Raw genomic sequence first — 55,680 nt, 5'->3', positions numbered from 1 at the left:
GGCCGAGAAGCTGATCGGCAAGGGGGACGGGCTGTTCCTGCCGATGGGGGCGAACAAGCCGGTCCGCCTCCAGGGCGCCTTCGTCACCGAGGACGAGATCGCCGGGATCGTGCGGCACTGCAAGGAGCAGATGGCGCCCGTCTTCCGGGACGACGTCACGGTCGGGCAGAAGCAGAAGAAGGAGATCGACGAGGAGATCGGCGACGACCTGGACCTGCTGTGCCAGGCGGCGGAGCTGGTGGTCTCCACCCAGTTCGGCTCCACCTCCATGCTCCAGCGCAAGCTGCGGGTGGGCTTCGCCAAGGCGGGCCGGCTGATGGACCTGATGGAGTCCCGGGGCGTGGTCGGCCCCAGCGAGGGGTCGAAGGCCCGCGACGTCCTGGTCAAACCCGACGAACTGGACGGGGTCCTCGCCGTGATCCGGGGCGAGGACGCGCCGTAGGACGGGGCCGTCCGGCTCACCCGGTCGTATGGGATCGGCGGGCAACCGTTTCCCCGGGGCGCGCGTCCAGTTGAGGGGGGTGACGGCGGGCGCGCCCGAAGCCATTCGGATGGCGTAGGGAGAGCACCCTCCGGTTGCCCCACCCTTTCGTCACCCCCCTAGACTGGGAAGCCAGCAGGTGGCTACACGCTCGAAAGGCGCCCTCGTGTCCATCGGCAACTCCAACTCCCCCGAAGAAGAGCGGCCTTCGACCGACGACCGGTCCGAGGACCGCCTCGTCAAACGTCCCGTCGAAGAGCCGTCCATCGGGACGGCCCTCAAGAAGGCCCGGATCGCCGCCGGGCTGACAGTCGACGAGGTCAGCTCCACCACCCGAGTCCGCATTCCGATCGTGCACGCGATCGAAGAGGACGACTTCTCGCGGTGCGGCGGCGACGTCTACGCCCGCGGTCACATCCGTACGCTCGCCCGCGCCGTGCACCTCGATCCGGTACCCCTGGTCGACAGCTACGACGCGGCCCACGGCGGCCGGCCGGCACCCACCCCCGCCGCGCCGATGTTCGAAGCCGAGCGGATCCGCCCCGAACGGCAGCGGCCCAACTGGACCGCCGCCATGGTCGCCGCCATCGTCGCCGTGATCGGCTTCGTCGGCTTCACCGCCTTCGGGGGCGGCGGCGACAGCCAGTCCAAGCGGCCGGTGGCGGAAGGTTCCGCCTCCCCGAAGTCCGCTCCCAAGCAGCCCGCGGGCAAGCCGGCGGCCCAGCCCCAGCAGACCCCGAAGGCTCCGAAGCCGGAGCCCTCGGACAGCGCGATCGCCGCGGCCCCCAAGGACGTCGTCACCGTCGTCCTGACGGCCGACCACGGGGAGAGCTGGATCTCCGCGAAGGACCACAGCGGCCGGCTGCTCTTCGACGGGACCCTCGCGGCCGGGGAATCGAAGACCTTCACGGACAAGGAGTCCGTCGACCTCGTGCTCGGCGACGCCGGGGCCGTCAAGCTCTTCGTGAACGGCAAGGAAATCAAGGAACGCTTCGAGCAGGGCCAGGTGGAACGTCTCACCTACACCCGCGACGATCCCCGCGAAGGCCAGGCCCAGGCGGGCTGACCAGCACGGAATAAGAAATTCCAGATCCCCGGGATCCCGCGCGGCGCCGGCCGCCGGCCCCGGGGATCTTGTCGTGGGGGGACTTGGGGCGGGGGGCGGCGCCGGGACGAAGTAGTCTTGAGTCCATGCCCGAACGCCGTACCGTCGCCCTTGTCACTCTTGGCTGCGCCCGTAACGAGGTGGACTCGGAGGAGCTCGCAGGCCGCTTGGCGGCGGATGGCTGGGAGCTCGTCGAGGACGCCGCCGACGCGGACGTAGCCGTCGTCAACACCTGTGGCTTCGTCGAAGCCGCCAAGAAGGACTCCGTAGACGCCCTGCTGGAAGCCAACGATCTCAAGGATCACGGCAAGACCCAGGCCGTCGTCGCCGTCGGCTGCATGGCCGAGCGCTACGGCAAGGAACTCGCCGAAGCGCTCCCCGAGGCCGACGGAGTCCTCGGCTTCGACGACTACGCCGACATCTCCGACCGCCTCCAGACCATCCTCAACGGCGGCGTCCACGCCTCCCACACCCCGCGCGACCGGCGCAAGCTGCTGCCGATCAGCCCGGCGGAGCGCCAGGACACCGCCGTGGCCCTGCCCGGCCACGCCCAGGAGCCCGCCGAGGCCCCCGCGGACCTGCCCGAGGGCCTCGCCCCCGCCTCCGGACCGCGCGCCCCGCTGCGCCGCCGCCTGGACAAGAGCCCGGTCGCCTCGGTCAAGCTCGCCTCCGGCTGCGACCGGCGCTGCTCCTTCTGCGCCATCCCGTCCTTCCGCGGCTCCTTCATCTCCCGCCGCCCCAGCGACGTGCTGGGCGAGACGCGCTGGCTCGCCGAGCAGGGCGTCAAGGAGATCATGCTGGTCTCCGAGAACAACACCTCGTACGGCAAGGACCTCGGCGACATCCGGCTGCTGGAGACCCTGCTGCCCGAGCTGGCCGAGGTGGACGGCATCGAGCGCGTGCGCGTCAGCTACCTCCAGCCCGCCGAGATGCGGCCCGGGCTGATCGACGTACTCACCTCGACCCCCAAGGTCGTCCCGTACTTCGACCTCTCCTTCCAGCACTCGGCCCCCGACGTGCTGCGCGCCATGCGCCGCTTCGGTGACACCGACCGCTTCCTGGAGCTGCTGGACACCATCCGCTCCAAGGCCCCGCAGGCCGGCGTCCGGTCCAACTTCATCGTCGGCTTCCCCGGCGAGAAGGAGTCCGACTTCGCCGAGCTGGAGCGTTTCCTCACCCACGCCCGCCTCGACGCCATCGGCGTCTTCGGCTACTCCGACGAGGACGGCACCGAGGCCGTCACGTACGAGAACAAGCTGGACGCGGACACCATCGCGGAGCGCCTCGCCCACATGCAGCGCCTCGCCGAGGAGCTCACCTCGCAGCGCGCGGAGGAGCGGATCGGCGAGACCCTGGAGGTGCTCGTCGAGACGGTCGTGCCCCTCGACGAGGCCGAGGAGGGCGAGGGGGCCTACGGGCGCGCCGCCCACCAGGCCCCCGAGACCGACGGCCAGGTCGTCTTCACGGACGGCGCGGGCCTGGTCCCGGGCCACATCGTCACGGCGAAGGTGGTCGCCACCCTGGGTGTGGACCTGGTGGCCGAGCCCCTGGGCATGGAGCTTGAGGAGGCGGCCGGATGACCGGTGTCCCGGCACCAGCGGCGGGCGGGACCGGCCGCCGGCCCGCGCCCGGCGCGAAGCTCGGGACCGCGGCCGTCAATCAGGCCAGTCTGTGGAACATCGCCAACATCCTGACGATGGTCCGGCTCGTCCTCGTGCCGGGATTCGTCCTGCTGCTGCTCGCCGACGGGGGCTATGACCCCGTCTGGCGGGCGTGGGCGTGGGCGGCCTTCGCCGTCGCCATGATCACGGACATCTTCGACGGACACCTGGCCCGGACGTACAACCTGGTCACGGACTTCGGGAAGATCGCCGACCCCATCGCCGACAAGGCGATCATGGGGTCGGCTCTCGTGTGTCTGTCCTGGCTCGGCGACCTGCCCTGGTGGGTGACCGGGGTGATCCTCGGGCGGGAGCTCGGGATCACGCTGATGCGGTTCTGGGTGATCCGCTACGGAGTCATTCCGGCCAGCCGGGGCGGCAAGCTGAAGACCCTCGCCCAGGGCACCGCCGTGGGCATGTACGTGCTCGCGCTGACCGGACCGCTCGCCACCCTGCGCTTCTGGGTGATGGCGGTCGCCGTCGTGCTCACCGTGGTGACCGCGCTGGACTACGTCCGGCAGGCAGCGGTGCTGCGCCGGGCCGGCCTGGCGGCGGAGCGGGCCACGACGTGACGCGCGGGGCGGACGAGCGGCCGGTGGAACCCGCCGCGGCGGGAGCCGGTGCCGGAGCCGGTGGGGAGACCGCCGGTGCGGCCCGGGACGTCCTGCGGATGCTCGCGGAGCGTGACCAGACGCTCGCGGTCGCGGAATCCCTGACCGGCGGCCTGGTCGCCGCCGAGATCACCGCGGTGCCGGGCGCCTCGCGCTCCTTCCTCGGCTCGGTCACCGCGTACGCCACTGAACTCAAGCACCGTGTCCTCGGGGTGGACGCGGACCTGCTCGCCGCGGAAGGCGCGGTGAACGCGCAGGTCGCGGGGGAGATGGCGGCCGGAGTGCGGCGCGTGATGGGTGCCTCGTGGGGCATCGCGACCACCGGAGTGGCCGGGCCGGACCCGCAGGACGGGCAGCCGGTGGGCACGGTCTTCATCGCCGTGGCCGGGCCCGCGGGCAGGAAAACGGCCCTGTTGAGGTTGAACGGCTCCCGTACGGAAATCCGTAGGGAGAGTGTACGGACCGTGCTCGAACTTCTTTCGAGCGAACTCCGCGAGAATCTGCGGGGGCAGGATACGGAACAGAACGGGGGGATCTGATGTTTGCAGCCCTGAGTGAACACGACATCGCTCCCCGCACGGCCGCGGCGCGAGGCGGTACGGTGGGGCGTGAAGGTTACGGCTACACGGTCAGAGGAGGGAGCCACCGATGATTCTGCTCCGTCGCCTGCTGGGTGACGTGCTGCGTCGGCAGCGCCAGCGCCAGGGCCGTACTCTGCGCGAAGTCTCCTCGTCCGCCCGAGTTTCGCTCGGCTATCTCTCCGAGGTGGAGCGGGGGCAGAAGGAGGCATCCTCCGAGCTGCTCTCCGCGATCTGCGACGCGCTGGACGTACGGATGTCCGAGCTGATGCGCGAAGTCAGTGACGAGCTGTCGCTGGCGGAGCTTGCGCAGTCGGCCGCCGCAAGCGAACCGGTGCCGGCACCGGTGCGCCCGATGCTCAATTCGGTCTCCGTGGCCTCGGTCACGGGCGGTCCGGAGCGGGTGACCATCAAGGCACCCGTGGAAGCGGTGAATGTCGTAGCCGCTTGAGCGTGACGACAAGCATGTGAGCGTGGCGGGAGCCCCGGGTGGTGCGTCGAGCACCGGCCGGGGCTCTTTGCCGTCCTGGGCCGACGGGGCGGCGCGCGGGCGTTCTGGGTGCGGGGGGCGGGGTCCTGCGGGAGGATGGGGCCGTCCGGGACCCGGCCCGCTGGGAGGTGGCCGTGCGGCGCTTACTCATACCCCTCGTACTGACGGCGGGCGTGCTCTGGTGGTGGGCCGTGCTCCGGCTCGCGCTGGTGCCGGAGGGCGCCGGGCCGGTGGAAGGGGCCGTCGCGGTGGGCGGCTGGGGGCTCGGGCTGCTGCCGGTGCACTGTACGGGCCGGGTGCCCGTGCGCAGGGCGCGGGCCGGCGGTGGGAGCGGGGGCGGCGGGGTGGGGGGCGTCGGCGGGGCCGCGGGGGCTACCAGGGCATCGATATTCCGCCGTTCGGGCGCAGGATCTGGCCGGTCGTGAAGGACGAGGCGTCGCAGGCGAGATAGAGGACCGCCTGCGCGATGTCCTCGGGCCGCCCGACCCGGCGCAGCGGGGACATCCGCACCATGGCCGCCTCGGTCCGCTCCTGGACCTCGGGGCCGTGCCGGTCCGTCATCGGGGTGCGGATCCAGCCCGGGGCCACGGCGTTGACGCGGATGCCGTGCGGGCCGGCCTCGGTGGCGAGGGTCTTCGTCAGCTGGACCACGGCCGCCTTGGCGGCGCTGTAGCAGAGCAGGCCGGGCTGGGCGGCGTCCACGGCGCCGGAGGCCATGGTGATCACCGAGCCGGGGCGGCCGGCGGAGATCATGGAGCGGACGGCCTCCTGGCAGGTGCGCAGGACGCCCTTGAAGTTGATGTCCAGGATCCGGTCGAGGTCCTCGTCGGTGGTGTCCAGGACGCTGCTGGTGTGCATCACCCCGGCGATGGCGGCGGTGATGTCGAGGGGCCCGGACGCGGCGACGGCGGCGCGCAGGGCGGCGCGGTCGGTGACGTCGAGGGGATGGGCGGTGGCGGCGCCGCCCGCCTTGGTGATCAGGGCCGCGGTCTCGGCGAGGCCGGGCTCGTCGCGGTCCGCGCAGTGCACGGCCGCGCCCGCCCCGGCGAGCAGCAGGGCGGTGGCGCGGCCTATGCCGCTGGCGGCTCCGGTGACGAGCGCGGTGCGGCCGGTGAGGTCGTACGCGGTGGGTGTGGGCATGCAGGGACCGTACGAGTGGATCTGACGGGGCGTCAACTATGCTGCCGGGGCCGGACCGGTCTGGCAGCTCGGGCACCAGTACGTGGGGCGGCCGTCCTGCGGGGCCTCGCGGACGGGGGTGCCGCAGCGCAGGCAGGGGCGGTTGGCGCGGCCGTAGACGAACAGCTCCTGGCCGGGGCGGTGGCGGCCGGTGGTGTTGCGGTGGCGGCGGTGGGCGGCGTCGCCGGTGTTCGCGGCCAGCAGGCGCTGGGAGGCGGCGGCCAGCCGGGGCAGGGTGGTCTCGGGGTCGGGGAGGTCGCCGACCGGGGTCCAGGGGGTGGCCTGCGCGAGGAAGCAGACCTCCGCCTTGTAGATGTTGCCGATGCCGGCCAGGTTGCGCTGGTCGAGCAGGGCCTCCCCCAGCGGGCGCTCGGGGGCGGCGAGGAGGTTGGCCGCCGCCTTGGCCGGGTCCCAGTCGGGGCCGAGGAGGTCGGGGCCCAGATGCCCCACCACGCGGTCCTCCTCGGCGGTGCGGAGCAGTTCCAGGACGGGCAGGCGGTAGCCGACGGCGGTGGCGTCGGCGGTGCCGAGGACGGCCCGGATCTCGTACTCGGGGCCGCCGCGCCACTTCTGGCCGGGGTGGAAGACGTACCAGGCGCCGTCCATGCGCAGGTGGCTGTGGAGGGTGAGGCCGCCTTCGAGGCGGGTCAGGAGATGTTTGCCGCGCGGGGTGACGTCCAGGGTGGTGCGGCCGGTGAGGTCGGCGGTGGCGAAGCGGGGGACGCGCAGGTCGGCGGTGGTCAGGGGCTTGCCGGCGAGCGCGGTATGGAGGCGGGCCGCCGCGCGGTGGACGCTGTCTCCTTCGGGCATGGCCCCATTGTCGCGCGACCGGGCTCCGGTGGGGTGGAACGGGGGCGGGCGGGGGTCGGGGCGGCGGAGTCGGGCGCCGGGCCGGGGAACGGGTTCCGGGGCGCGGAGCGGGCTCGGGGAGCGGGGCGGGTTCGCTCCGGGCGGGGGTGGGGCCGGATCCGAGAGCGGGGTCGGGTCGTGCTTCGCGCCCCGAGGCCAGCTCAGGGCTGGGAGCGGGCGCCGGATGCGGGCTCCGGGAGTGGTGGCGGGCCGGGACCCGAGGGCGGGGTCGGGTCGTGCTTCGCGCCCCGGGGCCAGGGCCTAGGGCAGGGGAGCGGGCGCCGGCAGCGGGCCGGACGGGCGGGGCGAGTCACCGCGCGGGGTGGACGGGGCGGGCTTTCGCACGGAGGGACGGGCGGGCTCCGGGGCGGGGTGGGCGGGGTGGGCTCTCGCGCCGTGCGGACGGGTCGGCCCACCGCGCCCCGGGCGCCGGGGCGGGGGGCCGGTCGGGGGCGGTGCGGGTGGTGTGCGGGCCTTGCTTCAGGGTCAGGCCCTTCCTGCGGGCGGACACCCCGGCAGCGTGCGTCGGCGGCCTTGGTGGCGGCCGAGGGGGCGGGGCCGGTGCGCAGCCCTTCGGCCCCACTGCCGGCGCCCGTCGGCCGGGGCGTCAGCGGCGCAGGCGGAGGCCTCTTGGGGTGGCGTGGAAGCCGGCTTCTTCCAGGGGGGTACCGAGCGGGGAGGTCAGGGCCGCGGTGGCGTTGATCCGCTCCACCGTCAGGTCGGGCAGGGTGCCCGCGCGGGAGGCCGCCACCAGGGCCGCCGTCGCCGCCGCGAGGCGCGGGTCCCCCGCATCCGGCCAGGCCAGCAGGGTCTTGCCGCCGCGCTCCAGGTACAGGGTGAGGTCACCGTCGACCAGGACCACCAGGGAGCCCGCCTTGCGGCCGGGCTTGTGGGTGGCGCCGGCCGGGGGCTCCGGCCAGGGCAGGGCCGCCCCGTACGCGTTCGCCGGGTCGGCGGCGGCCAGGACCACCGCCGCCAGCGGGGGCGGGGTCCGCTCGGCGGCCCGGAGCCGGTCCACCGCGCCGTCCATCGCGAACTGGGCCGCGCCCAGTCCCTCCACCACATAGCCCCGGCGGGCCTGCCCGCTGTCCTCGAAGGCGGACAGGATCCGGTACACCGCGCTGAACCCGCCCTCGACCCCCTCGGCGGCCACCGCCCCCCGGGTGACCACCCCGTGCCGGTCCAGCAGGGTGCGGGCGAGCGCGTGGGCGCGGTGCGTGGGGTCGGGCGCGGGGTCCGGGAGCAGCGACCAGCGGCCCGAGACCGTGGGCGGGCCCGTACGGGAGACCGAGGCGCTGAGGGACCCGTACCGGCCGCGCGGCACCGTACGGCGTGCCCGGTGCGCGGTGGCCCCCGCCGTGCGGCCCGAACCCAGCAGGGAGCGCAGCGGGGCCAGGGTGTCGTTCGTCACCCGGCCCGACCAGGCCAGGTCCCACAGGGCCGAGGAGAGGGCCAGGTCGGAGGCCTCCGGGAGGGCGGTACGGACGGTTTCCGCGAGCTGGCGGAAGAACAGGGCGTGCCCGGAGGAGAGGGCCTCCAGTACCCGCTGGTGCAGCGGCGAGAGCTCCAGGGGGTGGGCGGGCGGCAGCAGCAGGGGCGCCGCGTCCGCCAGGTAGAGGGAGACCCAGCCGTCCTTCCCGGCCAGGGCTCCCGCGCCCGCCCACACCACCTCGCCGGTGGTGGTCAGCTCGTCGAGCAGGGCCGGGGAGTAGCCGGCGACCCGCGAGGGCAGGATCAGCCGCTCCAGCGCCGAGGCGGGCACCGGGGCCCCCTGGAGCTGTTCGACGGCGCGGGCCAGGCCGTCGATGCCGCGCAGCCCGCCGCCCAGGTGCTGCCACTGGGGCAGGAAGGTGGCCAGCGAGGCCGGGGGAACCGGCTCCAGTTCCTGCCGCAGCGCCGCCAGCGAGCGGCGTCGCAGCCGGCGCAGCACCGCGGCGTCGCACCACTCCTGCCCGATGCCCGCCGGGTGGAACTCGCCCTGCACCACCCGGCCCGCCGCCGCGAGCCGGTGCAGGGCGCCCTCCGTCACCGCCGCGCCCAGGCCGAAGCGGGCGGCGGCGCCGGCGGTGGTGAACGGGCCGTGGGTGCGCGCGTACCGGGCCAGCAGGTCGCCGAGGGGGTCCTTGACCGGCTCGGTGAACGCCTCCGGGACACCGACCGGCAGCGCCGTGCCCAGCGCGTCGCGCAGCCGGCCGGCGTCCTCCACCGCCGCCCAGTGCTCCGCGCCGCCGATCCGGACCCGGATCGCGCGGCGGGCCGCCGCCAGCTCCGGGGCCCAGCCGGACTCGGCGCCGCGCGCCGCCAGTTCCGCGTCGGTCAGCGGGCCCAGCAGCCGCAGCAGGTCGGCCACCGACTCGGCGTCCTTGGCCCGGCGGTCCTCCGTCAGCCACTGGAGCTCCCGCTCCAGCTCCTCCAGTACCTCGGCGTCGAGCAGTTCGCGCAGCTCGGCCTGGCCGAGCAGTTCGGCCAGCAGCCGGGAGTCCAGCGACAGGGCCGCCGCCCGCCGCTCGGCGAGCGGTGAGTCCCCCTCGTACAGGAACTGGGCGACGTAACCGAACAGCAGGGAGCGGGCGAAGGGGGAGGGCTCGGGGGTGGTGACCTCGACCATGCGTACGCGGCGCGCCTCGATGTCCCCCATCAGCTCGGTCAGCCCGGGGACGTCGAACACGTCCTGGAGGCATTCCCGTACGGCTTCCAGCACGATCGGGAAGGAGCCGAACTCGGAGGCCACCTGCAGCAGTTGCGAGGCCCGCTGGCGCTGCTGCCACAGCGGGGTGCGCTTGCCCGGGGTGCGGCGCGGCAGCAGCAGCGCGCGGGCCGCGCACTCGCGGAACCGGGAGGCGAACAGGGCCGACCCGCCCACCTGGTCGGTGACGATCCCGCTGACGTCGCCCTGGTCGAAGACGACCTCGGACGCGCCGAGCGGGGCCTGTTCGTCGTCGAAGGAGAAGTCCGCGGCGGGGGCCGCCGGATCGTGGTCCAGCAGGTCCATGGAGAGCAGGTCGGCATCGGGCAGGCGCAGCACGATGCCGTCGTCGGCGTGCATCACCTGGGCGTCCATGCCGTACTTCTCGGCGAGCCGGGCACCGAGCGCCAGCGCCCAGGGGGCGTGCACCTGCGCGCCGAAGGGGGAGTGGACCACCACCCGCCAGTCGCCCAGCTCGTCGCGGAACCGCTCGACCACGATGGTCCGGTCGTCCGGCACGTGCCCGCACGCCTCGCGCTGTTCGGCGAGGTAGGCGAGGACGTTCTGGGCGGCCCGGGCGTCCAGGCCTGCCGCCAGCAGCCGCAGCCGGCCGTCCTCCTCGGTGAGGCCGCCCAGCTCGCGCAGGAACGCGCCGACCGCGCGGCCCAGTTCGAGGGGCCGGCCCAGCTGGTCGCCCTTCCAGAACGGGAGCCGGCCCGGCACCCCGGGGGCGGGGGTGACCAGGACCCGGTCGCGGGTGATGTCCTCGATCCGCCAGGACGTGGTGCCCAGGGTGAACACGTCCCCCACGCGGGACTCGTAGACCATCTCCTCGTCGAGCTCGCCGACCCGGCCGCCGCCCTTCTTGGGGTCGGAGCCGGCCAGGAAGACGCCGAACAGGCCGCGGTCCGGGATCGTGCCGCCCGAGGTGACGGCGAGGCGCTGCGCGCCGGGCCGCCCCGTGATGGTCCCCGCCACCCGGTCCCACACCACGCGGGGTCTGAGCTCGGCGAAGGCGTCCGACGGGTAGCGGCCGGCCAGCATGTCGAGCACCGAGGTGAACGCCGACTCGGGCAGCGCCGCGAACGGCGCCGCCCGCCGGACCAGGGCCAGGAGGTCGTCCAGCTGCCAGGTGTCCATCGCCGTCATCGCGACGAGCTGCTGGGCGAGGACGTCCAGTGGGTTGGAGGGGACGCGCAGGGACTCGATCGATCCCGTGCGCATCCGCTCGGTGACCACCGCGGCCTGCACCAGGTCCCCCCGGTACTTGGGGAACACCACCCCGGTGGAGACCGCGCCCACCTGGTGCCCGGCGCGGCCGACGCGCTGGAGGCCGGAGGCCACCGAGGGCGGCGACTCCACCTGCACCACCAGGTCCACGGCGCCCATGTCGATGCCGAGCTCCAGGCTGGAGGTGGCCACCACGGCGGGCAGCCGGCCCGCCTTCAGGTCCTCCTCCACCAGGGCCCGCTGCTCCTTGGACACCGAGCCGTGGTGCGCGCGGGCCAGCAGCGGCGGGGCACCGAGCGCGGCCCCCGACTGGGCCATGACCTCGGCGGGCGGGGAGCCCTCCGGCATCGGCTCGCCCATGGCCCGCTCGTAGGCGATCTCGTTGAGCCGGTTGCACAGCCGCTCGGCGAGGCGGCGGGAGTTGGCGAACACGATCGTCGACCGGTGGGCCTGGACCAGGTCCACGATCCGCTCCTCCACATGCGGCCAGATCGACGGCTTGTCACCGCCCTCCTTGCCCTCGGTGGCGGGGGAGCCGCCCAGCACGCCCATGTCCTCGACCGGGACGACCACCGACAGGTCGAACTCCTTGTCCGAGGGCGGCTGTACGATCTCCACCCGGCCGCGCGGGGCGAGGTAGCGGGCCACCTCCTCGACCGGCCGGACCGTCGCCGACAGCCCGATCCGGCGCGCGGGGCGCGGCAGCAGCTCGTCCAGCCGCTCCAGGGACAGCGCGAGGTGCGCCCCGCGCTTGGTCCCCGCCACGGCGTGCACCTCGTCCAGGATCACCGTCTCGACGCCGGTCAGCGCCTCCCGGGAGGCCGAGGTCAGCATCAGGAACAGCGACTCCGGCGTGGTGATCAGGATGTCCGGCGGCCGGGTGGCCAGCGCGCGCCGCTCGGCGGGCGGGGTGTCGCCGGAGCGGATCCCGACCCGGATGTCCGGCTCGGGCAGGCCCAGGCGCGCCGACTCCTGCCGGATCCCGGTCAGCGGGCTGCGCAGGTTGCGCTCCACGTCCACCGCGAGGGCCTTCAGCGGGGACACGTACAGCACGCGGCAGCGCTTCTTCGGCTCGGCCGGCACCGGCTCGGAGGCCAGCCGGTCGAGGGCGGCGAGGAAGGCGGCCAGCGTCTTGCCGGATCCGGTCGGCGCCACGACCAGGACGTCGGCGCCCTCCCCGATCGCCCGCCAGGCTCCCTCCTGGGCGGAGGTGGGCGTACGGAAGGCCCCCGTGAACCACGAGCGGGTCGCGGGGGAGAAGGAATCGAGCGCAGCGCCGGCCATGCCCCCATCGTGCACCCCGCCACTGACAACGGGCCGGACCTGCGCGGACGCGGCCGCGGGCGGCGCGCAGAATGGGGGCATGGGGACCGACGGGAGCGGCGGCCGGCAGGCCGGGCGCGGCGAGTGGGCACGGCACTGGCAGTACCCGCAGCTGCCGGGGCTGGACCTGCTGTGCGCCCGCTACGTGCACCACACCTTCCCCCGCCACGCCCACGAGGGCTACGTCATCGCGGCCGTCACCGGCGGCGTCGAGGAGATCGGCCTGCCCGCCGGGACCCTGCGGGCCGGACCGGGCAGCGTGGTGCTGATCAACCCCGAGGTGGCGCACACCGCCCGCGCCGGGGTGCCCGAGGGCTGGGCGTACGCCACCCTCTACCCCTCCCGGGGCCTGATCGCCGAGGTCGCCGCCGAGGTCGGGGGGCCGCGCGGCACCCCGGGCTTCACCGCCGACCTGGTTCCCGACCCCGACGCCGCGCGGATGATCACCGAGGTCCACCGGGCCGCCGAGGCCGGGAACGCGCTCGCCGCCGACACCCTGCTGCGGGGCGTCGTGGCGCGCATGCTCACCCGGCACGCGGGCCCGCTGCCCGCCCGTACGGTACGGCGCGCGGGCGCCGCCGACGCCGAGCGGGCCCGGGCCGTACTGGAGGAGCGGATGGCCCGGCCGCCCTCGCTGGAGCAGCTCGCGGCGGAGCTCGGGACCAGCCCCTTCGCGCTGCTGCGGGCCTTCCGGGACCGGTACGGGATGCCGCCCCACACCTGGCTCACCGACGCCCGGGTCCGCCGGGCGCGGCTGCTGCTCGACGCGGGGACCGCGCCCGCCGAGGCGGCCGTCACCGTCGGCTTCACGGACCAGCCGCACCTGAACCGGCACTTCACCCGGATCGTGGGCGTCCCGCCCGGGGCGTACCGGCGGGAGCGCGCCGCGGGGTGAGGCGGCTGGGGGGCCGGGGGGGCGTGGGACCCGGCGTGCAAGAACGTACAAGACCCCGGCGCACCGCCCCGCGTACGTTCGCCGGGTGGGAGAACATCGAGTGGTGATACGAGAGGCCCCCGACGGGGCCGTACCCGACGGCGCCGCCCCCGGGCGGCCGCGCGCCGCCGTCGTGCGCGACGCGCTCGGGGTGGGCGTGGCCGTCGGGCTGTCGGGGTTCGCGTTCGGGGTGACCGCCGCCGGCGCCGGCATCAGCGTGCCGCAGGCCTGCGTGCTGAGCCTGCTCGTCTTCACCGGGACCTCGCAGTTCGCCCTGGTCGGCGCGCTCGCGGCGGGCGGCAACCCCTTCACAGCGGCCGCCGGGGCCTTCTTCCTCGGTACCCGGAACGCCTTCTACGGGCTGCGGCTGTCGCGGCTGCTCGCGCTGCCCCGCGCCGTGCGGCCGCTGGCGGCGCACTGGGTGATCGACGAGACCACCGCCGTGGCGCTGGCCCAGCCCGACCGCAGGTCGGCCCGGCTCGGCTTCACCGTCACCGGGCTCAGCCTCTACCTGCTGTGGAACCTGACCACGCTGCTCGGCGCGCTCGGCGCCGAAGCCATCGGGGACACCTCCGCCTGGGGGCTGGACGCGGCCGGGCCCGCCGTGTTCCTCGCGCTGCTCGCGCCGATGCTCAAGACCGGCACGGAGCGGGCCGTCGCCGCCCTCGCCCTCGTCCTCGGACTGGGTTTCCTGCCCGTCCTGCCCTCCGGGGTGCCCGTACTGATCGCCGCGCTGGCCGCGCCCGCCGTGCTGTGGCTGAAGGGACGCCGACCGTGAACGTCTGGATCGCCATCGGCATCACCGTCGTCGGCTGCTACGCCGTCAAGCTCGCCGGACTGCTCGTCCCGGCCGGGGCCCTGGAACGGCCCGGGGTGCGCCGGCTGTCCGCCCTGCTGCCGGTCGCGCTGCTCGCCGCGCTCACCGCGCAGCAGACCTTCAGCACCGGCCACGAGCTGGTCCTCGACGCGCGCGCCGCCGGGCTGGCCGCCGCCGGGATCGCCCTGCTGCTGCGCGCCCCCTTCCTGGTCGTGGTCGCGGCGGCGGTGGTCGTCACGGCGGGGGTGCGGGCGCTGGGGGGCTGACCGGGTCCCCTTTCATCCCGCCGGGCCGGCCGGCCCGGCGGGTCCCGCAGCCCCCAGCTGCCTCCCGTAGGCCCGTAGCGTCAGCAGTGCCTCCACCGTCGCGATCGGGCGCCGCTCCAGCGAGCTGCCCGGTGTCCAGGGCCTGCGGTACACCGGCCAGCCGCCGTCGGGCTGCTGCCGGGCCGCCAGGAAGTCCAGCGAGCGGCTCATCTCCTCGTCCGTGAACCAGCTCCGGGCCGTCGACTCCGGCCGCCGCGCGTAGTCGTACGGGTACAGCCGCTCCTCCGGGGCGCAGCCGGGGGCGGCCGGGTACTCCTCGGGCCGGGCCGGGTCGAGCACCGCCAGGCGCCGCTCGCGCACCAGCCGCCCCAGCCGGTCGGCGGCCGCCGCGGCGCGGGACCGGTCGGGGGCGCCGTCGAGGAAGGCCACCGCGCCCTGCACCTCGTACGGGTGCGGGTGGCGCAGCGTCTCGACCCGCTCCCAGCAGAAGTCCGTGGCCCGGAACAGCCAGGCGTGCCAGATCCGGTTGCGGTGCAGGATCCCGACGACGGGGCCGGTGGTCCGCAGCTCGCCCGGCGGGTCGTCGGAGACGGGGCGGTACGGGGCGCCGGGGTGGGTGCGCAGGGCCAGCGGGAGCGCGCCCTCGGGGGTGGAGATCCGGGTGAGATGGCGGCAGAGCCGCTCGATGCGCTGTCCCGAGCAGCGGCCGAGGCCGTCCAGGACCCGCAGGGCGTGCGCCGTGTGCAGGGGCTGGCTCAGCGGGCCGCGCAAGTCCGGGTCCAGTGCGTGCCCGTAACCGCCGTCGCCGCCCAGGTAGGCGCCGAGGGCCGCGTCCACCGCGTCGGCGTCCCCGCCGAGGAAGTGGAAGGAGAACCGCCGCTGTTCCAGCACCCGGGCGGTGAGCCAGATGAACTGTTCGGCGCGGGCCAGTGGGGAGGACGGGGCGGGCGGGGCCGGCGGGGGAGATGCGTCTCCAGGCATGCGTGCCACCGTAGGGCGCCCGGTCGGGGCGGAGGGGGCCAATGGGGTGGGTGCACTCTCCTGGGCGGGATACTGGAGGCATGCGGTTGACGATTTTCTGGGAGCGGATGGCGGAGCACTTCGGTGCGGCCTACGCGGACTCCTTCGCCCGGGACCACGTGATGACGGAGCTCGGCGGGCGCACCGTCCACCAGGCGCTGGAGGCCGGCTGGGAGGCCAGGGACGTGTGGCGCGCGGTGTGCGCGGCGATGGACGTACCGGCCTCGCGGCGCTGACGCGGGCACCGCTGCGCACTGACGAGGGCCCCGCTTCCCGCTGACGCGGGCACCGCTTCGCGGTTCGGGGGACGGGCGGGGCAGACTGTCGGCGTGGCAGCCAGTGATGAGACGACGACCGAACCGACCGCCGAACCTCGGGGAGAGCCGCCGGCCGGGCCGCCGCCCTCCCCGGCCCCGCCGTCGGCCCCGGGCCCGGACGCCCGGATGCCGAGGTGGCTGCCGCGCGCGGTGGTCGTCGTACTGGCCCTGGTCGCCTGCTTCCAGCTCGGCAGCTGGGCCTTCCACCAGCTGATCGGGCTGCTGATCAACATCCTGATCGCGTTCTTCCTCGCGCTCGCGATCGAACCCGCCGTGGCCCGGATGGCGGCCCGCGGCATGCGCCGCGGACTGGCCACCTTCCTGGTCTCCCTCCTGGTGTTCGCCGCGAGCGCCGGCTTCATCGCGCTGCTCGGCTCGATGCTCGCCGGTCAGATCGTCGACATCGTGGAGGGCTTCCCCGGGACCCTCGACTCGGTCATCAAGTGGATCAACACCACCTTCCACACCGACCTGTCCCGGCTGGACATCCAGGACAGCCTGCTGCACTCGGACTGGCTCCAGAAGTACGTCCAGAACAGCGCGTCCGGCGTGCTCGACGTGTCGACCACCGTGCTCGGCGGCCTCTTCAGGCTGCTGACGGTCGGCCTGTTCGCCTTCTACTTCGCCGCCGACGGGCCCCGGCTGCGGCGCGCGCTGTGCTCCGTACTGCCGCCCGCCAAGCAGGCGGAGGTGCTGCGGGCCTGGGAGATCGCCGTCGCCAAGACGGGCGGGTACCTCTACTCCCGCGGCCTGATGGCGCTGGTCTCCGGCATCGCGCACTACGTCGTCTTCGTGTTCCTCGATGTACCGTACGCGCCCGCCCTCGCGGTGTGGGTGGGGCTGGTCTCCCAGTTCATCCCCACCATCGGCACCTACCTGGCGGGCGCGCTGCCGATGCTGATCGCCTTCACGGTCAACCCCTGGTACGCCGTGTACGTGCTCGGATTCGTGGTGGTGTACCAGCAGTTCGAGAACTACGTGCTCCAGCCGAAGCTGACCGCGCGGACGGTGGACATCCACCCGGCGGTGGCCTTCGGGTCGGTGATCGCGGGCACCGCCCTGCTGGGCGCGGTCGGGGCGCTCATCGCGATCCCGGCCGTCGCGACCCTCCAGGCCTTCCTCGGCGCCTACGTCAAGCGGTACGAGGTCACCGAACCGGCGCCGGTCAGGACGCCCCGGCGGACTCCCCGGCGGACCCGCCGGTCATGGTGGCCAGGAGCGCGGTGACACGGGCCTCCGCCCCGGCTTTGTCGAGCCCGAGGCCGCTCAGCACGCCGTCGCCGTCCTCCAGTTCGAGCAGGGCGAGCAGGATGTGCTCGGTGCCGACGTAGGCGTGGCCCATCCGCAGGGCTTCGCGGAAGGTGAGCTCCAGGGCCTTCTTGGCGCCGGTGTCGAAGGGGATGAGGGCGGGCAGGGGCTCGGCGGAGGGCTCGGGCAGGGCGGCGGTGACGGCGGCGCGCACGGCGTCGGGCGTGAGCCCGCGGGGGGCGAGGACCGTGGCCCAGGCGCCCTCGGGCTCGGCGAGCAGGCCCAGGATCAGGTGCTCGGGGCGGATCTCGGCGTGGCCGCCGGAGCGGGCCTCGTTCTGGGCGGTGACGACGACGTTGCGGGCGCGGGGGGTGAAGCGGGCGAAGCCCTGGGCGGCGTCGAGGGGGGCGTCGCCCTCTTTGTCGGCCTTGGGTACGAAGCGCTTCTGGGCGGCCTGGCGGGTGACGCCCATGCTGCGGCCGATGTCGGTCCAGGAGGCGCCGGAGCGGCGGGCCTGGTCGACGAAGTGTCCGATCAGGTGGTCGGCCACGTCGCCGAGGGCCTCGGCGGCGACGACGGCGCCGCTGAGCTGCTCCAGGGTGTCGGTGTGGACCTTCTTGATGGCCTCGATCAGGTCGTCGAGGCGGACCGGGTTGGTCATGCGGACGGGTTCCACGGGTTCCACGGAAGGGTTCGTCATGGGTGCAACCCTAGGTTGACAGTCGGGCGAGTGTCAACCGTTGGTTGTCACTCGGTTGGTCGGTCCGGGGCGTATAGGGCGGGGATGTGAGGCGCCGCTACACCTGGCCGGATGAGCGTGGATACGAGAACCGGACAGACGGCCCCGCCGGAACGGGTCGCCCCGCCGAAACAGGCCGATCTGCCGGAGCAGGCCGATCCGCCGGAGCGGGCCGCCCCGCCGCACCGCGCCGCCCCGCCCGGGCCCGGCCGTGGCCGGGCGGCCGTGCTGGGGCCGCTCGCGGGGCGGGCCCCCGCGCCCGTCGCACCCGCCCGGGTCACCGCCCTGCACAGCGGCGGGGTGGCGGCCGCCGCACTGCTCGTGCTGGTCGGCGCGGGGGCGCTGCTGCGCGAACCCGTACTCATCCCGCCGATCGCGGCGAGCGCGGCCATCGTCTACGGGGTGCCCGCGCTGCCGCTGGCCCAGCCGCGCAGCGTCGTCGCGGGGCACCTGCTGTGCGCGGCGGTCGGCTACCTGGCGCTGGGTGTGTGCGGGAGCGCCCCGTGGGTGGCGGCGCTGGGGGCGGGGGTGGCGGTGGGGGTCATGACGCTGGCGCGGACCCCGCATTCACCGGCGGCGGCGAGCACCGTGGTGGTGGTGCTCCAGGCGCCGGACCCGGTGTGGTTCGTGCCGTTGCTGGCCGGCGCCGCGGCGGTGCTGGTGCTGGCCGGCGTGGTCGCCTCGCGGCTGCGGCCGGGAGCCGTGCGGTATCCCGTGTACTGGTGGTGAGGCGGGCGGTGCGCGCCGGGGGTGGGGGGCTGGTTCCGGCCACGTAAGGGGCGGACTTCGCCCGGTGGGAGTGCTGGTTCAACTGGGGTGGCCCTCTTGTGAGTTGGCTCCGGCCGCTTGAGAATGCGCATGACAACCGAAGGATCTTCGGTCGCATTCGTCATCAGAGGGGAACCCCCACATGAACAAGCCTCTCGCCGGCCTCGCGCTGTCCCTGCTCCTCACAGGAGCCGCGGCGGCGCCGGCCGTTGCCTCGGCGCCGCAGGACACCGGCGCGTCGACGGCCAGGGCGGCGGCGCCCGCCGCCGTCACCTACGCGGGTACCGTCGCGCTCAGCAACTGCTCCGGCTCGGTCGTCCGTACGCCCAACTCCCAGCCGGGCGACCCGGCCCTCGTCCTCTCCAACGGACACTGCCTGGAGACCGGCTTCCCGGCGCCCGGCCAGGTCCTCGTCAACCGGGCCTCCAGCCGCTCGTTCTCGCTGCTCAACGCCTCGGGCTCGGCGGTCGCGACGCTGCGGGCGAGCAAGATCGCGTACGGGACGATGACGGACACCGACGTCTCGCTGTACCAGCTGACCAAGACGTACGCGCAGATCCAGAGCCAGTACGGGATCAGCGCGCTCACCCTCAACGACGCCCACCCCACGCAGGGTTCGTCCATCAAGGTGGTGTCCGGCTACTGGAAGCGCACCTACAGCTGCAACGTCGACGGGTTCGCGTACCGCCTCAAGGAGGGCTCCTGGACCTGGAAGGACTCGGTCCGCTACACCTCGTCCTGTAACACCATCGGCGGGACCTCCGGCTCGCCGGTGATCGACACGGCGACCGGCAAGGTCGTCGCCGTCAACAACACGGGCAACGAGGACGGCCAGCGCTGCACGGACAACAACCCGTGCGAGGTCGACGAGAACGGCGCGGTGACGGTCCGGCAGGGCATCAACTACGCGCAGGAGACGTACATCCTCGTCCCCTGCATAGGCCCCGGCAACCAGATCGACCTGAACCGCCCCGGCTGCGTCCTGCCGAAGCCGTAACACCGCGCGCCACCCGCGCCCGCCCGGCCGCCCTCACCCTGGTGTGCGGGGGCCGGGCGTCACCCGGTCACGGTGTCGCCGTGCCGGTGGGCCACCCGCCAACGGCCGTCCTCACGACGGTAGGTCTGGGTGGCCCGCAGGGTGAAGGCGCGCGGCTCCCCGTCGACCGACACGGACAGGTGTTCCAGGCCCGCGGTGTACGCCATGTCCCCCACGACGTCGTACGCCAGCAGCTCGAACGCGTAGGACGTGCACCGCGAGAAGCTCTCGCCGAGGGCCGAGAACAGCGCGTCGAGCTCCCCCTGCCCCAGCGCGTTGCGCCAGGCCCCCAGCACGCTGACCGGCTCCGCGCGCGACCAGAGCGCCCGCCGGGGCGCCGGGTCCCCGTTGTGCAGCGCGATCTCCGCCTCGTACAGGTCGGTCCTGACCCAGGCCAGGAAGTCTTCGCGCTCTCCCATGCCTCCATCATGCGTCGGCCCCACCGCACCCGCAGCGCGTTGCCGGGGCGCGGCAGTCCGGTACGGATACGGCTGCCGTGACCCGGCCTGGCGAGCGGCCGACGGGGTGTGGCCCACTGGTCCGGGAACGGGGGGCTGAGGGAATGGCAGTGGTCACGGGGGAACGGGCGGAACGGGCGGAACAGGCGGAACAGGGTGGGACGCGTGGGGCGGCGGGAGTGGTGGCGCGCGGGGGCCTGGGCGCTGCTCGGGCCGGTACTGCTGGCGGCCTCGGCCGCCTTCGCCCTCGGGGTACCGCGAGCGGTCGCCGACGAGAGGGCGTTCTCGGACGCGCGGCCCTGCGGCGGGGCCGGGGAGACCCCGGACCGCCTGCGCACCGTCCGGGCCGTGGTGCTCTCCGCCGGGAACGCCCGCAGCGGCCGGGCCACGGTCTTCCGCGTACGGCTGCGGCCGCCGGTCCCGGCCCCCGCGAACCGGCCGCTCGACCTGCGCGCGGGCGGGGCGCAGTCGGAGCGGGTCCGTCCGGGGACCGAGGTGGAGGTCACCACCTGGCGCGACGTCCAGGTCTCCGTCTCCGTCTCTGTCTCCGACAGCCGGGACGGCGCCGTCGAGACCCTGCCCGGGCTGCCGGACGAGAAGGCCGCCATGGACGCCGCGCCGGCGCTGCTCGGCGCCTGGGCGGGAACCCTGGCCCTCATCGCCGCGTTCGGTGCCGCGCGGCGGGCCCGTCGGGTGGCCGCCGGGCGGCCGTACCCGCCCCGGGTCCGGTTCGGCCTGGCGAAGGGGGTGGGCGTGGTGGGCGTCCCGCTCGCCGCGGGGTTCCTCGCCCGCTGGGCCGCCGACGGCTGGACGGCCGTGGCCCTGACGGCGGCGCTCTCGCTGCTGGTCGCCGTCCCGGCCACGGTCGCCGCCCTGCGCTGGGACGCCGCCGGCCCCGGTCAGGAGCCGGCGGGACGCCCCGTCACTTCACCGCTGCCGTGATCTTCCAAGGCGCGACGAGGGCGGGGCAGGCGCGGCCGGGGTCGGGGCGGCAGTGGCGCAGCGCGGTGATCGTGGCGGTGCCGGGGCCTTGCGCGTGGAAGACGGCGTTCGCTCCGCCGGCCGGTGTCGTGGCGCCCGAGGTCCGCGGCAGGACCAGGGAGGCGTCGGACACCGGAAGCTCCCAGGTGTAGGAAAGCCCGTCGGCGCGGTAGGCGGTGAGCCGCACCTCCACGTCGTCGCCGGGGCTCACGGCCAGGTTCCGGCCGTCGTCCAGGTTCGTCAGCGTCACCCGCGTGGCGGCCGGAGCCGTCCCCGCCGAGGACGGGCGGGCCTGCGCGGCGGCCGGTACGGCGGCGGTGACGGCGGCCAGGAGCAGCCCCAGGGCCAGCGGTACGGCAGGGCGCCTCGACGTCTTCATGATCTCCCCAAGGGCACTCGCGCGAGCCGGACGGCCCGACCCATGCGTCATGCTCACCCGCTCAAGGGGCACGGCCGCGGACAAACACCGCCGAACAGCCGATCGGGTGACGACGTCAGGGCACCGGCCTCAAGGCAGCCGTACGGCCTCGATCTCCGTGTCGTCGAGGAGGGCGCCGATGAGCGGCGCCGGGCCGGCCACCTTGGTGGCCGACAGGTCGTAGTCCGTACAGAGGACCCACGACCGGTCCCGGGCCCAGAGGTTGGACGGGGTCCAGAAGTCCTCGTCGGGGTGGTCGTAGAGGATCTCGGCGTCCGCGAGGACACCGGCCCGGACGTGCGGGGTGTCGAAGTCCTCGGCCGCGCGCAGCAACGGGCTGTAGTAGGCGAGGCAGGCGGTGTCGCCGCCCCGGGGGGTGTGCTCGGCGAGGAGACCGACCAGGCGGTTCCAGTCGGTGCGGTCCATGCTGCCCTCGGAGGGTGCCATGATGCCGACCGGCCAGCCGCCCGCCCCGGCCGAGGGGGGACCTGCGGGCGGCCGTCCCTCGGGCACCACCGGCTCGCCGGTCCGGCGCGAGAGCTCCGCCCAGCGCAGCCGGCGCCAGCGGGGTCCGGGACGCTCGCCCCGGCTGACGGCGAACACGTCCGCCGGGTCGTCGAACACGTCGGCCGGGTCGATGCCCGGGACGATGTCGGCCCCGCCCCCCAACAGCACGGCCCGCCGGTACGCGACGAACGACATGTCGGTCGGCCCCGCCTCGTGCTCGTACATGGAGTGGAGCACCCAGGCCGCGTCGGGCAGCGCCGGCGGCATGAAACCGGTGAGCCCGTCATCGGCGGTGAGCCCGCGCAGCCAGTCGGTTTCGCGGGCCCCGCCGAGCGGCCACCGCGCGACCGCCTCCCCGGCGGCTGTCTCGTACATCCGCCCAGAATCGCACCCGCCGCCCGAGGGCCTGAGCCTGAGGTGTCGGTCTCCTGCCAATCCGTGGTCTGCAGCTCGGCGTCTGTTTCCCGGACTCGCACGTCACCGGGCTGAGCCTCCGGGTCGGCCAGCTTGGCGCGGCTCCGGCCGACTGCGACGCTCCATCACGTCTCCGCGCACGGTCGGGCGTGGTGCGCTTGACAGGGAAATCGAACATCCATTCTGATGAGTTATCCACAGCCGAACCGGGCGTGGGAGCGCATTGTCAGTGGCAGGCGTTAGCGTCAATGGCGTGAAGCGATCGACTCAAGCAAACCGGGTGGAACCCATGGCAGGCACCGACCGCGAGAAGGCTCTCGACGCCGCGCTCGCACAGATTGAACGGCAATTCGGCAAGGGTGCGGTCATGCGCCTCGGCGACAAGCCGAACGACCCCATCGAGGTCATCCCCACCGGGTCGACCGCGCTGGACATCGCCCTCGGCGTCGGCGGGCTGCCCCGCGGCCGTGTGATCGAGGTGTACGGACCGGAGTCCTCCGGTAAGACCACCCTCACCCTGCACGCCGTGGCCAACGCGCAGAAGGCCGGCGGCACCGTCGCCTTCGTGGACGCCGAGCACGCGCTCGACCCCGAGTACGCCAAGGCCCTCGGCGTCGACACCGACAACCTCATCCTGTCCCAGCCGGACACCGGCGAGCAGGCGCTGGAGATCGTCGACATGCTGGTCCGCTCCGGCGCGCTCGACCTGATCGTCATCGACTCCGTCGCCGCGCTCGTGCCGCGCGCGGAGATCGAGGGTGAGATGGGCGACTCGCACGTGGGTCTGCAGGCCCGTCTGATGAGCCAGGCCCTGCGCAAGATCACGGGTGCGCTCAACCAGTCCAAGACCACCGCGATCTTCATCAACCAGCTCCGCGAGAAGATCGGCGTGATGTTCGGCTCGCCCGAGACCACCACCGGTGGCCGCGCGCTGAAGTTCTACGCCTCCGTGCGTCTCGACATCCGCCGCATCGAGACCCTCAAGGACGGCACGGACGCGGTCGGCAACCGCACCCGCGTCAAGGTCGTCAAGAACAAGGTCGCGCCGCCGTTCAAGCAGGCCGAGTTCGACATCCTCTACGGCCAGGGCATCAGCCGCGAGGGCGGCCTGATCGACATGGGCGTGGAGCACGGCTTCGTGCGCAAGGCCGGCGCCTGGTACACGTACGAGGGCGACCAGCTGGGCCAGGGCAAGGAGAACGCCCGCAACTTCCTGAAGGACAACCCCGACCTCGCCAACGAGATCGAGCGGAAGATCAAGGAGAAGCTGGGCGTGGGGGTCCGCAAGGACGCCGCCGCCGCTGACGACGCGGCCGCCGCGCCGGCCGACGCCGCCGCCGTGCCCGCCCCGGCGTCGAAGGCCAAGACGACGGCCAAGGCCGCCGTCGCCAAGAGCTGACCCGTGCGGGAGCAGGAGAGGGGCGGCGCGAGCGGCGGCCGTGAGGGCCGCCAGGAGCTGCCGCCCCAGAGTCCCGAGGAGCAGGCGCGGGCGATCTGTCTGCGCCTGCTCACCGGGATGCCGCGCACCCGCCGCCAGCTCGCGGACGCCCTGGAGAAGCGGGGCATCCCCGAGGAGGTGGCGCAGGAGGTCCTCTCCCGGTACGAAGAGGTGGGCCTGATCGACGACGCCGCCTTCGCCGGGGCCTGGGTCGAGTCCCGCCACCGCGGCCGGGGCCTGGCCCGGCGGGCGCTCGCCCAGGAGCTGCGGACCAAGGGGGTGCACACCACCCTCGTGCAGGAGGCGCTGGAGCGGCTGGACTCCGAGCAGGAGGAGCGGACGGCCCGGGAGCTCGTGGACCGCAAGCTCCGCTCCACGCGGGGGCTGGAGCGGGAGAAGCGGATCCGGCGCCTCGCCGGGATGCTCGCCCGCAAGGGATACCCGGAGGGCATGGCCCTGCGGGTGGTCCGGCGTGCCCTGGAGGCGGAGGGCGAGGACGCCGACGACCTCGGGTACCCGGGGTAGGGGCACCCGGCCGGCCGGCACCCCGGACCGGACGCCCCCGCCCCGCCAGCCCTGCCGCCCCCGGCGTGCGCGGGCAGGTGTCAGGGTGAGGAGACGGGGAGCCCGGCCGCCTTCCAGGCCTGGAAGCCGCCCGTCAGGTCCGTCGCCCGGTGCAGCCCCAGCGCGTGCAGGGAGGCGGCGGCCAGGGTGGAGGCGTACCCCTCGTTGCAGATCACCACGATCCGCAGGTTGTGCCCGGTGGCCTGCGGGAGCCGGTGGGAGCCCCGGGGATCGAGGCGCCACTCCAGTTCGTTGCGCTCCACGACCACCGCGCCCGGGATCAGCCCGTCCCGCTCGCGCAGCGCCTGATAGCGGATGTCCACCAGGAGGGCCCCCTCCCGCGCGGCCTCGTACGCCGCCCAAGGCTCGATGCGGGTGTAGCCCGCGCGGACCCGCTCCAGCAGCTCGTCGATGCCGATCGGGGCGCTCACTGCCAGTCCGCCGGACGCTCGACCTGCTCCAGGGTGAGGACGGGACCGCTGCGCCCGTACCGGCGGATCAGCGGCAGCGGCGGATAATACGCGTGGACCGAGACGGCGTGCCCGGCCGGGGAGGCGTTGAGGACCTCGTGTACGTGGTGTTCCCCGAAGGCCCGCCCGGTGCCCGCGCCGAGGCTGCGGGTGCGGTCCACCTCGGGAGCCAGTTCCAGCGACTGCCAGCCCTCTGAGGGCAGCCGCACGCTGAGGGAGTGTTCGGTGAGCCGGCCCCGCGCGGTGGCGAAGGCGCCCCGGGACTCGGCGTGGTCGTGCCAGCCGGTGCCGGTGCCCGGCGGCCAGCCGATCAGCCAGGCCTCACTGCCGCCGGGGCCGTCGAGCCGGATCCAGGTGCGGCCCTCGGGATCCAGCGGCAGGGAGTCCACGACGGCCGGGTCGGCGGCGGTGCGCAGGGTGAAGTCGAGGAGTTCCGCCGCCGTCGGCCCGGAGGTGCTCCGGACGCGGACGCGCGCGGAAGCAGGGGCGGGAGCGGAAGCAGAGGAGGGAACGGGGACGTGCGTGGGCACGGGGGCAGACATGTGATGACCGTCCTGGGAGTTCGCGAAGGCGCGCGCGGGCCGGCCGGGGCACGGGGCATGGGGCGCGCGGAGGGAAGGCGAATCAGCGGGAAGGACGACACACGCAGCCCGCGTAGCGGAGCAGGTCCATATGGACCCTCCGCCACAGGCGCACGTCGTTGCCGGTCATGCCGGTGAGTGAACCACGAGCACCCGGGAGCGTCAATCGCCCACAGCGGTGGGCGTGGTGGAGGGAGCCGCCGCGGCGGCGTCCTCGGGAGCGCCCGCCCGGACCGCGTCCGCCGCCTCGTACAGCTCCGCCGGGCGGACCCCCTCGAAGGTGGCCGCCAGATGCCCGTCGGGCCGGACGAGGAGCACGGTGTGCGCCGGAGCCCCCGGGTAGGCGTCGGCGACCAGCAGTTCGGCCCGGACCGGCAGGGCGGAGACCGCCGCCGCGAGCCGGGGCATCAGCCCGGCGCCCGCCCAGTGCCGCCGGTCCCACACCCCGGTGCCCGGCGCGACGAGGAGCACCAGCAGCCGGCCCCGCCCCAGCAGGTCCCGTAGCGGAACGGTCGCCCCGTCGGGCGCCGTCACCGGTACGTTCGCCACCGGCCCGCCGGGCTCGGTCGCCGTCGGGACCTCCCGTACGGCCACCGGCGGCGCGTACACCGGCTCGGCGCCCAGTGGGCCCCGCCCCAGGTGCCCGTCGGTGAGCAGGACCTCGGCGGAGCGCGCGGCGCCGGGCAGCAGGGTGCGCAGGCCGCTGCCGCCGCGCAGCGCGGGCATCGCCTGGTCGGCCGCGCGCAGCCGGGCGGCGACCGCGGTGCGCCGTTCGTCCTCGTAGCTGTCGAGCAGGGCCTCGGAGGCGCCCTGGTGCCAGGCCAGGGCCAGCTTCCAGGCGAGGTTCTCCGCGTCGCGCAGCCCCTCCTCAACCCCCTGGGTGCCGAGCGCGCCCAGCAGGTGCGCCGCGTCCCCGGCGAGGAAGGCCCGGCCGTCGCGCCAGCGCCGGGCGAGCCGGTGGTGCAGGGTGTGCACGCCGGTGTCGATGAGGTCGTACGGGGGAGTCGTGCCCCCGCACCAGAGCGCCAGGGTGTCCCGGATGAGGGTGACGAGCGCGTCGGGGGTCACCAGGTCCCCGCGCGCGGGCAGCAGCCAGTCCAGCCGCCACACCCCGTCGGGCAGCGGCCGGGCGGTGATCTCCTCGGGGCCGGCGGGCGGGTTGCGGTGCAGCAACGCCTCGCCGGGCCAGGGCAGTTCGGCGCGCAGGGCGGCGACGGCGTGCCGCTCCACGGCGGTCCGGCCGGGGAAGCGGATGCCGAGCAGCTTGCGCACGGTGGAGCGGGCCCCGTCGCAGCCGACGAGGTGGCTGCCGCGCCACCAGGTGGTCTCGGCGCCCCGGGTGTGCGCGGTGACCCCGCGGCCGTCCTGCTCCAGGGTGTCCACCTTGCAGTCGGCGACCAGCCGGACCAGGGGGTGCGCGGCGGCGGCGTCGCGCAGCCCGCGCGTGAGGGCGTGCTGCGGCAGGTGCAGGGGGGCGGGCCCGTCCTCGAAGGTGATCCGCCGGGTCTCCTGACGGCGCCTCATGGTCCGCCAGGCCGCGAAGTGCGCCCCCTCGTCGCGCAGGGTGGCGCAGCCCAGCCGGTGCGCCATGGCGGCGGTGTCGGAGTGCAGGACGACCGAACGGGCGGGCCGTGGCTCCTCCTTGCCGGGCCCTTCGTCGAGCAGGACGCTGGGCACGCCGTGGCCGGCCAGGGCGAGGGCCAGGGACAGCCCGACGGGGCCCGCGCCGACGACGATCACCGGGTCCATGGCAGGGCTCCCGATGTCCGGTATGTGATCACACGACGTATGCAACCCACTGGAGGTGCCTGCGTCAAGTGACACCCGTCCGCACACAGCGGTGTGGTGCGGCGCAAAGGCTCCGCCGCACCACACCGGTCCCGCACTTTCGCTGACCGGGCGTCAGACCGCCCGGCCGGTGGCCATGTCGCCGGCGTCGGCCACGCCGACCACGGCTCCGGTGCTCTTGGTGGACTTCCTCAGCCGTCCCTCCAGCCAGGAGGCGAAGGTGGTGAGGGTGAAGTTCACCGCGATGTAGATCAGGGCGATCACCACGAGCGAGGCGATGGTGTTGCTGTAGTTCGCCGAGATCTGCCGGTTCATCGAGAGCAGCTCGGTGAGGCCGAGCAGCGACCCGCCGAGCGCGGTGTCCTTGAGGATCACCACGAGCTGGCTCACCAGCGCCGGCAGCATCGCCGTGACGGCCTGCGGGATCAGCACGTGGGCCATGGTCTGGCCCTTGCGCATGCCGATCGCCTTGGCGGCGTCGGTCTGGCCACGGGGCAGGGACTGCACGCCCGCCCGGACGATCTCGGCGATGACCGAGGCGTTGTACAGGACCAGGCCGGTGATCACCGCGAAGAGCGGGCGGGCGTCGGAGGTGACGTCGGTGAACTCCCGGTAGAAGGCCGCGCCGAAGATCATCAGCATCAGCACCGGGATGGCGCGGAAGAACTCCACGACCGCGCCGACGGGAACGCGCACCCAGGCGTGGTCGGAGAGCCGGCCGATGCCCAGCAGGGCGCCCAGCGGCAGGGCGATGACCATGGCGATCGCGCCGGCCTTCAGGGTCTCCAGCAGGCCGGGGATCAGGAAGGTCGTCCAGATCTGGCCGTCGGTGACGAAGGGCGTCCACTTGTCGGCGTCGAGCTGCTGCTTGTCCGCCATGGAGGAGAGGACCCACCAGGCGACGAGGGCGAGCAGGACGACGAAGACGCCCGCGTAAATCCAGTTGCGCGCCTTGGCCTTGGGGCCCGGGGCGTCGTACAGCACGGAGGTCATCGCTTCACCGCCACTCGCTTGGCCACCCAGCCCAGCAGCAGCCCGGTGGGCAGGGTCAGCAGGCAGAAGCCGAGGGCGAAGATGCCGAAGACGGCGAAGAGCGCCTGCGACTCGTTCTCGATCATTTCCTTCATCAGCAGGGCCGCTTCGGCCACGCCGATGGCCGCCGCCACCGTGGTGTTCTTGGTGAGGGCGATCAGTACGTTGGCGAGCGGTGCCACGACCGCCCGGAAGGCCTGCGGGAGCACGATCAGGGTCAGGACCTGGAGGAAGTTCAGGCCCAGCGCGCGGCCCGCCTCCGCCTGGCCGACGGGCACCGTGTTGATGCCCGAGCGCAGCGCCTCGCAGACGAAGGTGCCGGTGTAGGCGACCATGCCGAGGACGGCGAGCCGGAAGCCGATCTCCTTGAAGGTGCCGCCGCCCAGGGTGACGCCGAGGGTCTGGTTGAGACCCAGCGAGCAGCCGATGATCAGCAGGGTCAGCGGGGTGTTGCGGACCAGGTTGACGTAGGCGGTGCCGAAGCCCCGCAGCAGTGGGACCGGGCTGACCCGCATCCCGGCCAGGACGGTCCCCCAGACCAGGGAACCTATCGCCGAGTAGAGGGTGAGCTGAACCGTCACCCAGAAGGCTCCGAGCAGGTCGTACTGCCCGGAATCAAGAAAGTCGAACACGTTGCCCTGCGCTCTCCCCAGGATGGCCGGTGAGGGCCGCCGCCGCCCGCGCCGGGCGGACGGCGGCGCCCCTCACCGGGAAATCAGCTGCCTTCGGTGATCTGCGGGGCCGGCTCGTTCTTGTAGTCGGCGGGACCGAAGTTCTTCTTCACCGCCGCGTCCCAGGAACCGTCCGAGACCATCTTCTTGAGCGCTGCGTTGATCTTGGTCTGGAGGTCCTTGTCGCCCTTCTTCAGACCGATGCCGTAGGGCTCGTTGCTCAGGTTCAGCCCGACGAGCTTGAACTTGCCCTTGTTCTTGTCCTGTGCGGCGTAACCGGCCAGGATCGAGTTGTCCGTGGTCAGCGCGTCGACGGACTTGTTCTCCAGGCCGGTCAGGCACTCGGAGTAGCCGCCCTGCTGGAGCAGATCGGCCTCGGGGGCCAGCTTGGTCTTGACGTTTTGCGCCGACGTGGAGCCGGTCACCGAGCAGAGCTTCTTCTTGTTGAGGTCCTCGGGCTTCGTGATGCCGCTCTCGTCGGAACGCACCAGCAGGTCCTGGTGGGCGAGGAAGTACGGACCCGCGAAGTCGACCTTCTCCTTGCGCTTGTCGTTGATCGTGTAGCTCGCGACGACGAACTTCACGTCGCCGTTCGAGATCAGGTTCTCGCGCTCGGCGCTGACGGCCTGCTTCCACTCGATCTTGTCGGGCTGGTAGCCCAGCTCCTTGGCGACGTACGTCGCCACGTCCACGTCGAAACCGCTGAACGTGCCGTCGGGGTTCTTCAGGCCCACACCCGGCTGGTCGAACTTGATGCCGATGACGACCTTGCCGGAGCCGTCGGCGGCGTCGTCCTTCTTGTCGCCGCCGCCGCCGCCGCACGCGGTCGCGGTCAGGGCGAGGACGGCGGCCGTGGCGACGGCCGCGCCGGTCTTGAGAACCTTCATGTGAACTTCCCTCGGATGAGACGTTGTTGGACGACGAGCGGAATCACGTCGTACGGCGACGGCACGCGCCGCCGACCGGATCACTACCAGACGCGGGCGTCAGTGATGCAGGATCTTCGACAGGAAGTCCTTGGCGCGGTCGCTGCGCGGGTTGCTGAAGAACTGGTCGGGCGTGGCCTGTTCGACGATCTTGCCATCGGCCATGAAGACGACCCGGTTGGCGGCGGAGCGGGCGAAGCCCATCTCGTGGGTGACGACGACCATCGTCATGCCCTCGGCCGCGAGCTGCTGCATGACCTCCAGCACCTCGTTGATCATCTCCGGGTCCAGCGCCGAGGTGGGCTCGTCGAAGAGCATCACCTTCGGGTCCATCGCCAGCGCGCGGGCGATCGCGACGCGCTGCTGCTGGCCGCCCGACAGCTGCGCCGGGTACTTGTCGGCCTGCGAGCCCACGCCCACCCGGTCCAGCAGCGACTTCGCCTTCTCCAGCGCGGCCGCCTGCTCCGTCTTGCGGACCTTGAGCTGGCCCAGCATCACGTTCTGCAGCACCGTCTTGTGCGCGAACAGGTTGAACGACTGGAAGACCATGCCCACATCGGCACGCAGCCGGGCCAGTTCCCTGCCCTCGGCGGGCAGTTCCCTGCCGTCGACCGTGATGGTGCCCGAGTCGATCGTCTCCAGCCGGTTGATGGTCCTGCACAGCGTGGACTTGCCCGATCCCGAGGGACCGATCACCACGACGACCTCACCGCGGGCAATGCTCAGATCGATGTCCTGAAGCACGTGCAGCGCGCCGAAGTGCTTGTTGACGTTGCTCAGTACGACCAGGCCGTCCGCGGCACCGGCCGCGTCCTGCACGTCCTTGGTCACTGATACTCCGCTCATCGGCTTCTTGCTCCGTCCTCCGTCGGTTGGGAGGACAGTAGTGAGCGGGCGAGCACAGCGTCACCACATCTGAGGGAATATTGAGGATAACGATCCGGCCTCGCGCCGATACGCTCCGTGCGCGACGGCCGCCCGGAGCCGCCGTCCCCGTACCGTCCTCGTACCGGGTGAATAACAGAAGACGCGCCGGACCGGAACCCCCTTGACGTGGGAGTCTCCATGGGCGTGGATGCAGGGTGCCCGTAATACATCCAGGAATCCGGGAGAGCCGGGAAGGGAGGACGCCGTGAGACTGCTGCTCGTCGAGGACGACGATCACGTCGCCGCCGCGCTGTCGGCGATCCTCGCCCGTCACGGCTTCCAGGTGACCCACGCCCGCAACGGCGAAGAGGCCCTCCAGGCGCTGCTGCCGGCCGGCGCCCCGCCCTTCGGCGTGGTCCTGCTCGACCTCGGCCTGCCCGACCAGGACGGTTACGAGGTCTGCGGCAAGATCCGCAAGCGCACCGCGACGCCCGTCATCATGGTCACCGCCCGGGCCGACGTGCGCTCGCGCATCCACGGCCTGAACATGGGCGCCGACGACTACGTGGTCAAGCCCTACGACACCGGCGAACTCCTCGCCCGCATCCACGCCGTCGCCCGCCGCACCGGCGTCTCCGAGGAGGCCGCCGCCACCGGCACCGGCACCCCGGCCCTGGTGCGGTTCGGGCCCGTCACCGTCGAGCTGCCCACCCGCCGGGTCAGCGTGAACGGCACCGACGTGCCGCTGACCCGCAAGGAGTTCGACCTGCTCGCCCTGCTCGCGCAGCGGCCCGGCGTGGTCTTCCGGCGCGAGCAGATCATCAGCGAGGTGTGGCGCACCAGCTGGGAGGGCACCGGCCGGACCCTTGAGGTGCACGTCGCCTCGCTGCGCTCCAAGCTGGGCATGCCCGCCCTCATCGAGACCGTCCGCGGGGTGGGCTACCGGCTCGTCACCCCGGCCGCGCGCTAGCGGGCCCGTCGTGCGCGCCCGGCTGCTCCCCCTCCTCGTCGTCCTCATGGCCGGGGTGCTGCTCGCGCTCGGCTTCCCGCTCGCCGTCAGCCTGGCCGCCGCCCAGCAGCAGAAGGTGGTCGTCGACCGGATCGACGACAGCGCCCGCTTCGCCGCCCTCGCCCAGTTCGTCATCGACGCCGAGGGCTCCAAGTCCACCGGCGCCGACGAGCGCCGCGAGACCCTCCAGCTGGAACTGGCCCGCTACCAGGAGCTGTACGGGATCCGCGTCGGCATCTTCTACCGCGACGACAACGCCATGGTCCGCGCCCCCGGCTGGTGGCAGCTCCCCGAGACCGGGGAGGGCCGCACCGCCTTCGACGAGGCCCTCGCCGGGCGCCGCAGCCACGACCCCGGCCAGGTGTGGCCCTGGCAGACCCACGGCAGGCTCCTCGTGGTCTCCCCGGTCGTCCTCGACGGCGACGTCGTCGCCGTCGTCGCCACCGAATCACCCACCGACCAGATGCGCGGCAGGATCCTGCGCGGCTGGCTGATCATCGCCGGCGGACTCTCCGCCGCCATGCTGGCCGCCTTCGGCGCCGCCCTCCGGCTCACCAGCTGGGTCCTCAAGCCCGTCGGCACCCTCGACGCGGCCGCCCACGGCATCGCCACCGGCCGGATGAACTCCCGCGTCGCCGCCGCCGGCGGCCCCCCGGAACTGCGCCGCCTGGCCCGTTCGTTCAACGAGATGGCCGACAACGTCGAAGAGGTACTGGAGCAGCAGCGGGCGTTCGTCGCGGACGCCTCCCACCAGCTGCGCAACCCGCTCGCCGCGCTGCTCCTGCGCATCGAGCTGCTCGCCCTCGAACTGCCCGAGGGCAACGAGGAGATCGCCTCCGTGCGCACCGAGGGCAAGCGCCTCGCCCAGGTCCTGGACGACCTCCTCGACCTGGCGCTGGCCGAGCACGCCTCCGCCGAGATCAGCCTCACCGACATCGGCGCCCTGGCCGCCGAGCGGGTCGCGGCCTGGCGGCCGTACGCCGAGGAGAAGGGCGTACGGCTCACCGGGGCCGGCCGGAGCGCCGTCACCGGCTGGGCCGACCCGATCGCCCTGTCCAGCGCCCTCGACGCCGTGATCGACAACGCCCTGAAGTTCACGCCGCAGGGCGAGGAGGTGCAGGTCTCGGTCAGCGCCGAGGGGCGCAGCGCGCTCGTCGTCGTCGCCGACCGGGGGCCCGGGCTGACCGAGGAGGAGCTGCTGCGCGTCGGCGACCGCTTCTGGCGCAGCGGCCGTCACCAGAACGTCAAGGGCTCCGGGCTCGGCCTGTCCATCTCCCGGGCCCTGCTCGCCTCGGGCGGCGGAACCCTGTCCTACGCGGCGAACCCGCCGCACGGGCTGCGGGTCACGGTGGCCGTCCCGCGCACCGACCCCCACGCCGGCTGACCCGGCTCACCAGCGCAGGGCGGTTCGGGCCGGCGCCGAGACGGCGTACACCTCGTCGACGGTTCGCAGCTCGAAGGCGGCCGCCCGTTCGGCGCCCGCGCGGGTGACGGACGGGAGGTGGAGGGCGGTCCCGCAGGTGCCGGCCAGGAAGCGGCGGGTGCCGTCGGGGAGGAGGCGGTGGAGCTCGTAGTGCCGGACCGGGCCGGCTGCCCGGTCCGCCCGGCCCCAGGTGAGGCGCAGCTCGGCTGCCGGGCCCCGGCGGGCCGCGGCGGCCACCCTCAGGTGCGGGGGCCGGGCCGGGGGCCGCCGCGCGGTGGTGTCGCGTACGGTCAGGGCCCCGAGGCGCCAGGACGCCGCCGCCGTCCCGGGTCCGGTGATCCGTACGGCCAGGGCGTACGCGGTCTTCCCGGCCAGCGTCGCGAGGGGGACGCGGGAGGTCCGCCAGCCGGGGGCGCCGCCGTCCGCCGCCGGGGCCGGCAGCCAGGTGTACGGCACCGCGGCGCCGGGCGAGGGGGCCTCGCGGGTCGCGACGCCGAACTCGACCGAGACCCCGCCGGTATGGACCAGCTCCGCGACCGCCGTGCGGGGCAGCGGCAGCCGGGTGGCGTGCAGGCCGACGGTGACGGGGGCGGCGCCGACACCGGAGACGAGCAGGCTGGAGCCGCCGCGCCAGGCGTCGGCGAAGTCCAGGGTGATCGCCGGCCGCGCCCCGGCGGTGTCGACCGCCCAGCGGCGGCCGGGCAGCCGGTCCTGGAGGCCGAGGTGGTTCCAGGGCGCGTCGGAGGTGACCGCGCCCCCCTGGTACCAGCGCAGGCCGTGCCCGGAGTTGAAGGAGCAGCCGAAGGGCAGCGCGCTCACGGTGGACCGGTCCGCCACCGCCGTGGCCGGGGCCCGCCACCCGCCGGACGGGGGCTCGGGCGCGGGCCGCGCCGGGTCCAGGGAGGCGCCCGTCCAGAACAGGTCGTCCGCGTGGTGGAAGGCGCCCGGCGAGCGGTCGGCGAGGTGGTCGCGGGTCCACTCGGGGCGGTAGAGGCCGAGGCTCACGACGTGGTCCCGGTCCCGGGGCACGATCGCGTCCCAGGGCACCGGCGCGTCCCAGCCGCGGGACTCCGTGTCCACGGCCGCCCACAGCTCGTGGCGGGAGCGCCCGAGCCGCTCGGCGAGCGCGCCCGAGTCCGCGAGGGTCCGGGCACTCCAGCGGAAGTCCACGAAGAAGGTGTCCGCGACCTTGCCCGAACGGTCCTCGTAGAACTCCTGGTTGAGGGGGTTCAGGGCGCCCTGCCAGCCCACCCGGCCGGTGCTGTTCATGGCGTCGTACCAGGTGGTGCGCAGTCCGTGCGGGGCGCCGGCCGTCCGCAGGGCGTGCAGGAACTCCCGCATGCGGGTGGCCAGTCCGCTGTCGCCGCCGTCCGTCTCGGCGTTGACGAACCAGCCGTCGAACCCGTACGTACGGGCCACCTCGACGAGTTTCTCCGCGAGCGGGAAGCGGCCCGCCGGATCCCGCCGGACCAGGTCGCGGGTCCACTGGAGGTCGCCGCCGTACGCGACGGGCGGCAGGAAGACGTTGCCGAGGACCGGGACGCCGTTGCGGTGGGCGGCGTCCACCACGGGCGCGTTCGGGGCGAGCACGATGCCCTCTCCGGCGGAGCCGCCCCAGAAGACCAGTTCGTCGAGGTACGCCCAGTGCGTGAGGGCGTAGTAGTCGGCGGTCGCCGAGCCCTGGGAGGGGTTGAGCGAGGTCGGCCCGAAGGAGACCAGCGAGGCGATCCGCGCCTGCCCGGCCCGGGCGGTGCGGTTCGCCGGGACCGGGGTGAAGCGCGGGGCGAGCGGCACGGAGGCGGTGTTGTAGGGCAGGTCCGGATCGGTCTCGGGGCTCCAGGCGGCGAGCGACCGCCATACGATGCCGGGCCCCGGGGTGCCCGGGGGCAGGGAGTCGGGGAACCAGTACGAGGCGTACGGGGTGAGGGTGGCGGCGGTCGGAGTTGGGGCCGCCGCGGCGGGGTGGGGGAGCGCGGCCGCCCCGAGCCCGGCGGCGCCGGCGGCGAGGACCGCGCGGCGGGCCGGCCGCGGTGAGGGGGGAGTGGTGCGCGGGGCGGCGCCGTGGCCGGACTCGGACATGCGGGGCTCCTCACGAGGGGGAAGGGGGGCTCACAGGCGGGGCGCGGGCGGCTCAGGGGCGGATCACGTCGGGTACGCGCAGCACCTCGGTGATGCCGCGCGCGGCGAGCCGGGCCGGGTCCCCGGCGTCCTCCTCCAGCACCACCGCCGGGCGCACCCCCCGGCCCGCCAGCACGGCCCAGGCTTCGAAGAAGGCACCGCCCGGGGCGCAGACGGCCCGGCCGGGGGCCGGGTCGGCGAGGCCTGCGGGGTCGGCGGGGTGCGGGTCGGCGCCGGGGCCGGCCGTGGGCAGGGCGAGTGCGGTGGACCGTGCGGCCGGGCGGTGTTCCCGGCCGCGCCAGGCCGCGGCGATCCGGGCGACGGCGGCGCCGGCGGGCTTGGTCCGGCGGTCGTTGGTGAGCAGGCCGAGGCCGTACTCCAGCTCCGGGAAGTCCGCCAGGTCCCGGGACACGTCGTGCGAGCACCACCAGGTCACGCCCCACAGGTCCGGGCAGTCCAGCGCGGCGGCCAGGGTGGTCTCCGCGAACTCCGCCGCGTGTTCGGGCCCGATCAGCGGCGCGGGCGCCCCGACCTCCTGGAGCCACACCGGGCGGTGCGGGTCCAGGGCCCAGGCCTTGGCCAGCTCGATCAGGTACGCGGCATGGTGCCCGGTGGCCGTCCCGGTGCGGCCGTGGCGCTGGGCGGTGCCGTTGAACACCCACGCGTGCACGGCGGTGGCCCCGCCGAGGCGGGCCGCCTGGGCGGGGGTGAAGGGGTGCCCGTCCCGGAACCAGACGGCGTCGTACTCGGCGTGCAGGTGCAGGCGGCCCGGGGCGCCCCGTTCGCAGGCGGCGAGCATCCGCTCCAGCCAGCGGGCCGCCCGGGCCGGGGTGATCCGGTCGGGGTCGGGGTGGGGGCCGTCGGAGAACTGGTTGATCTCGTTGCCGACGGTCATGCCGAGGAAGTTCGGCCGGTCGGCGAGGGCGGCGGCCAGCGTGCGCAGGTACTCCTCCTGCGCGGCCACCACGTCCGGATCGTCGAAAATGTTGCGCCGGTGCCAGGTGCGGGTCCAGGCGGGCAGGAAGTCGAAGCTCGACAAGTGGCCCTGCAGACCGTCCACGTTGACGTCGAGTCCGCGCTCGGCGGCCGCGTCGGCGAGCGCGACGAGCTGCTCGACGGCGCGCGGCCGGATCAGGGTGCGGTTCGGCTGGAACACCGGCCAGAGCGGGAAGACGCGTACGTGGTCCAGGCCGAGCGCGGCGACGGAGTCGAGGTCGGCCCGCACCACGTCGAGGTCGAAGTCCAGCCAGTGGTGGAACCAGCCCCGGGTCGGGGTGTAATTCGCGCCGAAGCGGAGGGTGCGCGGGGTCTGGTGCATGAAAGGTCCCGGAGTTTCGGGGGAATTCACCGGACGCGCATAACCTGCCGGGCCGCGCGAGAGGAGTCAACAGGGCCTCCACTGGGGCGCTTCGGTCCCGCCGACGGCGGCGGCCCGGGCGTGGGGGCGGAGAAACTAATGCGGTTTAGCTCCGGGCGCCGGGCGGTCGTGTACGGTCCGGCCAACGCAGTCCGCGTCGCCCAGGGATGAGGCAGGGATGGCCCGCAGACCCACCATCAAGGACATCGCGCGCCGGGCTGGGGTCTCGGAAAGCGCCGTCTCCTTCGCGCTCAACGGCCGCCCCGGCGTCTCCGAGCACACGCGCGGCCGGATCCGCCGGGTCGCCGAGGAACTCGGATGGCAGCCCAACAGCGCCGCCCGCGCCCTGTCCGGCGAACGCGCCGGCGCCGTCGGGCTGGTCCTGGCCCGCCCCGCGCACACCCTCGGCGTCGAGTCCTTCTTCCTCCAGCTCGTCTCCGGCATACAGGAAGTGCTCGCGGCGGGCCGGACCGCCCTGCTCTTCCAGGTGGTCGAGGACATCGACGCCGAGTGCGCGGTGTACCGCCGGTGGTGGGCCGAACGCCGCGTGGACGGGGTCCTGGTCGTCGACCCGCGGACGAGCGACCCGCGCCCGGAGCTGCTCGCCGCACTGGGCCTGCCGGCGGTGCTGATCGGCGGGACGGGCACGGAAGCGGGCACGGCCGCACCCGGGGGAAGGTCCGGGGCCGCCGACCAGGCTGGGGCCGTCTCCGCCCGCGCAGCCGTGTCGTGTGTCTGGGCCGATGACTCCCGGGCCATGGCCGAGGTGCTCGGTCATCTGCACGGGCTCGGTCACCGCCGCATCGTGCACATCGCCGGCCTCGCCGGTCTCTCCCACACCGCCCGCCGCATCGCCTCCCTGCGGGCCGAGGCGGCGCGGCTCGGGCCGGCCGCCGGGCGGGTGCGGTCCGTGACCACCGACTACTCCGACACCGAGGGCGCCGCCGCCACCCGGCGGGTCCTCGCCGAGCCCGAGCCGCCGACCGCCCTCGTCTACGACAACGACGTGATGGCGGTGGCGGGCAGCGCGGTCGCCGCCGAACTCGGCATCCCCGTGCCCGGCCGGCTCTCGATCGTGGCCTGGGACGACTCCGCCCTGTGCCGGGTCACCCACCCCCGGCTGACCGCCCTGGTCCGCGACACCGCCGGGTTCGGCCGGCTCGCGGCCGAGGAACTCCTCGCCCTGCTCGCCGGAAACCCGCCCCGGGCCCGGGAGAGCGAGCTGCCCCGGCTCGAACCCCGCGAGAGTACGGCGCCGCCCCCGGCCGCATACTGAAATCCGACCCCTCACAGGAGCGCCCACGTGACCAGCCCCACCTCAGCCCTCCCCGTCCCGCGCGAGGCCGCCCCGGCCGGCGGTCCGACCGTGGCGATCGACATCGGCGGCACGAAGATCGCCGGGGCGCTGGTCCACCCCGACGGCGCCATGACCGCCACCACCCGGCGCCCGACCCCGCGCGGCGCCGGCGCCGAGGCGGTCATGGCGGCGGTCGCCGAGGTCGTCGCCGACCTGTCGCGGGACCCGCTGTGGGAGCGGGCCGTCCGGTGCGGCATCGGCAGCGCCGGCCCGGTCGACACCGCGCGGGGCACGGTGAGCCCGGTCAACATCGGCGCCTGGCGGGGCTTCCCCGTCCAGGAGCGGATCACCGCCGAACTGCACGCGCGCGGCGCCCGGATCCCGGCCGTCCTGGCGGGCGACGGGGTCGCCATGACGGCCGCCGAGCACTGGCTCGGCGCGGCCCGGGGGCACGCGAACGCCCTCTGCATGGTGGTCTCCACCGGCGTCGGCGGCGGCCTGATCCTGAACAACCAGCTCCACCCCGGCCCCACCGGCAACGCCGGTCACATCGGCCACATCAGCGTCGCCTTCGACGGGGAGCCCTGCGTCTGCGGAGGCCGCGGCTGCGTCGAATCCCTCGCCTCGGGCACCGCCATCGCCCGCTGGGCCAGGGAGCACGGCTGGACCGGCCCCGACCCGTCGGCGGCGGGCGTCGCCGCCTGCGCCGCAGCCGGCGATCCGGTCGCCGTGGCCGCCTTCGACCGGGCCGGCCGGGCCCTCGCCGCAGCCATCGCGGCCACCGCCACCCTGACCGAGACCGACATCGCCGTCATCGGGGGCGGGGTCGCCGCCAGCGGGGACACCCTCTTCGAGCCGATCCGGCGGCACCTGGCCTCGTACGCGGCCCTGTCCTTCGTCCGCGACCTCCAGGTCGTCCCGGCCGCCCTCGGCACCCACGCCGGCCTGATCGGCGCGGCCGCCGCCGCGATGACACTGCTCCCGGACGGCGCCGCCCGGACCTGAGCCCCGGCCCGCCGGGAGGCCCTACGGCTTGACCGAGCGGTAGTAGCGCCGGGCTCCCTCGTGCAGGTCCAGCGGGTCCGTGTAGATCGCCGTCCGCAGGTCCACCAGCTGCGCCGCGTGCACCACGTGCCCGATCCGGTCGCGGCTGAGGATCACGGTCCGGGTGAACTGCTCCGTCAGCCGCTCCCCGGTGTCCTCGCGGGTCACCAGCAGGTTCGGCACCGCCACCGTCGCCACCGCGGCCGTGTTGCGCGCCCGGGCGTACGCGTCCTGCGGCATCACCGCCGCCCGGTAGTAGCGGGCCGGGCTGCCGCTGCCCTGGAGGGCTTCCACCAGGTCGCCCAGCTGCACGAGCCGGATCTCGAACCGCTCCGACAGCTCGCGCACCGCGGTCGTCGGCAGCCCGCCCGACCAGAAGAAGGCGTCGATCCGGCCCGCCTCCAGCTCCGCCGGCATGGTGTCGATGCCGATCGCGACCGGGGTGATGTCCCGCGTCGGGTTCAGCTTCGCCGCCGTCAGCATCCGGTCCGAGATCAGCCGGACCCCGGAACCGGCCTGGCCCACCGCGACCCGCTTGCCGCGCAGGTCGCGCGCCGACTGCACCGGGGAGCCCGCGGGCACCACCAGCTGTACGTAGTCGTCGTAGAGCCGCGCGACCCCGCGCAGCCGGGTGGAGCCCGGCTTGCCGTCGAGCCGGTACTTGGACACCGCGTCCGCCGTCGCCACCGTGAAGTCCGCCTCACCGGCGGCGACCCGCTGGAGGTTCTGCTGCGAGCCCTCGCTGGGCTCCAGATGGACCGTGACGCCCGGCAGGTCGGTGGCGAGGGCCTGCTCCAGCAGCTCCCCGTACCGGTGGTAGACGCCGTTACGCACCCCCGTGCTGAAGGTCAGGTCGCCCGTCACCTCCGGCTCCGCGAACGGCTTCAGCCACGCCAGCAGCCCCGCGAGCACCGCCAGCACGGCGACGCCGGCCAGCAGGGCACGGCGCCGGGCGGTTCGGGTGGTCAGGAGGGGCATGGCGGCGATCCTGCCACCCGCCCGCCGCCTTGTCACGGCGGTACCGGCCGCCCCGGACGCGGCCCTGCGCGCGGACGGAGCGCCCGCGCGAACGGAGGGCCGCCGGGTACCGCCTACCCTTGTCGTATGACCAGCAGCAGCGACCGGAGCCCGGCAGTGGACCTTAAGGGAACTTACGAGGTGCGCACCTACGGGTGCCAGATGAACGTGCACGACTCCGAGCGGCTCTCCGGTCTGCTGGAGGACGCGGGCTACGTCCGCGCGCCCGAGGGCTCCGACGGCGACGCCGACGTCGTGGTCTTCAACACCTGCGCCGTCCGCGAGAACGCCGACAACAAGCTGTACGGCAACCTCGGCCGGCTCGCTCCCATGAAGACCAAGCGCCCCGGCATGCAGATCGCCGTCGGCGGCTGCCTGGCGCAGAAGGACCGCGACACGATCGTGAAGCGGGCCCCCTGGGTCGACGTGGTCTTCGGCACGCACAACATCGGCAAACTGCCGGTCCTGCTGGAGCGCGCCCGCGTCCAGGAGGAGGCGCAGGTCGAGATCGCCGAGTCGCTGGAGGCCTTCCCCTCCACGCTGCCCACCCGCCGCGAGTCCGCGTACGCGGCCTGGGTCTCGATCTCCGTCGGCTGCAACAACACCTGCACCTTCTGCATCGTCCCGGCGCTGCGCGGCAAGGAGGAGGACCGCCGGCCCGGCGACATCCTCGCCGAGGTGGAGGCACTGGTCGCCGAGGGCGTCTCGGAGATCACCCTGCTCGGCCAGAACGTCAACGCGTACGGCTCCGACCTGGGCGACCGCGAGGCCTTCTCGAAGCTGCTGCGCGCCTGCGGGGCCATCGAGGGCCTGGAGCGGGTCCGCTTCACCTCCCCGCACCCGCGCGACTTCACCGACGACGTGATCGCGGCGATGGCCGAGACCCCGAACGTGATGCCGCAGCTGCACATGCCGCTCCAGTCCGGCTCGGACCCCATCCTCAAGGCGATGCGCCGGTCCTACCGGCAGGAGCGCTTCCTCGGGATCATCGAGAAGGTGCGCGCCGCCATCCCGCACGCCGCGATCTCCACCGACATCATCGTCGGCTTCCCCGGCGAGACGGAGGAGGACTTCCAGCAGACCATGCACGTGGTGCGCGAGGCCCGCTTCGCGAACGCCTTCACCTTCCAGTACTCCAAGCGCCCCGGCACCCCGGCCGCCGACATGGAGGGGCAGATCCCCAAGGAGGTCGTCCAGGACCGCTACATGCGCCTGGTCGCCCTCCAGGAGGAGATCTCCTGGGAGGAGAACAAGAAGCAGGTCGGCCGCACCCTGGAGGTCATGGTCGCCGAGGGCGAGGGCCGCAAGGACGGCGCCACCCACCGGCTGTCCGGGCGCGCCGCCGACAACCGCCTGGTGCACTTCACGCAGCCGGAGCAGGAGGTCCGCCCCGGTGACGTGGTCACCGTGGACATCACCTACGCCGCCCCGCACCACCTGCTGGCCGAGGGGCCGACCCTCTCGGTGCGGCGCACCCGCGCCGGGGACGCCTGGGAGAAGCGCAACGCCGCCCCGGCGCAGCCCGCCGGCGTCATGCTGGGCATCCCGACCCTGGGTGTCCCGGCCCCGCTGCCCGTCGCCACGTCGGGCTGCGCGATCCCGTCCGCCTGAGACCGCTCCCGCCCGCCACACCGGCGGAGCCGTGCCGGGCTCCGTACGAGCCGAGCCCGGACGGCCCCGGCCGGGCCCTGCCGTAGCGCCGTCGGCGGCTATAGGCTGCGGATCATGCTCGTAGCCGCCGCCGTCTGTCCCGCACCGCCGCTCCTCGTGCCGGAGGTCGCCGCGGGCGCCGCCGCCGAGCTGGACGGCGCCCGTACCGCCTGCTCCGACGCCCTCGCCGTGCTCGCCGCCTCCCGGCCCGACCTGCTGGTCGTGGCCGGGCCCGCCGGGGCCGGCCACCTCGGGGCCTACCCGTCGGGCTCCCGGGGCGGCTTCCACGGCTTCGGCGTCGAGGCCGCCGTCCGGCTCGGCGCGGGCGAGGAGGGGCCGCGCGTGCTTCCCGCCCCGCTCGCCGTGGGCGCCTGGCTGCTGGACCGCGCCGGCTGGGGCGCCGCCCCCGTCGAGGGGCTCGGTGTGGCCGAGGACGCCGCGCCCGAGGAGTGCCTGCGCACCGGCCGGGAGCTCGCCGCGCGCGACGCGCGGGTCGCCCTGCTCGTCATGGGCGACGGCAGCGCCTGCCGCACCCTGAAGGCCCCCGGTTACCTCGACGACCGCGCCGCCGCCTTCGACGCCGCCGCCGCCCGCGCCCTGGGCGCCGCCGACACCACGGCTCTGGCCGCGCTCGACCCGGCTCTCGCCGCCGAGCTGCTGGCCGCCGGACGCGCCCCCTGGCAGGTCCTCGCGGGCGCCGCCGAGGGCGCGGGCCTCGACGGCCGGCTGCTGTACGAGGACGCCCCGTACGGCGTCGGTTACTTCGTGGCCGCCTGGTCCTGATCCGGCCCGGCCCGGGACACGACGAAGGGGCGCGGCACCGGGTGGTCCCGGTCCCGCGCCCCTTTCCGTACAGCGCGTCAGGAAGCGGCGGGCGGCGTCGGCGCCGCCGGCGGCGTCGGCCCGCCGGGACCCTGCGCCGGCCCGTCCTGCGTGCCCTCGGGCCCGCCCGGGGCGTCCTTGTGCGCGATCTTGCCCAGGGCGTCCTTCGCCTTGTCCGTTCCCGTCGTGATCCGGTCGCTGTACTTGCCGTGGGTCTTGGAGTCCACGGCCTTGGCGACCTTGTCCAGACCCTCGCCGATCCTGCCCTCGTGCTGCTGCGCGAGGTCACCGACCTTGTCCTTGGCCGGAGCGAGCTTGGCCTTGAGATTGTCCAGCAGACCCATGGGTCACCTTTCGATGGCGGTGGCTACTTCAGGGCGCCCTCGCCGGTCTCGCTGTCGGCGGCTGCCTCCGCCGACTGCTGCTTCGGAATCTCCACGGCCTCCGCCGCCGGAGCCTGCGCCGCGGCCTCCGCAGCCGTCCCGGCGTCGGCCCCGGCCTCCTCGGCCGTGGACTCCGACTCCGCCGTCACGGCCGCGGCCGCCGAATCCTCGGTCGCGGCCTCGTCCTTGCGACGAAGAAACCGACTGAAAACACCCATGTCTGCTCCCATAACGTTACTCGTGAGGGTGAAGTTCCGCCCGGTCCCGCCGGGCATCCGCCAGGCGTACGCCCGGCCCGAACCTCTTCAGGGCAACGACCCCCGCCCCACCCCGTCACCTCACCCGATCGGGTACATGCCGTTCGGTTTGCGAGACTGTTCAGGTGAGCAAAGCAGCCCCCGCCCCGCGGGTCATCGCCGTCGTCGGTCCCACCGCGGCCGGAAAGTCCGATCTGGGCGTCGCCCTGGCCCGCCACTTCGACGGCGAGGTCGTCAACGCCGACTCCATGCAGCTCTACCGGGGGATGGACATCGGAACCGCGAAGCTGACGACCGAGGAACGCGAGGGAGTCCCGCACCACCTCCTCGACGTCTGGGACGTCACCGAGACCGCCAGCGTCGCCGAGTACCAGCGCCTCGCCCGCGCCGAGATCGACCGGCTGCTCGCCGCGGGCCGCACCCCGGTCCTCGTCGGCGGCTCCGGCCTCTACGTCCGCGGCGCCCTCGACGCCATGGAGTTCCCCGGCACCGACCCCGAGGTCCGGGCCCGGCTGGAGGAGGAGGCCACGCTGCGCGGCCCCGGCGCCCTGCACGCCCGCCTCGCCGCCGCCGACCCGGCCGCCGCCGCCGCGATCCTGCCCAGCAACGGCCGCCGCATCGTGCGCGCCCTGGAGGTCATCGAGATCACCGGACGGCCCTTCACCGCCAACCTCCCCGGCCACGACTCCGTCTACGACACGGTCCAGATCGGCGTCGACGTGGCCCGGCCCGAGCTCGACGTGCGGATCGCGACGCGCGTGGACCGCATGTGGGAGGCCGGGCTGGTGGACGAGGTCCGCGCCCTGGAGGCCCGGGGCCTGCGCGAGGGCGTCACCGCCTCCCGCGCCCTCGGCTACCAGCAGGTCCTTGCCGCCCTCGCGGGGCAGTGCACCGAAGAGGAGGCCAGGGCCGAGACCGTACGGGCCACCAAGCGCTTCGCCCGCCGCCAGGACTCCTGGTTCCGCCGCGACCCCCGAGTCCACTGGCTCAGCGGCGCCGCCGCCGACCGCGGGGAACTCGCCGGACTCGCGCAGTCGTTGGTCGAACGAGCGGTTACAGCCTGATCACGTGATGGCATCGGGACGCCCCGCGCGCCCGTCCGGAGCCCGGGAGCGTGCCATCATCAAACTTCTGAACAGTGGCGTACGAAGTCCGAGTGGGGAGGGCGCGTGGCGATGGAGGCCGGCCCTCGTGACACCGGGCGGGACGACACCAGGCAGGAAGCGGACCCGATGCTTCTCGGCGGCCCGGCAAGCCCGGCGAACACCGCAGGCCCCGGCGCGCCGGGCGGGTCCACCGGGGCCGACGTGCCGGTCCCCCCGGACGCGGCCGACGGCCTCGGCCTGCCTGCCGACCCCGCGCGCCTGACCCCCGACGGCCCCGACGCCCCCGAGCCCGGCGCCGAGGCCACCGGCCCCGCCGTCGAGGTCGAGCTGCGTCCCCAGCGGCGCCTGAGGCTCTGGCAGATCGCCCCCATCGTCATGCTGGCCGCCGCCGGATCGCTGATGTTCGCCTTCCCCCTCGCCTTCGAGTTCGGGGACGGGGGCGCCGTCGTCGCCATGCTCGGCTTCCTCATCAGCTGCTGCGCGGGCGGCTGGGGCATGATGGCCGCGCGCCGCGTCGGCTACACCTGGCCCGGGCTGCCGCCGCGCGGCAGCGGCCGCCGCCCCGACTGGCGCATGGCCGGGCTGTACGCGCTGGTCGCGCTGGCCGTCGTAGCACTCGCCGTGTACCGGGTGGCCCGGCTGCGCTAGCCGGCCCCGCCGGCCGGGCAGGGGCCGCTGACACCGCGCTGACCTGCTCCGACCGGTTCGCGGCGGGCTCGGTACCATGGGCGGGTGACGCACACCACCCTCTCCTTCCTCAAGGGTCACGGGACCGAGAACGACTTCGTGATCATCCCCGACCCCGGCAACGCCATCGAGCTGCCCGCGAGCGCCGTCGCCGCCCTGTGCGACCGCCGCGCCGGCATCGGCGCCGACGGTGTGCTGCACGTGGTGCGCTCCGCCGCCCACCCCGAGGCCGCGCACCTCGCGGACGAGGCCGAATGGTTCATGGACTACCGCAACAGCGACGGCTCCATCGCCGAGATGTGCGGCAACGGCGTGCGCGTCTTCGCCCGCTACCTCCAGCACGCCGGTCACGTCGAGCCCGGCGACCTCGCCGTGGCCACCCGGGGCGGCGTCAAGCGGGTCCACCTCGACAAGAGCGGTGACGTCACCGTCTCCATGGGCCGCGCCGAGCTCCCCGAGGGCGAGGTCACGGTCTCGGTCGGCGAGCGCAGCTGGCCCGCGCGCAACGTGAACATGGGGAACCCGCACGCGGTGGCGTTCGTTGAAAGCCTCGACCACGCCGGCACCCTGTACAGCCCGCCGCCGTTCAGCCCGGCCTCCGCCTACCCCACCGGGGTCAACGTCGAGTTCGTCGTCGACCGCGGCCCCCGGCACGTCGCCATGCGCGTCCACGAGCGCGGCTCCGGCGAGACCCGCTCCTGCGGCACCGGCGCCTGCGCCGTCGCCGTGGCGGCCATCCGCCGTGACGGCGCCGACCCCGCCGTCACGGGCGAGCCGGCCACCTACACCGTGGACCTGCCCGGTGGCACCCTCGTCATCACCGAACACCCCGACGGGCGGATCGACATGACCGGACCCGCCGTCATCGTGGCCTCCGGGGAGTTCGAGGCGGCCTGGCTGACCGAAACGGCTTTCGCCTGAAGATTCCCTCTCATGGGTGATCCGTTTCACGCTGAGCGAGAGGTGGACTGCGCCACGTGGTGGGGTCGGTAACATCAGGCACCGGCCCTGAGGGCTCACCCCATGCCCGCCACCGCCGGTCGAAGCCGTCGGAGGTGCCCATGAGTGCAGAGGCCACGAACCCCGAAGCACATGCCGAAGTGCGCCCTGAGTTGCGCAGACGTGGTCGGACCAGGCTCGATCTGCGCCGCCTGGGGCGGGCCGCGCTGCTCGGGCCCGCGTCCCGCGACCGGCTGCCGGACGCGATCGGACACGTAGCAGAAGCGCACCGCGCCCACCATCCGGACGCCGATCTGTCCCTCCTGCGCCGGGCCTACCTCCTCGCGGAGACCTCCCACCGCGGTCAGATGCGCAAAAGCGGTGAGCCGTACATCACACATCCGCTCGCCGTCACGCTCATCCTGGCCGAACTCGGCGCCGAGACCACGACCTTGACGGCCTCTCTGCTGCACGACACCGTCGAGGACACGGACGTGACCCTCGATCAGGTCCGCGAGGAGTTCGGCGACGAGGTCTGCTTCATCGTCGACGGCGTCACCAAGGTCGAGAAGATCGACTACGGCGCCGCCGCCGAGCCGGAGACCTTCCGCAAGATGCTCGTCGCCACCGGCAACGACGTCCGCGTGATGTCCATCAAGCTCGCCGACCGGCTCCACAACATGCGCACCCTCGGCGTGATGCGCCCCGAGAAACAGGCCCGCATCGCCAAGGTCACCCGTGACGTCCTGATCCCCCTCGCCGAACGGCTCGGCGTCCAGGCCCTCAAGACCGAGCTCGAAGACCTCGTCTTCGCGATCCTGCACCCCGAGGAGTACGAGGCCACCCGCGCGCTCATCGCCGCCCACGCCGGGGACGACCCGCTCCCCGCCATCGCCGACTCCGTGCGCGCCGTCCTGCGCGAGGCCGGCATCGCCGCCGAGGTACAGGTGCGGCCGCGGCACTTCGTCTCCGTCCACCGCATCTCCCGTACGCGCGGCGAACTGCGCGGCTCCGACCTCGGCCGCATCCTCGTCCTCGTCGCCGAGAACGCCGACTGCTACGGGGTCCTCGGCGAGCTGCACACCTGCTTCACGCCGGTCGTCTCCGAGTTCAAGGACTTCGTCGCCGCCCCGAAGTTCAACCTCTACCAGTCCCTCCACACCGCCGTCGCCGTCCCCGAGGGATACGTCGCCGAGGTGATCGTCCGCACCCGCCAGATGCACCGGGTCGCCGAGGCGGGCGTCGTCGCCCTCGGCAACCCGTACACCACCGGGGAGGGCGCCGACAGCGACGAGGAGCGCGTCGACCCCACCCGCCCCGGCTGGCTCTCCCGGCTCCTGGACTGGCAGCAGTCCGCGCCGGACCCCGACACCTTCTGGAGCGTGCTGCGCGCGGAGCTGGCGCAGGACCGCGAGATCACCGTGTTCCGCGAGGACGGGGCCACCAGCGGCACCATCAGCCTGCCGGCCGGCGCCAGCTGTATCGACGCCGCCTACGCGCAGTACGGCGAGGCGGCCCACGGCTGTATCGGCGCCCGGGTCAACGGGCGCCTCACCTCCCTGTCCGCCCCGCTCTGCGACGGGGACACCGTCCAGCTGCTCCTCGCGCACGACGCCTCCTCCGGGCCCGGCGCCGACTGGCTGGAGCACGCCAGGACCCCCGCCGCGCGGATCGCCATCAGCAGCTGGCTCGCGGCCCACCCCGACGGCGCGGGCCCCGCCACCGCCGTCCCCCGGGCACCGCTGTCCGTGACCGGGCTGCGGGGCGGCGGGGGCAACGCCGTCGTGGACCTGCCCGACGCCCACGTACGGCTCGCCGGCTGCTGCACGCCGGTGCCGCCGGACGCGGTCGCCGGGTTCGTCGTACGGGGCGGGGCGGTCACCGTGCACCGCGTGCACTGTCCGGCCGTCGCCCAGATGCGTTCCGTGGGGCGCACCTCGGTCGCCGTGCACTGGCGGGCCACCGCGGACTGCCGCGTCACCCTGCTCGCCGAATCGTTCGGCCGCCCGCACCTGCTGGCCGACCTGACCGAGGCCATCGCCCGGCAGGGGGTCGAGGTGGTGTCCGCGACCGTGGAGCCGCCGGTCGAGCAGCGGGTCCGGCACTCCTACACGCTGCAACTGCCCGACGCGACGGGACTGCCCGCCCTGATGCGGGCGATGCGGGACGTGCCGGGCGTGTACGACGTCAGCAGGGCTTAGGGATTCCGGGGGCTTACGGGGTTACGGGGCTTACGGGGGTCTGCGGCTTTCGGGATCGGTGGCGTGCGGCGGGCGGGGGCGTACGCCGGGGGCGTGCGTAGGCCGGTGCGGCGCCGGGGCGACACGTTCGGGTGGCCCCGTCGCGCGTCGCCCACGGGCGTCCGGCGGGCGCTGGTAAGCGATGGTGGATGCAGCTCTCCTCCCCGCGCCTGCGCGCCGCCCTGCTGGCGGCAGCCTCCCTCACCCTCGTCGCCGCCGTGCTGCCCCCGCCGAAGCCGCTCGGCATCGGCGACCGGCTGTTCCCGGAGCTCGGCAACCCGGGGTACGACGTCCTCACGTACGACCTGTCCTTCACGTACAAGGACAACAGCAGCCCCCTCGACGCGGTGACCGTGATCGAAGCCCGCGCCCTGGAGCCGCTGGAGCGGATCAATCTGGACTTCACCAACGGAACGGTCGCCTCCGCCGAGGTCAACGGGGAACCCGCGCGGTTCGAGAGCGCCGGGGAGGACCTCGTACTCACCCCCGCGCACGCCGTGGCCGCCGGCACGCCGTTGCGCATCACCGTCCGGCACACCAGCGACCCGCGCGGCCGCTCCGACGGCGGCTGGGTGCCCACCGACGACGGCCTGGCCATGGCCAACCAGGCCGACGCCGCCCACCGCGTCTTCCCCTGCAACGACCACCCCGCCGACAAGGCGTACTTCACCTTCCACGTCACCGCGCCCGACGGGATGACGGCCGTGGCCAACGGAGTGCCCAGCGCCCTCCCGGCCGCCCGCATCGGCGGTGCGGGCGGCGCGACGGTGTGGACGTACAAGACCCTGCACCCCATGGCCACCGAGCTGGCCCAGGTCTCGGTCGGCCGCTCCGCCGTCGTGCACCGCACCGGGCCGCACGGACTCCCGCTGCGCGACGTCGTGCCCGCAGCCGACCGCGAGCGGCTGGAGCCGTGGCTCGCCAGGACCGCCGGGCAGATCGAGTGGATGGAGCAGCGGGTCGGGCGCTACCCCTTCGAGAACTACGGCGTGCTCATCGCCCGCGCGAAGACCGGCTTCGAGCTGGAGACGCAGACCCTCTCGCTCTTCGAGCACAGCCTGTTCGCGGGGGAGGGCTACCCCGAGTGGTACGTGGAGTCCGTCATGGTCCACGAGCTGGCCCACCAGTGGTTCGGCGACAGCGTGGCCCCGCGGACCTGGTCCGACCTGTGGCTCAACGAAGGACACGCGACCTGGTACGAGGCCCTCTACGCGGACGGGCTCGGCACGTACTCCCTGGAGCGGCGCATGCGCGAGGCGTACCAGCGCTCGGACCAGTGGCGGGCCGCCGGCGGCCCCCCGGCGGCCCCCAAGGCGGCGGCTCCCGGCGAGAAGATCGGGCTGTTCCGCCCGGTCGTCTACGACGGCTCCGCGCTGATCCTCTACGCGCTGCGCCAGGAGGTCGGCGCCGAGGCCTTCGACCGCATCGAGCGGAGCTGGGTCGCCGAGCACCAGGACGGCGTGGCCGGCACCGACGACTTCGTACGCCTGGCCTCCCGCGAGGCCGGCCGCGACCTCGGGGCCTTCCTGGAGCCGTGGCTGTACGGGAAGACGACCCCGCCGATGCCGGGCCACCCGGAGTGGAGCGCCTCGGCGGCGTCGGCTCCGGCGCGCAAGTCTCCAGCGCGGAAGGCCCCGGCGACGAAGGTTCCGGCGCGTAAGGCCCCCGCGCAGGCCCCCGCGAAGGCCGCGGCCGGGAAGGGAGCGGCCGGGAAAACGGTATGACGGGCCGGGAACGGGCATGTCACCATCGACAGGGCCGGCCGCCCCGGGAATCACCGGGCGGGGTGACGCGTTGGACGTGACAGTGTTATGTCACGTGCGGCGGTACCTTTGGCCATAGCCGGCGCGGACGCCATCGAAACGACGTAAGGATCCAATGACCTCCTCTTCTTCCCCTTCCCAGGACCCGCGGGACGCGCAGGACGCGCGGGACCCGCAGAGCTTCACCGAGAGCCTTCGGGCCGATGCCCTGATGGAAGAGGACGTCGCCTGGAGCCACGAGATCGACGGAGAGCGGGACGGCGACCAGCTCGACCGCTCCGAGCGCGCGGCCCTGCGCCGTGTGGCCGGTCTCTCCACCGAGCTCGAAGACGTCACCGAGGTCGAGTACCGACAGCTCCGCCTGGAGCGCGTCGTACTCGTCGGCGTCTGGACCTCCGGGACCGTGCAGGACGCCGAGAACTCCCTCGCGGAGCTCGCGGCCCTCGCCGAGACCGCCGGCGCCCTCGTCCTCGACGGCGTCATGCAGCGTCGCGACAAGCCCGACCCGGCCACCTTCATCGGCTCCGGCAAGGCCCGCGAACTGCGCGACATCGTGCTGGAGAGCGGCGCCGACACCGTCGTCTGCGACGGCGAACTCAGCCCCGGCCAGCTCATCGCCCTCGAAGACGTCGTCAAGGTCAAGGTGGTCGACCGGACCGCTCTGATCCTCGACATCTTCGCCCAGCACGCCAAGTCCCGCGAGGGCAAGGCGCAGGTCGCACTCGCGCAGATGCAGTACATGCTGCCGCGCCTGCGCGGCTGGGGTCAGTCGCTGTCCCGGCAGATGGGTGGCGGCGGCGGTGGCGGCATGGCCACCCGAGGCCCCGGTGAGACCAAGATCGAGACCGACCGGCGCCGCATCCGCGAGAAGATGGCGAAGATGCGCCGGGAGATCGCCGAGATGAAGACCGGCCGCGACATCAAGCGGCAGGAACGGCGCCGCAACAAGGTGCCCTCGGTCGCCATCGCCGGCTACACCAACGCCGGCAAGTCCTCCCTGCTCAACCGCCTCACCGGCGCGGGCGTGCTGGTGGAGAACGCGCTGTTCGCCACCCTCGACCCGACCGTGCGCCGCGCCGAGACCCCCTCCGGCCGGGTCTACACCCTGGCCGACACGGTGGGCTTCGTCCGGCACCTGCCCCACCACCTCGTCGAGGCGTTCCGCTCCACGATGGAGGAGGTCGGCGACTCCGACCTCATCCTGCACATCGTGGACGGCTCCCACCCGGCGCCGGAGGAGCAGCTGGCGGCCGTACGGGAGGTGATCCGCGAGGTCGGCGCCGTGAACGTGCCCGAGATCGTGGTCATCAACAAGGCGGACGCCGCCGACCCGCTCGTCCTCCAGCGGCTGCTGCGCATCGAACGGCACTCCATCGCCGTCTCGGCGCGCACCGGCCAGGGCATCGAGGAACTCCTCGCGCTCATCGACACCGAGCTGCCGCGGCCCGAGGTCGAGGTGGAGGCCCTGGTGCCGTACACGCACGGCTCGCTGATCGCCCGGGCGCACGCCGAGGGCGAGGTCATCTCCGAGGAGCACACCCCGGAGGGCACCCTGCTGAAGGCCCGGGTCCACCAGGAACTGGCGGCGGACCTGGCACCGTACGTTCCCGCCACGCGGTAGGCGGCGGACGGCACGGCGACGCCGTACGACATGACCGAGGGCCCCTCGCCTGTGCGAGGGGCCCTCGGTCATGTCAGGGGACTTCGTGAACGGGACTACGCGGACCGGGACTACGTGAACGGGCCTACATGGATCGGGCCTACATGCATCGGGCCTACGTGGACCGGGCCTACTTGAACTTGCCGCTCACCGCGCTGTAGATGCCCTTCGCCTCCGGACCCAGCCGCGGTCCGGCCAGCCAGCCCGCCTTGACGGGGCCGATCGAGGTGTTCGACACCAGCGCCGGCTTGCCGTCGGCGCCCGCCGCGACCCAGCCGCCGCCGGAGGAACCGCCGGTCATCGTGCAGCCGATGCGGTACATCACCGGGTCCGCCGGCGTCAGCGCCAGCCGGCCCGGCTTGTCCGCGCACTGGTACGCCTTCTGCCCGTCGAACGGGGCCGCCGCCGGGTAGCCCGTCGCCGTGATGCTCGCGACCTTCGGCACCGCCGGGGCGTTGAACTCCACCGGGAGCGCCGAACCGACCGTCTCCTCCAGCGACTTGCCGCCACCCTTCTCCGGGGTCACGTGCAGCACCGCGAAGTCGTACGGGGCGCCCGCGCCGCCCGTCGGGCCGCCCGTTGCGATCCACTGGTCCGAGGTCTGCGCCCAGTCGCTCCACCACACGCCGTACGGGGCCACCTGCTCGCGCGGCGCGCCCTTGAGCTCGGCGGCCGGCCGGCCCGCGTTGTTGTAGGAGGGGACGAAGGCGATGTTGCGGTACCAGCCGCCGGCCTTGCCCGCGTGCACGCAATGGCCCGCCGTCCAGACCAGGTTGGACTTGCCCGGATGCGCCGGGTCCTTCACCACCGTCGCGGAGCAGACCATCGAGCCCTCGGGGCCGTCGAAGAAGACCTTGCCGGACGCCGGCACGCTCCCGTGGTACGGCGCGGCGGCCGCCTTGGCCGGCACCGGGGCCGGAGCCGGGTCGGTGACGCCCTGGTCCTTGCCCGCGTCCGGGTCGACCGACGGGCGCTGCGGCTGCTCCGCGTCACGCATCCGCTCCGGGTCCCAGAGGCCGTCGATGATGGGGTTGACGTAGTCGCCGGCCTCCCGGAGCCAGTCCTCCCTCTTCCAGTTCTTCCACGCGCCCCCCTTCCACTTCTCCATGTCGAACCCGTGCTGCTTGAGCTTGTCCTTCAGCTCCTGCGGGATCTTGATGCCGTCGACGGCGCCGGACGGCGGGGGCGCGGCCACGGTCGGCTTGGCGTCGCCGCCGGCCTCGTCGTCGCCGGGCCCGCACGCCGTGGCGGTCAGCGCGAGCGCGGCGACGCACAGGATGGCGGTGACCGGTCGGATCGGTCGCATGTGGATAAGTCCCCCTGGTATTTCGAGGTTTGCGTCTTCGGTGTGTTCGGTGTGTTCGGTGTGCTCGGTGAGCTCGGTGTGTTCGGTGTTGCTCCGGGGCGGATCGCCGCACCCCACTATGCCGCCGTGGTGGAGGACGGCCGCCTCCGGGTCGGTGGTTCCGGTCTCCTCCGGCTCGTCGGAAGCCGGCGGTCAAGGATCTTCCGTCGACCCGTGATCCTCCGCCGTCACCGTCGTTGGTACGTACGGGGGATGGAACAGCAGCGTTCATGTTCGACACGCAATCCGGAAGAGCATCCCGTGCGGGAGGACCGACAGTCGTGGCCTTGACCGATCCGACCGCAGCCGAGGCGCAGATCCCACCGCACGTTCCGCCGCCCGTCCCCCCGGTCCCCCCGCAGGTTCCGCCGCAGGGCGGCCGGGGGCCCGTCGCGGCCGAGGGCATCCTGCGCCGGCAGGCGCTGCGCGAGTCCGCCGCGCGGACCTACGCCCGCTCCCTGCCCATCGTCCCGGTGCGCGCCCGGGGGCTGACGATCGAGGGCGCCGACGGCAGGCGCTACCTGGACTGCCTCTCCGGTGCGGGCACCCTCGCCCTCGGGCACAACCACCCGGTCGTCCTCGAAGCCATCCGCGGGGTCCTCGACTCCGGGGCTCCGCTGCACGTCCTGGACCTGGCGACCCCGGTCAAGGACGCGTTCACCACCGAGCTGTTCGCGAACCTGCCGCCGGCGCTGGCGGCCGACGCCCGCGTGCAGTTCTGCGGGCCCGCCGGGACGGACGCGGTCGAGGCGGCGCTGAAACTGGTCCGCACCGCCACCGGGCGCTCCGGGCTGCTGGCCTTCACCGGGGCCTACCACGGCATGACCGCCGGAGCCCTGGACGCCTCCGGCGGCGCCACCGACGTCCGCGTGACCCGGCTGCCGTACCCGCAGGACCACCGCTGCCCCTTCGGCATCGGCGGGGCCGAGGGCGCGCGACTCGCCGCCCACTGGACCGAGATCCTCCTCGACGACCCCAAGGGCGGCGTCTGCGCGCCCGCCGGGATGATCGTGGAACCCGTCCAGGGCGAGGGCGGCGTACACCCCGCCCCCGACGCCTGGCTGCGCCGGATGCGGGAGATCACCGCCGCCCGGGGCATCCCGCTGATCGCCGACGAGGTACAGACCGGGGTCGGGCGTACCGGCGCCTTCTGGGGGGTCGACCACGCGGGCGTGGTGCCGGACGTGATGGTGCTGTCCAAGGCCATCGGGGGCAGTCTGCCGCTCGCCGTCATCGTCTACCGGGCCGAGCTGGACGTATGGGCCCCCGGAGCCCATGCCGGAACGTTCCGCGGCAACCAGCTGGCCATGGCGGCGGGCACCGCCACCCTCGCCTACGTCCGCCGCAACGGGCTGGCCGAGCGGGCGGCCACCCTCGGGGAGCGGATGCTCGCCGCCCTGCGCGGCCTCGCCGCCGAGCAGCCCTGTGTGGGGGACGTACGCGGGCGGGGCCTGATGATCGGCCTCGAACTCGTCGATCCCGCCACCGGGGACGCGGCCCCCGCCCTCGCGGCCGCCGTGCGGCAGGAGTGCCTGGACCGCGGCCTGATCGTGGAGCTCGGGGGCCGGTACTCCAGCGTCGTCCGCCTGCTGCCCCCGCTGACCCTGACCGACGAGCAGGCGGAGGCCGTCCTGGACCGCCTGGCCGACGCCCTCCCGGCCGCGGCCCGCCGCCCCCTCTGACCGCCCGAAGGACCCCCGATGCCCGACACCCCCCGCCCCCCGGCCGGCCCCCACACCCCCCTCCTCCAGCCCCTGCCCCCGACGACCCCCCTCTCCTCGCCCGCGACGCCCGCTGCTCCAGCCACCCCACCGGACCCGACCACGCCCCAGCCCCACGCCCCAACCCCGACGGTCGCCCCCAGTGCAGCCGCCGCCCCGTCGGAGCCGCCCCCCGAGCAGCCGGACAAGATTCCGTCTCGCACCCCGACCCCGGGGTCGGATGCCCGGACGCCCGCCGACGCCCTCCGGGCCGCCGCCAAGCCCGAGCTGGCTACGGTTCCGGCCCATGCCCCGGCCCTGGCGCCGGATGCCGAGATGCTGGCCGACGTTCTCCGGGCCGCCGCCCAGGCGCAGCCGGACGCGGATCCGTCCCACGCCCCGGCCCCGGGGTCGGATGCTCGGACGCCCGTCGGCGCTCTCCGGGACGCCGCCCCGCCACCGCCGGACGCGGATCCGGCCCGCACCCGGCCCCCCGGGCCCGACGTTCGGACGCCCGCCGACCTCCTCCGGGCCGCCGCCGAGCGCCAGCCGGATGTGGGTCCGCTTCACATGCGGGGCGTCCCGACGGCGGCCGTTGCTCCGCGCCGGGTGGTTGCCTTGGGGGCGACGGTCCCGAGCCCGCCTTCGATGTCGGGAGGACCGATGGACGCCGCTGCGGTCCGGGCGGCGTTTCTGGTGGAGGGGACTGCCTTCCTGACGCCCTGCGATGTGGGTGGGCAGCAGGACGTCGCCACCCCCACCGGAGGCGTCCTGCCGATGTGGGTCGCGCCGCAGCAGACGGCGGCTGCGGGCGAAGCGGAGGCACCCCGGCCGGGGTCGGCCCCGACATCCCCGCAGGGAGCCTTCCGGACGCTGCGCCCGGCTCCGCCGACACGCGGGGCGGTCGCGCACCAGGGCCACGCCCCGGCCATGAGCGACCCCGACCCCGCGCCGGGACCCGCCGCCGGTGGCCCCCTGGCTGCGGATGCCTCCCAGGCGCCGGTGGCCGGCCCCGCGACGCCCCCCGCCCCCCGCCCGGCCCCCGCGGAACCGATCCGCCCCGGGTGTGGCCCGACCCCGGACCCCGTGCCCCCGACTGCCGTCAGCTCCTCCCTCCCCGGATCCGCCGGTTCCGCCCAGCCGCCCCAGGGGGAACCGCCGGCGGACGGCCCCGCCCCGGGACCGGGGCACGCCGGACCCGGGGCCCGACCGGCCGGCGCGGCCACCCCCGGGACGCCGGCGGACGGCCGTACTCCGGCACTGAGGCACGCCGGACCCCGGGACCGACCGGCCGACGCAGCCGGCCCCGGGACGCCGGCGGACGGCCCCGCCCTGGGATCGGGGCAGACCGGATCCCGGGACCGACCGGCCGGCGCAGCCACCCCCGGGACGCCGGCGGACGGCCTCACC

The 55,680-nt window shown here is 74.2% G+C and carries 51 protein-coding genes (1 of these 51 running past the window's edge); 29 read left to right on the top strand and 22 right to left on the bottom strand.

Annotation, left to right across the window (positions count from 1 at the left end; genetic code table 11):
- The 6 genes from ACZ6ZT_RS13665 to ACZ6ZT_RS13640 all read left to right on the top strand — a co-directional run.
- A protein-coding gene (locus tag ACZ6ZT_RS13665) for a DNA translocase FtsK (protein ID WP_469719054.1) crosses the window boundary here: on the top strand, positions 1-442 show its final stretch. The gene continues 2,348 nt to the left of window position 1, outside the view; 442 of the gene's 2,790 nt are visible here — the last part of the coding sequence; the start codon falls outside the window, past its left edge; it ends in the stop codon at positions 440-442.
- A 205-nt stretch (positions 443-647) separates the two neighbouring features.
- Entirely contained in the window at positions 648-1,547 is a 900-nt protein-coding gene (locus ACZ6ZT_RS13660) for a helix-turn-helix domain-containing protein (RefSeq protein WP_469719088.1), read from the top strand.
- A gap of 125 nt (positions 1,548-1,672) precedes the next feature.
- Positions 1,673-3,166, top strand: coding sequence for a 30S ribosomal protein S12 methylthiotransferase RimO (rimO, locus tag ACZ6ZT_RS13655; protein ID WP_469719052.1), 1,494 nt, complete (start codon positions 1,673-1,675; stop codon positions 3,164-3,166).
- Positions 3,163-3,819 (top strand): CDP-diacylglycerol--glycerol-3-phosphate 3-phosphatidyltransferase, encoded by a 657-nt coding sequence (gene pgsA / locus ACZ6ZT_RS13650; RefSeq protein WP_469719050.1) that lies wholly within the window; start codon positions 3,163-3,165, stop codon positions 3,817-3,819. The genes rimO and pgsA overlap by 4 nt, the downstream gene beginning before the upstream one ends.
- Before the next feature lie 98 nt (positions 3,820-3,917).
- Entirely contained in the window at positions 3,918-4,397 is a 480-nt protein-coding gene (locus ACZ6ZT_RS13645; RefSeq protein ID WP_469719086.1) for a CinA family protein, read from the top strand.
- A gap of 109 nt (positions 4,398-4,506) precedes the next feature.
- Positions 4,507-4,887, top strand: a complete 381-nt coding sequence (locus tag ACZ6ZT_RS13640; RefSeq protein ID WP_007266936.1) for a helix-turn-helix domain-containing protein — start codon at positions 4,507-4,509, stop codon at positions 4,885-4,887.
- A 411-nt stretch (positions 4,888-5,298) separates the two neighbouring features.
- Here ACZ6ZT_RS13640 and ACZ6ZT_RS13635 read toward each other — a convergent pair whose 3' ends face one another.
- The 3 genes from ACZ6ZT_RS13635 to ACZ6ZT_RS13625 all read right to left on the bottom strand — a co-directional run bounded on the left by ACZ6ZT_RS13635 (position 5,299) and on the right by ACZ6ZT_RS13625 (position 12,154).
- The gene (locus ACZ6ZT_RS13635; protein WP_469719048.1) at positions 5,299-6,066 is read right to left on the bottom strand and encodes an SDR family NAD(P)-dependent oxidoreductase; all 768 of its coding nucleotides are present in this window, start codon (positions 6,064-6,066) and stop codon (positions 5,299-5,301) included.
- 36 nt (positions 6,067-6,102) lie between these two features.
- Positions 6,103-6,915 carry an Fpg/Nei family DNA glycosylase gene (locus ACZ6ZT_RS13630; RefSeq protein ID WP_469719046.1) on the bottom strand — a complete coding sequence of 271 codons (813 nt, stop codon included), beginning with the start codon at positions 6,913-6,915 and terminating at the stop codon, positions 6,103-6,105.
- A gap of 646 nt (positions 6,916-7,561) precedes the next feature.
- Positions 7,562-12,154 carry an ATP-dependent helicase gene (locus ACZ6ZT_RS13625; RefSeq protein ID WP_469719044.1) on the bottom strand — a complete coding sequence of 1,531 codons (4,593 nt, stop codon included), beginning with the start codon at positions 12,152-12,154 and terminating at the stop codon, positions 7,562-7,564.
- A gap of 79 nt (positions 12,155-12,233) precedes the next feature.
- Here ACZ6ZT_RS13625 and ACZ6ZT_RS13620 point away from each other — a divergent pair, with 79 nt between their 5' ends.
- The 3 genes from ACZ6ZT_RS13620 (at position 12,234) to ACZ6ZT_RS13610 (ending at position 14,210) form a co-directional block, all read left to right on the top strand.
- Positions 12,234-13,088, top strand: a complete 855-nt coding sequence (locus ACZ6ZT_RS13620; RefSeq protein ID WP_469719042.1) for an AraC family transcriptional regulator — start codon at positions 12,234-12,236, stop codon at positions 13,086-13,088.
- 100 nt (positions 13,089-13,188) lie between these two features.
- Complete coding sequence (locus tag ACZ6ZT_RS13615) at positions 13,189-13,905, top strand: AzlC family ABC transporter permease (protein ID WP_469719040.1); 717 nt, start codon at positions 13,189-13,191, stop codon at positions 13,903-13,905.
- Complete coding sequence (locus tag ACZ6ZT_RS13610) at positions 13,902-14,210, top strand: AzlD domain-containing protein (RefSeq protein WP_469719038.1); 309 nt, start codon at positions 13,902-13,904, stop codon at positions 14,208-14,210. The genes ACZ6ZT_RS13615 and ACZ6ZT_RS13610 overlap by 4 nt, the downstream gene beginning before the upstream one ends.
- Before the next feature lie 12 nt (positions 14,211-14,222).
- Here the strand turns inward: ACZ6ZT_RS13610 and ACZ6ZT_RS13605 are convergent, their stop codons facing one another.
- Positions 14,223-15,191, bottom strand: coding sequence for a hypothetical protein (locus ACZ6ZT_RS13605; protein ID WP_469719036.1), 969 nt, complete (start codon positions 15,189-15,191; stop codon positions 14,223-14,225).
- A gap of 80 nt (positions 15,192-15,271) precedes the next feature.
- Here ACZ6ZT_RS13605 and ACZ6ZT_RS13600 point away from each other — a divergent pair, with 80 nt between their 5' ends.
- Together ACZ6ZT_RS13600 and ACZ6ZT_RS13595 are read left to right on the top strand one after the other, a co-directional pair.
- Positions 15,272-15,466, top strand: a complete 195-nt coding sequence (locus ACZ6ZT_RS13600) for a DUF3046 domain-containing protein (RefSeq protein ID WP_469719034.1) — start codon at positions 15,272-15,274, stop codon at positions 15,464-15,466.
- A 207-nt stretch (positions 15,467-15,673) separates the two neighbouring features.
- Positions 15,674-16,774, top strand: a complete 1,101-nt coding sequence (locus tag ACZ6ZT_RS13595) for an AI-2E family transporter (protein ID WP_469719084.1) — start codon at positions 15,674-15,676, stop codon at positions 16,772-16,774.
- Here ACZ6ZT_RS13595 and ACZ6ZT_RS13590 read toward each other — a convergent pair.
- A complete protein-coding gene (locus ACZ6ZT_RS13590) occupies positions 16,713-17,495 on the bottom strand; it encodes a Clp protease N-terminal domain-containing protein (RefSeq protein WP_469719030.1) in 783 nt (260 codons plus the stop codon). The genes ACZ6ZT_RS13595 and ACZ6ZT_RS13590 overlap by 62 nt on opposite strands.
- A gap of 111 nt (positions 17,496-17,606) precedes the next feature.
- On the opposite strand from ACZ6ZT_RS13590, the gene ACZ6ZT_RS13585 reads away from it, so the two are divergent.
- On the top strand, positions 17,607-18,263 hold the full coding sequence (locus ACZ6ZT_RS13585; protein ID WP_469719027.1) for an HPP family protein: 657 nt from the start codon (positions 17,607-17,609) through the stop codon (positions 18,261-18,263).
- 181 nt (positions 18,264-18,444) lie between these two features.
- Positions 18,445-19,299 carry a S1 family peptidase gene (locus tag ACZ6ZT_RS13580; RefSeq protein ID WP_469719025.1) on the top strand — a complete coding sequence of 285 codons (855 nt, stop codon included), beginning with the start codon at positions 18,445-18,447 and terminating at the stop codon, positions 19,297-19,299.
- Between the two features lie 59 nt (positions 19,300-19,358).
- Here the strand turns inward: ACZ6ZT_RS13580 and ACZ6ZT_RS13575 are convergent, their stop codons facing one another.
- A complete protein-coding gene (locus tag ACZ6ZT_RS13575; protein ID WP_469719023.1) occupies positions 19,359-19,757 on the bottom strand; it encodes a nuclear transport factor 2 family protein in 399 nt (132 codons plus the stop codon).
- Positions 19,758-19,952: 195 nt separating this feature from the next.
- On the opposite strand from ACZ6ZT_RS13575, the gene ACZ6ZT_RS13570 reads away from it, so the two are divergent.
- Positions 19,953-20,738, top strand: a complete 786-nt coding sequence (locus tag ACZ6ZT_RS13570; protein ID WP_469719021.1) for a hypothetical protein — start codon at positions 19,953-19,955, stop codon at positions 20,736-20,738.
- On the opposite strand, the gene ACZ6ZT_RS13565 is transcribed toward ACZ6ZT_RS13570, so the two are convergent.
- Both ACZ6ZT_RS13565 and ACZ6ZT_RS13560 read right to left on the bottom strand, forming a co-directional pair.
- The gene (locus ACZ6ZT_RS13565) at positions 20,719-21,156 is read right to left on the bottom strand and encodes a hypothetical protein (protein ID WP_469719019.1); all 438 of its coding nucleotides are present in this window, start codon (positions 21,154-21,156) and stop codon (positions 20,719-20,721) included. The two genes, ACZ6ZT_RS13570 and ACZ6ZT_RS13565, sit on opposite strands and share 20 nt — an antisense overlap.
- Before the next feature lie 129 nt (positions 21,157-21,285).
- Complete coding sequence (locus ACZ6ZT_RS13560; protein ID WP_469719017.1) at positions 21,286-22,077, bottom strand: hypothetical protein; 792 nt, start codon at positions 22,075-22,077, stop codon at positions 21,286-21,288.
- A 328-nt stretch (positions 22,078-22,405) separates the two neighbouring features.
- On the opposite strand from ACZ6ZT_RS13560, the gene recA reads away from it, so the two are divergent.
- Positions 22,406-23,515, top strand: a complete 1,110-nt coding sequence (gene recA, locus ACZ6ZT_RS13555) for a recombinase RecA (RefSeq protein ID WP_469719015.1) — start codon at positions 22,406-22,408, stop codon at positions 23,513-23,515.
- 3 nt (positions 23,516-23,518) lie between these two features.
- Complete coding sequence (recX, locus tag ACZ6ZT_RS13550; protein WP_469719013.1) at positions 23,519-24,079, top strand: recombination regulator RecX; 561 nt, start codon at positions 23,519-23,521, stop codon at positions 24,077-24,079.
- Between the two features lie 80 nt (positions 24,080-24,159).
- On the opposite strand, the gene ACZ6ZT_RS13545 is transcribed toward recX, so the two are convergent.
- From ACZ6ZT_RS13545 to ACZ6ZT_RS13510, 8 genes are all read right to left on the bottom strand, one after another.
- The gene (locus ACZ6ZT_RS13545) at positions 24,160-24,549 is read right to left on the bottom strand and encodes a rhodanese-like domain-containing protein (RefSeq protein ID WP_469719011.1); all 390 of its coding nucleotides are present in this window, start codon (positions 24,547-24,549) and stop codon (positions 24,160-24,162) included.
- Positions 24,546-25,130, bottom strand: coding sequence for a cupin domain-containing protein (locus ACZ6ZT_RS13540; protein ID WP_469719009.1), 585 nt, complete (start codon positions 25,128-25,130; stop codon positions 24,546-24,548). Before ACZ6ZT_RS13540 ends, ACZ6ZT_RS13545 begins: the two co-directional genes overlap by 4 nt.
- A gap of 82 nt (positions 25,131-25,212) precedes the next feature.
- Positions 25,213-25,299 carry a putative leader peptide gene (locus tag ACZ6ZT_RS13535; protein ID WP_469719082.1) on the bottom strand — a complete coding sequence of 29 codons (87 nt, stop codon included), beginning with the start codon at positions 25,297-25,299 and terminating at the stop codon, positions 25,213-25,215.
- Positions 25,300-25,331: 32 nt separating this feature from the next.
- Positions 25,332-26,918 (bottom strand): FAD-dependent monooxygenase, encoded by a 1,587-nt coding sequence (locus ACZ6ZT_RS13530; protein WP_469719006.1) that lies wholly within the window; start codon positions 26,916-26,918, stop codon positions 25,332-25,334.
- A gap of 153 nt (positions 26,919-27,071) precedes the next feature.
- Positions 27,072-27,950, bottom strand: a complete 879-nt coding sequence (locus ACZ6ZT_RS13525) for an amino acid ABC transporter permease (RefSeq protein ID WP_469719003.1) — start codon at positions 27,948-27,950, stop codon at positions 27,072-27,074.
- Positions 27,947-28,621: an amino acid ABC transporter permease gene (locus tag ACZ6ZT_RS13520; protein WP_469719001.1), complete on the bottom strand. Its 675-nt coding sequence runs from the start codon at positions 28,619-28,621 to the stop codon at positions 27,947-27,949. The genes ACZ6ZT_RS13525 and ACZ6ZT_RS13520 overlap by 4 nt, the downstream gene beginning before the upstream one ends.
- 83 nt (positions 28,622-28,704) lie before the next feature.
- Positions 28,705-29,547 carry a glutamate ABC transporter substrate-binding protein gene (locus ACZ6ZT_RS13515; protein WP_469718997.1) on the bottom strand — a complete coding sequence of 281 codons (843 nt, stop codon included), beginning with the start codon at positions 29,545-29,547 and terminating at the stop codon, positions 28,705-28,707.
- 99 nt (positions 29,548-29,646) lie between these two features.
- A complete protein-coding gene (locus ACZ6ZT_RS13510; protein ID WP_469718995.1) occupies positions 29,647-30,432 on the bottom strand; it encodes an amino acid ABC transporter ATP-binding protein in 786 nt (261 codons plus the stop codon).
- A gap of 286 nt (positions 30,433-30,718) precedes the next feature.
- On the opposite strand from ACZ6ZT_RS13510, the gene ACZ6ZT_RS13505 reads away from it, so the two are divergent.
- Both ACZ6ZT_RS13505 and ACZ6ZT_RS13500 read left to right on the top strand, forming a co-directional pair.
- A complete protein-coding gene (locus tag ACZ6ZT_RS13505) occupies positions 30,719-31,423 on the top strand; it encodes a response regulator transcription factor (protein ID WP_469718993.1) in 705 nt (234 codons plus the stop codon).
- 10 nt (positions 31,424-31,433) lie between these two features.
- Positions 31,434-32,846, top strand: a complete 1,413-nt coding sequence (locus ACZ6ZT_RS13500; RefSeq protein WP_469718991.1) for a sensor histidine kinase — start codon at positions 31,434-31,436, stop codon at positions 32,844-32,846.
- A gap of 6 nt (positions 32,847-32,852) precedes the next feature.
- Here ACZ6ZT_RS13500 and ACZ6ZT_RS13495 read toward each other — a convergent pair whose 3' ends face one another.
- Both ACZ6ZT_RS13495 and ACZ6ZT_RS13490 read right to left on the bottom strand, forming a co-directional pair.
- Complete coding sequence (locus ACZ6ZT_RS13495; protein ID WP_469718989.1) at positions 32,853-34,964, bottom strand: endo-beta-N-acetylglucosaminidase; 2,112 nt, start codon at positions 34,962-34,964, stop codon at positions 32,853-32,855.
- A 52-nt stretch (positions 34,965-35,016) separates the two neighbouring features.
- Positions 35,017-36,321, bottom strand: coding sequence for a glycoside hydrolase 5 family protein (locus ACZ6ZT_RS13490; protein WP_469718987.1), 1,305 nt, complete (start codon positions 36,319-36,321; stop codon positions 35,017-35,019).
- 217 nt (positions 36,322-36,538) lie between these two features.
- On the opposite strand from ACZ6ZT_RS13490, the gene ACZ6ZT_RS13485 reads away from it, so the two are divergent.
- Positions 36,539-37,636: a LacI family DNA-binding transcriptional regulator gene (locus ACZ6ZT_RS13485; RefSeq protein WP_469718985.1), complete on the top strand. Its 1,098-nt coding sequence runs from the start codon at positions 36,539-36,541 to the stop codon at positions 37,634-37,636.
- A 90-nt stretch (positions 37,637-37,726) separates the two neighbouring features.
- Positions 37,727-38,662, top strand: a complete 936-nt coding sequence (locus tag ACZ6ZT_RS13480) for an ROK family protein (RefSeq protein WP_469719080.1) — start codon at positions 37,727-37,729, stop codon at positions 38,660-38,662.
- Positions 38,663-38,683: 21 nt separating this feature from the next.
- Here ACZ6ZT_RS13480 and ACZ6ZT_RS13475 read toward each other — a convergent pair whose 3' ends face one another.
- The gene (locus tag ACZ6ZT_RS13475; RefSeq protein ID WP_469718983.1) at positions 38,684-39,679 is read right to left on the bottom strand and encodes a TAXI family TRAP transporter solute-binding subunit; all 996 of its coding nucleotides are present in this window, start codon (positions 39,677-39,679) and stop codon (positions 38,684-38,686) included.
- A gap of 126 nt (positions 39,680-39,805) precedes the next feature.
- Here ACZ6ZT_RS13475 and miaB point away from each other — a divergent pair, with 126 nt between their 5' ends.
- A complete protein-coding gene (gene miaB, locus ACZ6ZT_RS13470) occupies positions 39,806-41,329 on the top strand; it encodes a tRNA (N6-isopentenyl adenosine(37)-C2)-methylthiotransferase MiaB (protein WP_469718980.1) in 1,524 nt (507 codons plus the stop codon).
- Positions 41,330-41,443: 114 nt separating this feature from the next.
- A complete protein-coding gene (locus tag ACZ6ZT_RS13465) occupies positions 41,444-42,151 on the top strand; it encodes a class III extradiol ring-cleavage dioxygenase family protein (protein WP_469718978.1) in 708 nt (235 codons plus the stop codon).
- 77 nt (positions 42,152-42,228) lie between these two features.
- Here ACZ6ZT_RS13465 and ACZ6ZT_RS13460 read toward each other — a convergent pair whose 3' ends face one another.
- Complete coding sequence (locus ACZ6ZT_RS13460; protein WP_469718976.1) at positions 42,229-42,534, bottom strand: antitoxin; 306 nt, start codon at positions 42,532-42,534, stop codon at positions 42,229-42,231.
- Between the two features lie 23 nt (positions 42,535-42,557).
- Positions 42,558-42,791: a gliding motility protein gene (locus tag ACZ6ZT_RS13455; RefSeq protein WP_469718973.1), complete on the bottom strand. Its 234-nt coding sequence runs from the start codon at positions 42,789-42,791 to the stop codon at positions 42,558-42,560.
- Between the two features lie 164 nt (positions 42,792-42,955).
- Here ACZ6ZT_RS13455 and miaA point away from each other — a divergent pair, with 164 nt between their 5' ends.
- The 6 genes from miaA to hflX all read left to right on the top strand — a co-directional run bounded on the left by miaA (position 42,956) and on the right by hflX (position 51,186).
- A complete protein-coding gene (miaA, locus tag ACZ6ZT_RS13450; protein WP_469718970.1) occupies positions 42,956-43,894 on the top strand; it encodes a tRNA (adenosine(37)-N6)-dimethylallyltransferase MiaA in 939 nt (312 codons plus the stop codon).
- A 111-nt stretch (positions 43,895-44,005) separates the two neighbouring features.
- Positions 44,006-44,584: a hypothetical protein gene (locus tag ACZ6ZT_RS13445; RefSeq protein WP_469719077.1), complete on the top strand. Its 579-nt coding sequence runs from the start codon at positions 44,006-44,008 to the stop codon at positions 44,582-44,584.
- Positions 44,585-44,668: 84 nt separating this feature from the next.
- Positions 44,669-45,544 carry a diaminopimelate epimerase gene (dapF, locus tag ACZ6ZT_RS13440; protein ID WP_469718967.1) on the top strand — a complete coding sequence of 292 codons (876 nt, stop codon included), beginning with the start codon at positions 44,669-44,671 and terminating at the stop codon, positions 45,542-45,544.
- Between the two features lie 140 nt (positions 45,545-45,684).
- Positions 45,685-47,763: a RelA/SpoT family protein gene (locus ACZ6ZT_RS13435; protein WP_469718965.1), complete on the top strand. Its 2,079-nt coding sequence runs from the start codon at positions 45,685-45,687 to the stop codon at positions 47,761-47,763.
- A gap of 188 nt (positions 47,764-47,951) precedes the next feature.
- A complete protein-coding gene (locus ACZ6ZT_RS13430) occupies positions 47,952-49,526 on the top strand; it encodes a M1 family metallopeptidase (RefSeq protein ID WP_469718963.1) in 1,575 nt (524 codons plus the stop codon).
- Between the two features lie 154 nt (positions 49,527-49,680).
- Positions 49,681-51,186, top strand: coding sequence for a GTPase HflX (hflX, locus tag ACZ6ZT_RS13425; RefSeq protein WP_469718961.1), 1,506 nt, complete (start codon positions 49,681-49,683; stop codon positions 51,184-51,186).
- A gap of 169 nt (positions 51,187-51,355) precedes the next feature.
- Here hflX and ACZ6ZT_RS13420 read toward each other — a convergent pair whose 3' ends face one another.
- Entirely contained in the window at positions 51,356-52,531 is a 1,176-nt protein-coding gene (locus ACZ6ZT_RS13420; RefSeq protein ID WP_469718959.1) for a trypsin-like serine peptidase, read from the bottom strand.
- A gap of 269 nt (positions 52,532-52,800) precedes the next feature.
- Between ACZ6ZT_RS13420 and ACZ6ZT_RS13415 the strand changes: the two genes are divergently transcribed.
- A complete protein-coding gene (locus ACZ6ZT_RS13415; protein WP_469718957.1) occupies positions 52,801-54,252 on the top strand; it encodes a diaminobutyrate--2-oxoglutarate transaminase family protein in 1,452 nt (483 codons plus the stop codon).
- Positions 54,253-55,680: the final 1,428 nt, after the last annotated feature.

This window comes from Streptomyces sp. NPDC102258 (genome assembly GCF_055584685.1).
This window is presented reverse-complemented; position numbering and strand designations above follow the sequence as displayed.

Coding starts and splice junctions, on each gene's coding strand:
- ACZ6ZT_RS13435 (WP_469718965.1), top strand. CDS start 45,685: ATGAGTGCAGAGGCCACGAACCCCGAAGCACATGCCGAAGTGCGCCCT.
- ACZ6ZT_RS13485 (WP_469718985.1), top strand. CDS start 36,539: ATGGCCCGCAGACCCACCATCAAGGACATCGCGCGCCGGGCTGGGGTC.
- ACZ6ZT_RS13640 (WP_007266936.1), top strand. CDS start 4,507: ATGATTCTGCTCCGTCGCCTGCTGGGTGACGTGCTGCGTCGGCAGCGC.
- ACZ6ZT_RS13465 (WP_469718978.1), top strand. CDS start 41,444: ATGCTCGTAGCCGCCGCCGTCTGTCCCGCACCGCCGCTCCTCGTGCCG.
- ACZ6ZT_RS13630 (WP_469719046.1), bottom strand. CDS start 6,915: ATGCCCGAAGGAGACAGCGTCCACCGCGCGGCGGCCCGCCTCCATACC.
- pgsA (WP_469719050.1), top strand. CDS start 3,163: ATGACCGGTGTCCCGGCACCAGCGGCGGGCGGGACCGGCCGCCGGCCC.
- ACZ6ZT_RS13645 (WP_469719086.1), top strand. CDS start 3,918: ATGCTCGCGGAGCGTGACCAGACGCTCGCGGTCGCGGAATCCCTGACC.
- ACZ6ZT_RS13420 (WP_469718959.1), bottom strand. CDS start 52,531: ATGCGACCGATCCGACCGGTCACCGCCATCCTGTGCGTCGCCGCGCTC.
- miaB (WP_469718980.1), top strand. CDS start 39,806: ATGACCAGCAGCAGCGACCGGAGCCCGGCAGTGGACCTTAAGGGAACT.
- ACZ6ZT_RS13460 (WP_469718976.1), bottom strand. CDS start 42,534: ATGGGTCTGCTGGACAATCTCAAGGCCAAGCTCGCTCCGGCCAAGGAC.
- ACZ6ZT_RS13600 (WP_469719034.1), top strand. CDS start 15,272: ATGCGGTTGACGATTTTCTGGGAGCGGATGGCGGAGCACTTCGGTGCG.
- ACZ6ZT_RS13540 (WP_469719009.1), bottom strand. CDS start 25,130: ATGTCTGCCCCCGTGCCCACGCACGTCCCCGTTCCCTCCTCTGCTTCC.
- recA (WP_469719015.1), top strand. CDS start 22,406: ATGGCAGGCACCGACCGCGAGAAGGCTCTCGACGCCGCGCTCGCACAG.
- ACZ6ZT_RS13590 (WP_469719030.1), bottom strand. CDS start 17,495: ATGACGAACCCTTCCGTGGAACCCGTGGAACCCGTCCGCATGACCAAC.
- ACZ6ZT_RS13575 (WP_469719023.1), bottom strand. CDS start 19,757: ATGGGAGAGCGCGAAGACTTCCTGGCCTGGGTCAGGACCGACCTGTAC.
- ACZ6ZT_RS13525 (WP_469719003.1), bottom strand. CDS start 27,950: ATGACCTCCGTGCTGTACGACGCCCCGGGCCCCAAGGCCAAGGCGCGC.
- ACZ6ZT_RS13635 (WP_469719048.1), bottom strand. CDS start 6,066: ATGCCCACACCCACCGCGTACGACCTCACCGGCCGCACCGCGCTCGTC.
- ACZ6ZT_RS13415 (WP_469718957.1), top strand. CDS start 52,801: ATGTTCGACACGCAATCCGGAAGAGCATCCCGTGCGGGAGGACCGACA.
- ACZ6ZT_RS13560 (WP_469719017.1), bottom strand. CDS start 22,077: ATGTACGAGACAGCCGCCGGGGAGGCGGTCGCGCGGTGGCCGCTCGGC.
- ACZ6ZT_RS13475 (WP_469718983.1), bottom strand. CDS start 39,679: ATGCCCCTCCTGACCACCCGAACCGCCCGGCGCCGTGCCCTGCTGGCC.
- ACZ6ZT_RS13565 (WP_469719019.1), bottom strand. CDS start 21,156: ATGAAGACGTCGAGGCGCCCTGCCGTACCGCTGGCCCTGGGGCTGCTC.
- ACZ6ZT_RS13495 (WP_469718989.1), bottom strand. CDS start 34,964: ATGTCCGAGTCCGGCCACGGCGCCGCCCCGCGCACCACTCCCCCCTCA.
- ACZ6ZT_RS13430 (WP_469718963.1), top strand. CDS start 47,952: ATGCAGCTCTCCTCCCCGCGCCTGCGCGCCGCCCTGCTGGCGGCAGCC.
- ACZ6ZT_RS13445 (WP_469719077.1), top strand. CDS start 44,006: ATGGAGGCCGGCCCTCGTGACACCGGGCGGGACGACACCAGGCAGGAA.
- ACZ6ZT_RS13595 (WP_469719084.1), top strand. CDS start 15,674: ATGCCGAGGTGGCTGCCGCGCGCGGTGGTCGTCGTACTGGCCCTGGTC.
- hflX (WP_469718961.1), top strand. CDS start 49,681: ATGACCTCCTCTTCTTCCCCTTCCCAGGACCCGCGGGACGCGCAGGAC.
- ACZ6ZT_RS13510 (WP_469718995.1), bottom strand. CDS start 30,432: ATGAGCGGAGTATCAGTGACCAAGGACGTGCAGGACGCGGCCGGTGCC.
- rimO (WP_469719052.1), top strand. CDS start 1,673: ATGCCCGAACGCCGTACCGTCGCCCTTGTCACTCTTGGCTGCGCCCGT.
- ACZ6ZT_RS13625 (WP_469719044.1), bottom strand. CDS start 12,154: ATGGCCGGCGCTGCGCTCGATTCCTTCTCCCCCGCGACCCGCTCGTGG.
- ACZ6ZT_RS13605 (WP_469719036.1), bottom strand. CDS start 15,191: ATGCCTGGAGACGCATCTCCCCCGCCGGCCCCGCCCGCCCCGTCCTCC.
- ACZ6ZT_RS13490 (WP_469718987.1), bottom strand. CDS start 36,321: ATGCACCAGACCCCGCGCACCCTCCGCTTCGGCGCGAATTACACCCCG.
- ACZ6ZT_RS13535 (WP_469719082.1), bottom strand. CDS start 25,299: ATGACCGGCAACGACGTGCGCCTGTGGCGGAGGGTCCATATGGACCTG.
- ACZ6ZT_RS13530 (WP_469719006.1), bottom strand. CDS start 26,918: ATGGACCCGGTGATCGTCGTCGGCGCGGGCCCCGTCGGGCTGTCCCTG.
- ACZ6ZT_RS13455 (WP_469718973.1), bottom strand. CDS start 42,791: ATGGGTGTTTTCAGTCGGTTTCTTCGTCGCAAGGACGAGGCCGCGACC.
- ACZ6ZT_RS13585 (WP_469719027.1), top strand. CDS start 17,607: ATGAGCGTGGATACGAGAACCGGACAGACGGCCCCGCCGGAACGGGTC.
- ACZ6ZT_RS13580 (WP_469719025.1), top strand. CDS start 18,445: ATGAACAAGCCTCTCGCCGGCCTCGCGCTGTCCCTGCTCCTCACAGGA.
- ACZ6ZT_RS13515 (WP_469718997.1), bottom strand. CDS start 29,547: ATGAAGGTTCTCAAGACCGGCGCGGCCGTCGCCACGGCCGCCGTCCTC.
- ACZ6ZT_RS13620 (WP_469719042.1), top strand. CDS start 12,234: ATGGGGACCGACGGGAGCGGCGGCCGGCAGGCCGGGCGCGGCGAGTGG.